Below are 57,671 nucleotides of genomic sequence, written 5' to 3' on the forward strand. Positions count from 1 at the left end.
ATTGTGCGTTTAACGCTTTTATCGTTGCTTTACCTACTGCTTCATTATTACCTCCAAGAGATTTTGCAGTAAGTGGATTATAAGGAACTGTTGTAAAATATGGCAAAGCTGTAATATAAGGAAGATTTGCTACTACTCCTTTTGCTCCATTTGCTGTTAGAGTTGTTGCCAATGTAGAATATACATTTGCAAAAACAGTTGGATCTGTGATATCATTTCCTCCATAAGTAGCCGGGTTTAGGTTTCCTTTTTGATCTTTTCCAATTCCACCAGAAGTTGCATAACTCAAAACATCATTTCCTCCAATGAATAAAGAGAAAAATGTTGGTGCCTGTGCTGCAGCATCTGCCAAAACTGTTGTTGAAGGTGTACTTGCAAATCTTGCAAAATACGGATTTGCTGCTCCTGTAGCCACACCGGCTACATTCCCATATCCAGCAGCAACTAAGTGAAAACTTTTTGCTCCCGGAACTCCTAAATTATTAAACGGACCTGTAAGATGAGCTGTTATTTCGGTTGTTGGTTTTCCTGCTACATTTACCGGACCCTGGCCGTTAAAATACAATCGGGTTGCGGCAACCACATTTCCTCCTAACAATAAACCTCCAAGATTATCATTCATTAATGGAGTTGTAAAAGTTCCGCCGCCAGCCGCCACAAACTGCTGTGCTAAAATATTAGTATAAGCCCCTTCCTGTCCTTTTTTGAAAAGAGCATTGTCGCTGTAACCAGCAGCAAAAGAATCTCCAAGAGCAACATATTTTGTAAAAACTGCCGAGCCGGGAATTACCGGAACTTCTTCCGGAGTATTATTGTCATCATCGCTATTACAAGCTGCCATAAAGGTTAAAGAAACCATTAATAGCCATTTTATATTTTTTTTCATGTTAGTACTTTTTAAATTATTACCTCTTCATTTTCATTGAACCGCTTCAAAGAAGCCGAATCAATTTCACACAAATAATTATATCATTTAAGGATTAATTGTCCACGAAGCAAACCATTGCTGACCTATCATTCCCGCTCCAATTACCTGAAGATAATCTGATCCGAAAAGATTTGTTGCACCAACTTTTATAACCGATTTTAGTTTTGGCAGCGCATAGTTTATCTGAGCATCAAGAACAGTATTTTCCGGAATCATTCCATCTCCAAAAGAAGACTCCCATAAATATTCTGTATTCCATCTTACATTAACATTGAATCCTAAATTTTTAGCTACTTTAGAATTTCCTAAAGAAGCTTTAATTCTATGTTTTGGAGTATTAAATCCTGCTACGAAATCAGGGTCATCTTGCTGCTTAAAATTAAACTGAGCATAATTGTAATTAACTCCTAATTCAAAATCTTTATATACTTTTTTAGACAAACCAACTCCAAATCCTAAAGAAGAAATCTCTGCTGTTGTATTTGTATAAACCTGATAAACTCTTCTGTCTCCAAAAGCTAACGCTTGGTAAGTCTGCTGTACTGCCGGATCTGCCGAATTAGTTCCTACTGTTCCATAATAAGGAGAAATAACTCTCGCAGTGTTCATGAAATCATTATAAATATTGTAATATCCGTTAATATCAATTGATAAATCATTTTGAACTACTGTACGGTAACCCGCTTCAAAAGCCTGTACTTGTTCTGGTTTTACCAATCCGATATTAGCCACCTGAAGGTCATTTGGATTTGAGGAAGCTGCAAATGCCTGAACTGATGCTACAGTATACGCATTATGATATGCATTTTGACCAGACATATTAATAGTTGCTGGCTGTCCTCCGATTGTTTGTCCTGCCGCACTTACATTTACAGTCTCCTGAAAACGATCTAAATTTTCTGCAGCCGAACCAATTAATGCAAATGGTCCCAGATCTAGACCAATATATTGATCTTGTGTTGTAGGGTTACGGAAACCTGTTTGATAAGACAATCTGAAGTTATGTCTTTTTGATGCCCCTGCAGAATATACAAATGAAACTCTAGGCGAAACATTTCCGTCAAAGTTTTGACTTTTATCATAACGCAATGATCCTGTAAATTTCAATCTGTCGTCAAGGAATTTTTTCTGTAATTGTGCATATGCACCATATTCTCTGTACTCAATTGGCCCGTCATAATCTGTAAAGATTGTTCCTTCAGAGTCCATTATGTATTGTCTCCAAGAACCACCAACCTGAACTTCAGCCCATTTGATTACATCTCTAAAATTATAATTCACATCTGAGTGATATAATTTTGAATGATCGATAAATTTAGCTCCTTGTGTTAAATCAGGATTTGAAACTACTGTAGCTAAAGCGCTATTGAATTTTGCAGAACCCGGCTCAAATCTAGGCGAACCTGTTGGGGCCGGAATAAATGATATAGCAGCTGGAAGTACATTGTAATCGGCAAAATTTCTTGCTATTGCAGCAGATTGATTTGCATCTGTTCCCATAACTGCACCTGCATATTGGTAAGCTGTTGCGTAATTTGTAAACCATTCTGTATCTGATTTCGCCGCTCTGTTAACATTCCATGCCGCAAATCTCATATCGTAAGAGTCTCCAGCATCTTCACTTGTAAAATATATTCTGCCAAAAAAGTTTTTCCCTTTTACTTCAAATTTACCTTGCTGCATTAAGAAATCTTTTAAAGCATATCTGTTTGCTCCTTGATAAATCGTACTTCCTGTACCAATTTTATATTGTAATATAAATTCTGTATCGTCTGCCCAAGGTTTAATATGAGCACTAAAATCAGCTTTCATACTTTTAACTTTATTATCAGTCAAATCTTGTTCACGATAACCCGTTCTGCTTACCTGACCAACATTCGAAATAAAAGTAGTTACCTCGTCACCATATATATTCAGTCCATCATAATTTTGATTCACTGCATGGCTGTCACCTCCCGTTGTCATACTTCTTTTATCTCCTGCAATCCATTCGGTTGCTTCCATATAAGTAAAATTAGCTTTCATAGCAAAATGCTTTGTAAATGCTTTTGCTGCTCTAATTCCGAAATCATTATAATCATTTGTTCCGGCAATATCCTGGCTGGTTTGTCCATATTTATAGTAAACACTGATTCCTTCATTTGTAAAAGGGCTTTTACTATTCATAAACATAATCCCGTTGAATGCGTTTGCACCATAAAGAGCAGAAGATGCTCCAGGCAAAAGCTCAACACTTGCCACATCAATATCAGATACACCAATTAAGTTTCCTAACACAAAATTTAATGCTGGCGAAGAGTTATCCATTCCGTCTACCAATTGCATAAATCTCGTATTGGCAACCGTAGCAAAACCACGGGTATTGATTGATTTAAAAGAAATACTGCTCGTGTTGAAATGTACTTCTTTTAAATTTTCTAATCCGTCATAAAAACTAGGGGCCGTTGTATTCTTAATTTCCTGAATACCCATTCTTTCGATAGTAACTGGCGACTCAATAACTCTTTCAGGAGTTCTTGAAGCAGAAACCACTATCTCGTCTAGTTTAGTTTCTTCATCTTTTAAAGCCACATTCACTTTTTGGTTTGCAGATGTAATGCTGATTGTTTGGGCTTCAAATCCTACTGCCGACACTTTTATCGAAAAAGGCAATTTAGCGCTTGTGGTTAATTTAAATGTTCCATCAAAATCAGTTGATACACCGTCGCTGCCTCCAAGTACAACAACATTGGCACCGGGAATAGATTGTTTGTTACTATCAGTAACAGAACCTGTAATTGTATTCTGCGCGAAGGATATTCCGCTGAAAAACAACATAATTAGCAAGTAGACTCTCATTAGGGTTAGTTTTTGGTTAGTTCTTATTAGTTTTAATAGCCAAAATACAAATATTTTTAATATTAATAAAAAAACGTTAAAAAAAATTCATATTCAACACAAAATTTTAAACTATTTTAACTATTTCACAATTGATTTTATTAGATAAAAATCAATTATAAAACAAAGAAAAACCTCAATACTATGCATACATATAAAATTTGAAAGAAAAATTGCGGATTTACTAAAAATACAAGGTCCAGAAAAAAAATTTGACAAATAAAAAAAGCGAGGCCTAAATCTCGCTTTTTTTAACATTACTTACATTTCCTTAACCTATTTAGAATTTGATTCTACTTTATCTAATCGGTTTTGTAAATTGGTAATTTGTTTGTTCTGTTCAATAACATACAACGTTAATTCTTCGATTTTTTGAAGTAATTTAGCGTTCATTTCTGCCAGCATAAAACCGTTCTTTTCTATTTCTTGGGCTGAGGGAATTTCTGGCAAATGATTATTTTGCTCAATATACTCTTTAACTTCCTTCAAGGATTTTAATTTGTAATCTTTTGCGAAGACATAATCTGGCCAATTCCAGCTATTCCCTGATTTCACTACAACTTCTTCACAACCAACAATACCTTTTACAGCGAGCTTATTTCCATTTGAATTGCTTGTACCAATAGAAACATCACCAGTATTTCTGTCAAAACTCATAAATTGCAACCCTTGAACGGTTCCATTTCTTCTAAAAATATCTAAATTCCCATTTATCGGATTGTCATAAAATGCCCAGCCATATTTGGCATCCGTTGGAATTACTGAATTCAAAACGGCCAAAAAAGGCGTAGAACTACTAGCTCCATGATTCAAAAACAGAGGAGTACTTTCTCCAATAGCAACGTCTCCAGTATTTCTATTAAAACTCATAAATTGTATTCCTTGTGAAGTTCCGTTTCTTCTAAAAATATCCAAATTACCATTTGTAGAATTATCATAAAATGCCCAGCCATATTTGGCATCCGTTGGAATTACTGAATTCAAAACAGCTAAAAAGGGTGTAGAACTACTGGCTCCGCGATTGAGAAACAAAGGACTAGGTCCTCCTAATGTTAACATAGAGTTTGGATTTGAAGTTCCAATTCCTATATTATTATTTCCCGATGATCCTTGAACTATACCACTTGGTGTGTAAATTTGTGCCTTTACAAACGATATAGAAACTAATAACACTACAATCGTTAACTTACTTTTCATATATTTTATTTACAATTATCTTTCTTTATTATTTCTAAAGAATTCTGCAGGTTTTTAATTTGTTTATTTTGTTCAATAACATACAACGTTAATTCCTCAATTTTTTGAAGCAGTTTAGCATTCATTTCGCCCAGATTAATTCCGTCTTTCAAAACTTCTTCTTCATTTGGAATATTTTCTAAATGACCTTTTTCTTTAATATGCGTTTCAATTTCTTCAAGTGTTGGCAGGTCATATTCTTTTTTAAAGACGAAATCAGACCAGCCTGCTGCCTGTACTTTTACTTCTCTTGCTCCAATTGAACCTTCTACCGCCAGTTTATGAGTTCCTGTTGTAGTTGTTCCTATTCCTAAACTTCCATTTGAAGTTAAAATCATTTTTCTAGCCCCAAACGAATCCCAGGAAAATAATGGTCTATTAACAACAGCAGAACTACTTATCCTAGAGTCAAATACCATAATAGGATTTGCACCATTATCACTAAGGCCGTCAATACTTCCTGTTAAATAAAGGGCTGCCCTATTATCCGTAATATGATATCCTTCTATGCACGGCATAAATTGTCCGTCTGTATTTGTAGAATTGGCTATTTTTAAATAATCTTTAGAAGCATCGGTGACATTTAATTTTAGCAGAGTTTCAGCACCAACAACAGCAGTGCTTGTGATTTCTAAATTTGCAGATGGAGCTGTTGAACCAATACCAACTTTTCCATTTGTAATTTGCATAACGCTTCTGCTAGTCCAGTCACCAAACCGAATTCCTCCATACCAATGTATATCCAATCCCGAGGAGCTGGGAACGCTATAATGTCCAATTGTATAATTATTTGCATCATTAAATCCTACAATTGGCAAGGTAGTTTGACTATTGATAATAGATGTAAATGATGCGAAGATCATTATAAGCCATTGGTTTAAATTTATTTTTTTCATTTTATAATTAATCGATGATCATTTTATGTACGTTTTTAAAGTTTAGATATATCTCTTTCAATCTTAGTCAGCCTTTCAGAAAACTTTTTAAGCATTTCATTCTGAATTTTTAAATCTTTGATTTCTTTATTTTGCTCAATAACATAAAGTGTTAATTCTTCCATTTTTTGCAGAAGTTTAATATTCATTTCAGACAAATTGATTCCGTCTTTTTGCATTTCCTGAGCCGAAGCAATTTCTGGTAAATGTTTATTCTCTTTAATAAATTTATCTAAAAAGTCTAACGAATTGAGGTTGTAATCGTTTTCAAAAACAAAGTCGGCGCCGGCATTTACTGTTACTTTTACTTCTCGTGCATGAATATTTCCTGCAACAGTAAGTTTTTCTGTTGGATTTGATGTCCCTATCCCAACATTACCATTTTGAATTGCTTTAATTGCAAGAGAAGCTCCATTTGCGGTATAATTGTTTCCAACATACAAATCCCAATCAGTAGTCATTGGTAAAAATTTTGAAACGGCCAGATCATTTCCAATCACATTCAAAGCGGTAAAAGCACCATTTGAATTTAACGAAACAACTTTTATATAAACTGTAATGGGTACTGTAGTCGTTCCATATGTATTAATTGCTCGTATTCTAAATCGTGGGTTTAAATATTCTGTATTACAATCAATTGTAAAATTTGTATTAGTGCCTACATGAGGATTGTTGTTTGTTCTCCCAACTTCTCTCCATAATGCAGGATTTGCATGCGATAAGGATGCCAAGTGTGTTGCTGCCGCAGCTATGCCGCCACGCGTATAATTTATAGAAACCTGATAGTTACCGCTTGCCCCTGCAGACAATGGACTTACTTTTACAAACTCAATATAATCCCCTATAGTATATCCAGCTGGAAATGTTACACTGCTTTCGTATTCATTTATATAAACCGCCTTATAAGCTTTGGCAGAAAGAAGAGGTGAACATAAAATAAGTAATGTTAGAATAAATAAGTTTTTTTTCATTTTTATTTTTTTAATTGACAAATTATTTTTATTTTAAATAATTTCTTACAAAGATATAAAATTAAGTTAAATCCTGTTAATTTGAAAAATTGAAACGGTCTAACTTATCGTTGCCGCACGAATTCTTTCATGTGATACATTTTTATTTAAACATCAAACAGTTTATAACAATTATAACATTAACTAATCCTATACCTTAAATCTTTTCTTTTAAATTCTCAACTGCTTTTGTATCATAGATTAACCGATGAATCTTTAATCATCAGGCTATATAGAAGGATTCGTTTGCTGCAGGGATCCTCTGGATGGTAAAAGGATTTTATCTTTCTTAACTTCTAAAAAATATTTTTAACTACCAATCAGGTTTCCAATTTTCTAAAAATTCTCTAGGTACTCTCTTCTTAATGAAAATTTCTCCATATTTATAATGATCTTTTAATTTAATTCTATCACCAATTATAACACCTTTTTTATTACTAATATATAAAGAGCAATCGCCAATAGTAGATATTTTTGTTTTTATAATACTATCTTCTAGCCAATAATATCCCATCTTAGCTCGTCTTGGATCAAAAAAAGAACGCTCCAAATTTAGAGTATCAGTTTTAAGGATAATAAAAAGTCCTAACTTTCCATTAGGATAAAACTTCATATAACTAGTATAAGGATAGGAATTATCATCATTTTTTTCAAAATAAACATATTCATTTGATATGTTATTCGTACTAAAACTAATTGATAATTTGTACAACGCAAGCGTGTCTATTATATCATAAGCTATAAAAGGTTTTAGTCTATTTATTTTTTTTCTTGGCAAACCAAATTCAGAAACCATCCCATTATAGCAACAACTACTTAATAAAATTATTATACTAAAATTTATAATTATCTTTTTTACCATGATGTAAATGTGTTAGAGGATTTATATTGAAAGTAACCTTTCCAGTTCCATGATTGATTTTCGAATCCCATTTGTCTCTTGTCAAAAAGTGATTTACCATTAAACCAAGGTATTCGTAAATTGTGAATTGCTTGATCTTGTATAGCATGTCAAATATGCTCGTTATTCATACCTAATACTATATCTCCTCCGTAACCCCCCTGCTGGCGCGAGCATCTTGCTCGTGAACACCTGCTGCCGCACGAATCCTTTCGTGTGGCACGTTCTACTTAAACACTAAACATCCTGAACCCTTTTTATCTACAGTAATCAATTGCACCGCTATATAGAAAAATCTAACTTTGATCACTATACCACACGAAAGGATTCGTGCGGCAGCGGGGGGTGGCAAGTTCTATAATCGTTTAAAATTTCAATTTAACATTTTTATACTTTTTCAAGAAAACATTAAAATCTTCTTCGGTCTTAATCGGGTAATCTCCTAACAAAATACTTTTCTGTGGATCATTTTTATTATAAACTACAACAAACTTGTCATTAACATTTGGCGAATATGGCAGTTTATAAAACATCGCATCATAATTATTTACATACTTAACATTGTTTACAATATAAGAATATGTGATAGAACTAAAAGTAGCATTATATGCTACTGGAACTCTATAAAAATATACTTCAATAGTACCAACTATGTAATCGTAGTTCCCCAAATCTCTTTTAATTTTATCTTTAACACCATGCTTTCCCACCAAAAACATTATTAAACCCATAACTATAATTAAAACTAGAACATTAGCATCATACTTTTTAAACATAACATTTATATTTATTGTTCGTAATATTGTAATTGTACTTTTGAGGAATTACTGTTCGTTGCGGAATAAAAACTGGCGTAGGTGGAATAACCACATTTTGTGGCAAACTTCTAACGGGAATTGATTTTAATTGTAATGATTCCTCCGCTGCCGCACGAATCCTTTCGTGTGGCACGTTCTACTTCAACACTAAACATCCTGAACCCTTTTTGTCTACAGTAATCAATTGCACCGCTATATAGAAAAATCTAACTTTGATCACTATACCACACGAAAGGATTCGTGCGGCAGCGGGGTGATTCGTGCGGCAGCCCGGGGGTCTAACTACAATAAGTTTTCAAAAGAAATTTTGTTATAATGGATCCCCAAATTATTGATGTAGAAAAAAAAATAAAAAATAAAAAAGTTAGCAATATTGAAATTTTGTTGCTTGAAAAAAACTTAGGTTTTTCCTTGACTATTTTTATGGCTCTTTTAGATTTATAAAAATAAAAATAATTAAATAAGTTAGCTAGACAGATAATACTCATCCATATAACACCATTTGTTTGCATACACTTATAAAAAATTAATATTATTTCTAAGATTATATTTAAAAAAAATCCCTCTGTAGCACTTAAAGCAATTATTGTTAATAAATGAGGTTCATTATCTTTAATTATCTTTTTATAAAATAAATAATAATAATAATAATATATAACATCCATAAGATTCTTTTCATTTAAATTAATAACCGAAATGTTCTTCCCTAAAATTATACCAATAATCATTTTTCCATTGTTGATACCAAGTAGTCTTTGTTATTGCTCTTCCGCCTTCCCAACCAATACCCCAAGCGACTCCATAAGTTCCTCCAAAGGTTGCATATAAATTAGAAGATTGTTCCATTATCATACCTGACATATTTAACTCTCCATTATTATATTGATTATTTATTGACCAAGCGTTATAAGTTCCAAGCCCATATCCGCCTATCTTAAAACCAGTTGAAACTCTTGATGCCAAAGCTACTTTTCCTCCTGTAGCTCCATTACCGTTAAAATGCTGACCATATGTCTTCCATTTTTTTATACTATACCATGTTTCTTTATTAAACATTTTATATTCTCCCCTGCTGGCGCGAGCATCTTGCTCGTGAACACAATCTAAATCAATTTATATTTTACTATAAGATAAATTCCTGTTTTGTTAGCAAACTTGCTTTTTTCTACTCATCTTTTTTTTTATTTATCATGAGCTAACTCTCTTTGCGTTCACGAGCAAGATGCTCGCGCCAGCAGGGTGATTCTTTTTCTTAGAATAATTTGCAAATTCAGCATTATATTGTTTCCATCTACCTTTATAATGTATTGTTATATAATTAAAGGTAAACACTATTACAGCTGGTATATAAACAATAGGCATTGAAATATTTAGTTCAGTAGATATCTTTTTGTAAATTGTATAATAATTAGCTAACGAAAAAAGTCCCCAGATTTCTAAAGCGAGCATAACAAGACTTGCTTTATTTACTGTAAGAAATTCACCTCCTCCCAATTTTGAAGTATATTCTATAGAACGATAAATTTTATAGAAAAAATAGTAATAACCTTTTTTGATAAATTTCATAATATTAAAATTTCATTGCCCTAGGAAAAGCCTGATAATTTGGATTTATAGCTCTGTTATCACTATATAAGCTTTCCTGATCTATTGCTAATTCTACCAACCCCTCCTCATCTCGGATAAAAAGCATTTATTCTATTATACAATTAAAAAATTAATCAATGACTTTAACTGGTATTAGATTTTTAGACTCAATTATTCCATGATAAACTTTTACGTTATTCCGTTTTATAGTTTGTAAAATATCTCGTGGCAAAACATATTTATAGTTTAACGAATCACTTGCAATTGATAATTTAGAAAAATAATCTTTATCTCGATTTAAGCTTACAAATCCTTCTCTTACAGCATCAAAACTCGTGGGTCTATTTAAATTGATACTATATTGAAAATAAATTATTTCATTAGGATGAATAAAAAACATATTGTTTCTCTCATAGAGTCCAAAATACTTTAAATCAATATTATTACCTAACAGATGTTCATTCCTCTTAAAATCCTCCATCATAAAATTAATACAGGTCTCCGCTTCTAAACCGCCATTTAGGTATCTCATAATCTCATATTTTATTTCGATATTCTTGTTATCGTAAATAAGCAGATTAACACCATTTTTATAGATAGCTCTTTTTGATAGTTCTCTCTGGTCAGTCAAATTGTTAATGAAATAAATTTTATCAGAATTATTCTTTAAACTATACTTAATAATATTTATGGAATCTTTCTTGCTATTTTTAGAATAACAAATAAGATCATTATTTAATAATAGCAATTCTAAATCATCTTTTTTATCAATTTTATTACATGTTGTAACAAGAAACAATACTGCTACTACAAATGTTTTTATAGTTACTTTTCTCATTTTATCCATTTCGTTAACATATATTTGTAATATTTATTCCCCTGCTGGCGCGAACATCTTACTCCTGAACACAATTGGCATTTTACCACTTCTTTTTTAAGAAAATCGAATAGAAATCCTTTCCTGCTTTCTCTTGGATTTCATATCTATTCCAAAACCTTTATTGGAACCTTATTTTTAGATTCAATAATACCATGATAAACTTTTACATTATTTACTTTAATCGTTTTAAGAACATCTTCTGGTAATTCCCCCCTGCTGGCGCGAGCATCTTGCTCGTGAACACAATCTAAATCAATTCATATTTTACTATAAGATAAATTCCTGTTTTGTTAGCAAACTTGCTTTTTTCTACTCATCTTTTTTTTATTTATCATGAGCTAACTCTCTTTGCGTTCACGAGCAAGATGCTCGCGCCAGCAGGGGATAATATAAAACATTCATCATACGGGTCTATTCTAACGATATTGACTCCAATCTACCTCACCCATTAAATAAAATGAGTATATCAAATTAATGATTATTAAGAATATTATTCCAAACACGATCCAACCTCCAATTCGACTCTTTTTCTTAGAATAACTAGCAAATTTAGTATTGTATTGTTTCCACCTTTCTTTATAATGTATTGTTATATAATTAATGGCAAATACTATTACAGCTGGTAGGTAAATAATAGGCATTGAAATATTTAATTCAATATATATCTTTTTGTAAATTGTATAATAATTAGCCAACGAAAAAAGCCCCTATGTTTCTAAAGCGAGCATAACAAGACTTGCTTTATTTACTGTAAGAAATTCACCTCCTCCCAATTTTGAAGTATATTCTATAGAACGATAAATCTTATAGAAAAAATAGTAATAGCCTTTTTTGATAAATTTCATAATACAGTCGCGTCCTATCGATACAAACTCCAATCCACCTCACCCATTAAATAGAAAGCATAAATCAAATTACTAATTATTAGCAGAATTATTCCAAACACAATCCAACCTCCAATACGATTCTTTTTCTTAGAATAATTTGCAAATTCAGTATTATATTTTTTCCATTTACCTTTATAATCTAATGTAAAATAATTAAATGCAAAAAGTAGTATTACTGGTATATAAGTAATAGGCATTGTTATTGTAAGCTCTGTAAATGTTTTCGTATAAACTGCATAATATGCCCCCAATGATATCAATATCCATACCTCCAAAGCAAGCATAACAAGACCTGCTTTAGAAGATATAAGAGTTTCTCCTCCAAACGACTTGGAAGTATATTCTATAGAACGATAAATTTTATAGAAAAAATAATAGTAACCTTTTTTTATAAATTTCATAATATTTAAAATTTCATTGCCCCTGGAAAAGCCTGATAATTTGGATTTATAGCTCTGTTATCTCTATATAAGCTTTCCTGATCTATTGCTAATCCTCCCCAGCCTTTAGGATAAAAAGCATCTATGCCAAAGTAAAGCGTTGAAGGAATAGCCATCAAAGGAGTTCCCCAAGTCCCCATTGCTCCCATAACAGTATTCAATCCTGCTTTAGCTGGATGAACGGCATTGGGAGAGTTTGGATCGAGTTTGTAATTCCATACACCAAAAGCATCCATAGCAAGCCCTAAATAAAAAGATCCTTTACCTAATCTACCTGCCCATTCTCCGACATTAGATCTAGGAATTGTCGCTTTTGTCATTGGAGCATCTCTAAACATACTAAGGTTTCTGCCCGATAACTCATAATTTGCTGAAATTCCTCTTCTGATACCTTCTGCATACATTCGCTCTGAGTTTAGACCTCCTTTAATAACTCCTATGGTGCTAGCAACACCAAAAGCCCAATTCACTTGACCACCTGGTCCATACCAATTTCCTGAATCTAAATTACCGGGGTTTACTGGTGCCCCTATGAGGCTGGTAGTATTCAAATTCAAATAACTGCTTCTATTAGGCGGCGGTCCAGAACTCTTATTTCCACCTCCAAAAAGAGAGCCAATATTCCTGCCAATAAAATTGATCCCATCACGCACTGCCTTTCCTAACGCTGTACCCGCTTCGTCAATATTTCTGGCACTTGCCCATCCACCTACCCAATGATTGATCCCATCGGCAAGAGGTTTATGGTCTTGTATCTTATCTGGGTTATAGACAGGATAATTATTGTTCGGGCAATTTCTGCAGTCTTTACCATCCCCAAAAGCATTTCCACTAGGGTCGGTATACTTCAATGGATTATTTACCACATAACCATATTGGTTATAATTTTGTGTATTCGTTGGATCTTGTATATAGTTATCTACCTGTAAGAACCTATGTAACATAGGGTCATATAACCTTGCATTCATGTTTATTAATCCTACACTTTGCAAATGCTCATGACCTGTATAGCCTCGATCTAGAATGGTTAATCCTGAAAGGGTTTTGCCACTGCCATCTTGTACTTTTATAATACTTCCCCAGGCATCAAACAAACGTTTTTCCGCCACAGTAGCATTAGCATCTGTTATGGCAAGTATAGTGCCCTGATAATCACGATGTAAATATAAATAATTTGCAGAACCGCCTCCATCACTTTTTAGTGCTATTGGTGCAGAATAACCGTCTCCTCCAATATAGGTAATAAACTCCGCGGTTCCTGTTTCTGTATTTTCTTTAATTTCGATCGTTCCATCTGCAGAATAATGTTTGCGAAGTTTTAAGCCTTCATCATACATAGTACTGCGTTGGTTATTGTCATTATAAGTAAAATTTATTTTGTCTACCCCAGTTTCTATAATTTGAAGCGGACTTTTGAAAGCGTTATATGTAATGTCTAATTTTCTTTCTGTTGTTGCAGGATTACTTGTTTTGCGTATTTGTACATCATCAAACCATACATTACCAGAACCCACAACATCTAATCGCAATCGCAAACTGGTAATATTTGATGGAACTTTGAAGGTTTCTGTAATGTAAATCCAGCTGTTTTTTGTATTGGTACTAACCGATTTTACATTTGTATAATAACCTGTTTCCCCCGTTTTATACATAAAAAGTGTTAATTGAGCTGTTGGATTGTCTGTATAAACCCATCCCGAAAAAGTATAATCTGTATCTGTTACGTTAACAATAGAAATTGCTGCATCTGCCTGAACATAACTTGTTGTAACTCCGCCAACAGTTGTATTTATTTTAAGGGAATTTTTTCCGGTATGTGCTTTTGTATCGTCAAACGAAATACATTGCGGATTATTGGCTCCCAATGACCAGCCTGTTCTGTTCTCCATACTGTCATTAAAAATTCCTTCGCGGCTTGCATAATACCCATATGCCTCTGGTGCAAGTGTGATAGATGTATTTTGATATGGTTTCTCTGCACTATAATTATACGTTCCTAATGAATTATTTTTTATTTTCCCAGACACTTCATAATTTTGAGTTTCCTCAATTCCAAGTTTATTTGTAAATTTTGTAAGCCTGTCTATTTCATCGTATTTAAAACTTTCTTTATAATTATTAAAAGCGCTATTCGTGCGGTTTTCTAAGTTATCAGTCTTAAAATCAAATTGAGTGTCTAATGTCAATATATTCCCTTGATTATTTGCTTTATCATATTTTATTTTTGATAAATAACCATTCGTATCATATTCACTTGTAGTTTTTATTCCATTACCTAAAACACTTTCTGTTATTTGGCCTTTAGCGTTTAGCTCGTTAGTCTGCCATAATATCTTTTTTGTTGTATCATCTGCAATAATTTTATATAAACCGCCATTTTTGTATTCTCTTTTTGTCGTTACAGTACTTATTTTGGTTCCTAATTGTGCCTGTTTGGTTTCGGTATCTACTCTTCCTAAGTCGTCATACGTAAATGAAGTCGTAAATTTTGAGATACTGGTTTTATCCTCAACAATTTTTATAACTCGTTTAAAAATATCATCGTAAGTATATGTTGTTATAATTTCATTTTTTCCAGCAGGTTCTTTTTTATCTTTAAAAGTTACTTCAGTAATAAGCTGTGTTATTAAATCATATTTATAAGTAGTTTCTGTATCAGTTCCTGAACCTATAACTGTTTTTTTAGTTGGCTTTCCATTGCTGTCTCGGGTTATTGTGGTAACTACTTCTCCATTTTTGCTGGTTTCTGTTTCAAGCTCACCTAAATCATTGTTTTTATAGGTAAACTCCCCTGCCGATGGGTCCTTCATCTTACTTTTTCGTCCCCAGCCATCTTGTTCAATTATTATTTTTACGCCGTTATAATCTGTTTGTTTTAGATTTCCATTAGCATAATAATCGTATTTAATAGTTCCTCCTGTCGTTTCTGTTGAAGAAACAACATTTCCAATAGCATTTTTTATAACACTTTTTGTTTTTTGACCATCAATAACACTTGACTTCAAACCATCATATTTAGCCGTTACTGTCCTTGTGGTAAATAATTTACTTTCTTCTGGTCTGCTGTAAATATCAAATTTTGTCTCATTCCATTGTACTGGATTTACTCCAAAATAAGGCTCACTCGTTTTATAATTTCGATCAAAAATATCATACATAAATGATATTGACGAAAAATTGCCATTTAAGTCTTTTTGAGATGTTTTTATTTTTCGCCCAAGATCATCAAATGTTTCTTCGCTGGCGCTTCCATCCAAAGCATCCGTTGTAGTTGAGACAACCGTTTTTTCTACATTCCTTGAATACGCATAACTTATTGTTTTGTTTAATTTCTCATCTTTCGTCGTTAACTTTTTAAACCAAGGATCATAAGTATAGGATGTCGTTAAATTATGCGGATTAATTTCGGATTTTAATGTTCCATTTGGATTATATTCGAATGTTGTAGAACGCTTTTCTACATCTGTTATTTTAGTTAAAAATCTGCCTGACGTATCATAGCCATAACTAGTTTCTCTTGGTGATAAACCAACAGCTGTCACTTTATTTTTAAGAAGATTTCCAAAACCATCATAATCGTAATCTTCTGTAATATAATTGGTATTAGTGCCTTTTGTATTCTTTTGTTTAAGAAGTCCGTTAGCGTAGTAATCATATTTTTCTTCAGAAGTCATTGTGCTGCCTGTTATAGCAACACTTTGTGATTTCTTTAATGGCCTTCCAACTATGTTAGATGTTGGAGTAACATTATTATAATAATCCGTGTCATCAACAGTTGTTTGAATGGTTGAAGTGCCTTCTTTTACAAGAGTTGTTGTTTTTAGAGGATTATCATACGTATCATACCTTATAGATTCTTCAACATTTGTATTATATATTGTGTTTGTTACCTTGTTTACTGTGTTTTTTAATCTGAAAACTTTGTTTGCCAAAAGATCATTTTCATAATTTGAAATCGATTTTGTGATAAAGTCAGTAGGCGTATTCGGTGAGTTATTTGCTCCCTCTACTATTTTTGCAGAAAACGTACTTCCTGCTTTTATTGTCGTATTTGGTTTTAATGTGATACTTTCTGTAGCAATTAAATTATCAGACGTGATTACTGTATAATCTTCATTTTGACCTTTTACAATTACATTAGGTGTTTTAGCTCCAACTTTCGCTATCAATGGTTCTCTAAATCCCTGCACATAATAATTCTCAATATTAGCACCTCTTAAATCAAGATCATTTTTTGTAATAGTAGAGAACATTGCTGTAGTATCATCATACCAATCTGTTCGACTTACTGATCGAAATCCCATAAAACCTAATCCTTCGACATTTGTTACCGCTCCGTAATAGGCAAATAATTTTTTCTTATAAACATCCTTGCTTTGTCTTTCCAATTTAGAAACCACATATAAATTAGGATCAATAATAATATCTAAATTAGGATAATTTGCAATTCCTTTACTGGATTTATAAATATTGGTATATTGATAGGTATTGACAAACCGCGTATCTAACGGAATGTAGGTTATGGCCTCTTGTACCCCATTACCTGTTGTAATATTTGTTAATAAATTGCTCTTTTTATAATCATAGCCAGAATTGAAAAAATGAATCTTATTATTATTAAAGAAAGCTATTTCAAGTGTAGAATTTACTTTGTTTAAAGTACTATTACTGCCCAAAGACTGAGGTAAAAATACAGGAAGTGCATAGATATTAATATCTGGCTGTAGTTGTGTTGAACTAACTTTCGGATTAAGGACAAAATCACCATTAGTATTTGCATGACAAAAAACACTAATAAATCCTTTTCCATTTTCAACAGCATTCTTAACACGTATTAAATCGGCCCTTCCATCATTATTAAAATCTGTTGCAAAATAATTATACGTTGTATACGAATCATTTTTATCAAAAACAGGTAAATACGTTTTTTCTTCTTTTATCATTGTAGTTCCTGTAGAGGTATATTTATACCATTGTGAAGAACCAAATCCTTTTGGAATCATGATATCCGATTTTCCATCTCCGTTGTAATCCCCGATTAAAATAGGAAAGGTAATTGTTGAGTAAGGAAACCCCGTTGAAATAGCACTATCAAAAGAAGGACTTTTATATAAAACGACCAGCTTATTTTCTACGTTAAACGAATAAATAGTCAAAATACCTGTATCGAAGATAAATAAATCAGATTTCCCATCTCCGTTAAAATCTGCAACCTCAACTCTAGCTGTTCCTGATAATTTAGTTAGTAGTTCTCCTGGCAATGTTAAATAATTTGTATTATCTCTTTTTAAATCGATAAAATATACCTGCCTTCCGGAAACAATATCTCCATTAGGAGACTGGCTGTCAATAATCAAAATATCCGTTAAACCATCTCCATTAAAATCTCCTGATACAATTTTTTTTGGAAAAATAGTTTTTGGGATACTAACCATTCGGTCGTATTGTTTTATTATATTAACATTCCCAATTATACGTTCCATACCATAAACTGAAAAAGTATAATCAGTATTTGATTTCCTTACAACGACCCAGCCTTGTGGTAACACCTTATTGTCTGAACTTAAAAATGTAGCCGGAAAAATATCTTCAAATGCACCTACAGGATGTTCTAACCCCATATTAGTAATATCCCCTGATTCAATCCCTGCATATAGCCAATACTTTGTTTTAGCATCAGAACCAAGTGTTGGATAAACTAAACAATCCATTTTGCCATCTCCATCAAAATCGCCAGAAACCGCCCCAACATTTAATGATTTTATATTTCCAATATTTAGCGATGTAGTTATATCTATATACTTTAATTCTTCTGAAGTCATTTCATAGTCGAAAAGTGTTGGGTTATAACTTTTTGTGCCATCGCCGCTTGTTTCAGTAACTTTATTGATACGATCAACTACCAGATAAGAGAAACCATAGTTTCTAAATCCTATTCCGTTAGTAATAACTTTTATTTCTTTTAATCTTTTACTACGTATAACATTTAATCCTCCAACATAATAATTTTCAGGAACACCTCTGTCTTCGTATGTAAATTTTACTTCATTAGGATGAGTACCACTGACTAAAGCTCCATATTTAATCGAATCTATATATAAAGTATTATTTAACAGAATGTAATTATAATTAATTCGAACTCCTTGTGGGTTTTCAAAATATAAAATTGACCATTCCATGATTGACCTAGAATCTGTGGAATTACCATAATAGGCTTTTGACCCGTCTGGATATTCGACTAAAAAATAAGCTGGGCCATAATTTGCACCAAAAGGAGAAACTCCATAAGAAGTAATTCTAATATTTGAAAAATATTCCGTTTCATAAACTGTTTTATCTGCTCCATAAGCTCCAGTTGTACCATTTTTTACAATCAATCTTTGTCCGTCTAACGCAAACCTATCTAAACTATTAAAATCAACTGGATCTATTATTCCATCATGAAATTTAGTAGATGGAATTCTGGTAATGGAAGAAACTCCAGAAATATCCCATCCTCTTGCAGCATTTCCGCTAAGTCCATTTTGACTATTATAAATTAAACTTATTTGAGGTTCTGCATTATTAAGGCCTTTAGGAATCGAAATAGGAATTGTATAACTGGCATTTCCACTTAAAGAAATATTTAATTCTCCCGTTGTAATACCAACTTCATCAGAAGAACCTGTTGGAGTATTTGTTGCCGAAACAGCAGCACTAAGCAATGTTTTATTGTTAGTTGCTGTACTTATTTCAGTACTCCCAATTCTTTTTATTATTGTTGTTTCATTAACAATACTGTCTTTACTACTTTGTCCAGAAACAAATAGATTAACTAATAATGATATAGTAATATAAAACTTCCTCATAGCAAATTATTGTTTAATGATTTTAATAGATTTTTCTCCTCCATCTTTATAAGAAAGCAGCACCAGATAAATACCTGTAGGATATTGCTGAAAAGGGATATTTAAATTGTTTAAACTGCTATTTGTCTGGTATGTTTGTAAAACCTGTCCAGTTATAGAATAAACATGAACAGAAATCACATAATTATCCTGAGCCAGCTGCCATTGCAGGTACAATTGTTCTTTTACAGGATTTGGATAGTAGGAGATAACATCTTCCGGAAAGAATTTCTCTAAATCATTTTCGACAACTGCCTCTATTTCTTTAACCTGCTGTACAGATTTTGACAAACAATTGATGCATAGTGCTCTGTTTGTTTGATTTCCGGCACCATCATAACTAAAAGTTAGTTTTGTTTGGGCGTTTGCAGAAAAACAAAAATGCAGTAGAATAAAAAGAAGACATGTTCTCATAAATAATAAAAATTTAAAATATTTTCCTACAAACGTATAATTATATTTTAAATCCTACAAATTTAATGTTAACGAAAAATTTTGGGCAAAAAAAAGCGAGACCTAAATCTCGCTTTTTTAATATTATTTGTATTTTAAAAAATAGCTATTCTACCGTAACAGATTTTGCTAAGTTACGCGGCTGATCAACATTACATCCTCTCATAACTGCAATATAGTATGAAAGCAATTGCAAAGGAATTGTCGTGATAAGCGGTGACAATGCATCAGAAGTTTCAGGAATTTCGATTACATAATCAGCTAATTCGCGAACCTGTGTATCACCTTTAGTAACAACGGCAATGATTTTACCACTTCTGGATTTAATTTCCTGGATGTTACTTACAATTTTATCGTAGTGACCTTGTTTAGGTGCAATTACAATAACCGGCATCTGCTCATCAATTAAAGCAATTGGTCCGTGTTTCATTTCGGCAGCAGGATAACCTTCTGCGTGAATATAAGAGATCTCTTTTAGTTTTAAAGCTCCTTCTAGTGCTACCGGAAAATTATATCCCCTGCCTAAATAAAGGCAGTTAGGAGCATCTTTAAATTTAGCAGCAATTTCTTTTGCTCTGTCATTTGTTTCTAATGCTTCTGCTACTTTTTCAGGAATTAATTCTAATTCTTGTAAGTAAGCATGGAAATCAGAATTTGATAAGGTTCCTTTAGCTTTCCCTAATCTTAAAGCAATCATGGTAAGAACCGTGATTTGAGTTGTAAAAGCTTTTGTAGAAGCTACTCCAATTTCTGGTCCTGCGTGCGTGTAAGCACCTGCATGACTTTCTCTTGAAATAGATGAACCTACAACGTTACAAACTCCAAATACAAAAGCTCCGTTTTCTTTAGCCAGCTTAATAGCAGCCATAGTATCTGCCGTTTCCCCAGATTGAGAAATAGCGATTACAACGTCATCTTTATTGATAATTGGGTTTCTGTATCTAAACTCAGAAGCATATTCTACTTCAACCGGAATACGTGTAAATTCTTCAAAGATATACTCAGCTACTAAACCAGCATGCCATGAAGTTCCACAAGCAACAATTAAAATTCGCTTAGCGTTTAAAAATTTCTCAAGATTATCTTCAACACCAGCCATTTGAACAATTCCTTCATTGGCATGAAGTCTTCCTCTGTATGTATCTTTAATTACACTTGGCTGTTCGTAGATTTCTTTTAGCATGAAATGATCATAACCTCCTTTTTCAATCTGCTCCAAATTCAATTGAAGTTCCTGAATATAAGGATCTACTAAAGAGTCATCTTTAATTTTTCTTACTTTTAGAGGTTTATGCAGTCTGATATTAGCCATTTCGCCATCTTCTAAATATACCGCATTCGAAGTATATTCAATAAACGGAGAAGCATCAGAAGCAATAAAGAATTCTCCTTCACCTACTCCAATTGCTAACGGACTGCCTAATCTTGCTGCAACAATTTCGTTTGGATTTTTTCTGTCAAAAACAGCAATTGCATACGCTCCAACAACTTGATTTAACGCAATCTGAACTGCTTTACCAAGCTTAATTTTTTCGTTTTTCTGAACTTCTTCAATTAAGTTTACTAAAACTTCTGTATCAGTATCAGATTTAAAAGTGTATCCACGCTTAATCAACTCTTCTTTAAGCGGCGCATAATTCTCAATAATTCCATTGTGGATAATTACTAAATCTCCAGAATTAGAAACATGAGGATGCGAGTTCACGTCATTTGGTACACCGTGGGTTGCCCAGCGGGTATGCCCAATTCCAATATTTCCATTTATTGTAAAACCTATCTTCGATTTAGCTTCAAGATCAGAAACTTTGCCTTTTGTTTTACAAACTTTTATACCTGATTCGTCATCATACAACATAACGCCGGCACTATCGTATCCTCTGTACTCAAGCCGCTTTAAGCCCTTGATAACAATAGGATAGGCCTCTCTATGGCCGATATATCCAACAATTCCACACATATATTACTTATTTATTTGGTTTCGTGTAGTAAACCTCAAGCCTCAATCTTTTATCATAATTTGAATCACCTGCAGGAATATTATTTCCAAATAATATAGTTCCTAACGGATTCATAACTGATGCTCTCGGTGCTTCTGAAAAATATTCATTTGGATCCACTTGTGGATTAAGCTGAATTCTATTTTTCAATTTATTTGATGTTATAATACTTATATCATCGGTAACAACCAGTCCTAACTTTACATTAACTGCGGTTGTTGTTTTTATTAAATTACGTATGTGATTTGTAATTCTAATTTTATAAGTACTTCCTCTTCCTGTTGTTGCATCAACATTTATTATACCTCCAAAAATAACTTTTGACATCCTTGCATCAGATGTTATACTGGAACTTCCGTCTGCTGAATAATCTAAAAGCGGTGTGCTGTTCTTAAAATCATACAAGTAAACTCTTTTTGGTTCCTGTGCCTGTAAATTGTCAGTCTTTTTAACTGCCATTTTTTCTGCATCAACATGAAAGACCAAATTAGCTTCATTTACCAGCCATCCGTTTTTTCTAATTTCTTCTAATTTAGAACCAAAGTCTTTAAGTTCTATAATTACAAGAGATCCCTGACCGCCTTTTAAATAAAGATTTTTATCTCCGGTAGTCGTATTACGTGCAGCTACGGCATTTTGGTAATCAGTATCTTTAACATCCTGAAGAAGATTAACATTACTTCCGGTTAAATTTATTACTATTGATCTATCTTCTGTTACCTCAGGACCATCTGTTGTAATATCCGTTTTGGCTTTATATTTTATAGTAATTTTCCCTTTAGTAAAATCCATTAAAGCCATATTACTTAAACTTCCTCCAGATTTTTCAACCTTAAAATACAAGCCTTTAAAATATTCCTGAAATACATCTGCAGCAGAAAGTTTTTCTTTCGCAGCATTTAAAATTTTCTCCTGAAAAAATTGCTTATTTAAATTTAAACGCATCTCTGGCGCTACTAAAGTTGTAACATCTTTATTATCTTTATCTTTAGTTACATCTTTAATTTCTTTTGAATCAAAAAAGAATTCGCTGTTCTCAAGTACTCCTCCATCATTTAAAGGTTTACCCGTTACTATATAAGGTTTTTTAGCCGTTTCAAATTCAGTTTGATCATTATAATATAATTGTGGAAATTGATTACCACTATCATAATAACTACTTCTCATTTGATAACCAGACTCGTAAACACTTAATTTAAGCTTACCCGTAGGGGCACCATAAATAGAGTCGAGCTGATATACATGAGTTCCATCCGTATTGGTACTTGTTATATGACTAAAATAAGGTATACTTAAAACTGCACTTTCTATCACTGGTGTTTCTCCAATTGACGGAGCATACGCAGCAAGCGCTACTTGTGTATTATAATTTGCAGTGGTTGTACCAAAAACCGGATTATCATAAATCCCTAAAGCATTTGTAACTAAAGCATTTGATTGTATTGGAGTTACTTCTTGATTATAAGCTATAACATCATATTTTTCAGATTCCAATCCAAAATGATCATCACCAATTAAATCATCACCAATCGCATTAAAATCTTTGTCGCAGGAATATAAAAAAACAACTGTTGCGGCTAATAGAATTTTCTTAATAAAAGAAGTATTGTACATATTCGTATTATAGTTAAAATTTAAAGACCCATAGTTTTATAGAAATTTGTATACGCCTCGGCGAATGCATCTTTCGCGGCGAAAGGTAAAAAAGGTTTTCCTGAAGATTCTATAAATTTTGTTAAACTTGGAGAAACATTTTCTGACGCTATAATGACAGCATCAGAATGCAATATACTGGCCTTTAAGACATTTTCGTAATTTGGGGTTTCAAGATCAGAAACTGATTCGTGCGGAACACCATCAAATTTAACCTTGTTTATCATTTCTAAATCTAAGTTTTCATCAAAAGACTGACCATAAACTGAGGTAACGATTTTTGTATCATTAAACAATGCCTCATTTTTATAATAGTGTTTCATATAAATTGGAAGCATCGCCGCTAACCATCCATGAACATGGATAATATCCGGAACCCAATTTAATTTTTTTACAGTTTCAACAACTCCCTTTGCAAAAAATATAGCCCGCTCGTCGTTGTCTGGATATAAAACCCCTTCTTCGTCTGCAAAAGTTGCTTTACGTTTAAAATATTCATCGTTATCAATAAAGTAAACCTGAATTCTTTCTTTTGGAATTGAAGCTACTTTGATAATCAATGGCATATCTAAATCATTCACTACCAAATTCATCCCTGAAAGCCTGATTACTTCGTGTAATTGATGTCTTCTTTCGTTGATATTTCCATATCTTGGCATGAAAATTCTTATCTGACCTCCCTGATCGTTAATCATTTTAGGAACGTCATAAGACATTAAAGAAACCTCATTTTCAGCCAAATAAGGCACGACTTCAGATGATACGTATAATATCCTCTTATCTTTCATAATAATATTTTACTTAATTTTTGGTAATAAAAACGTCGCAAAATTACAAAATTTTATGCAGTTTATAACTAATATATTATGTTTGCACTAAATTTTAATAATACTGCCATGCATATTTTCTACGGTAAAGTAGCTCTGATAGCTTATTTAAAAACTATCAAAACCGCAAATTCGACTATAGGATTTGTCCCAACCATGGGAGCTTTACACCAAGGGCATCTGGCTTTAATGCAGCGTTCACTTAAAGAAAATGACGACACAGTTGTAAGTATTTTTGTAAATCCAACGCAATTTAACAATCCCGAAGATCTTGAAAAATACCCTCGAACTCTTGAAGAAGACGTTAAGAAAATGAGAGGTTTAAGTGACAAAATAATTTTATATGCTCCTTCTGTAGATGATATTTATGAAGGACAGACTATTTCGCAGTCTTTTGACTTTGACGGATTAGAAAATCAAATGGAAGGAAAATTCCGTCCCGGACATTTTAACGGTGTTGGAACAATTGTAAAACGTTTGTTCGAAATCGTGACGCCAACCAATGCTTATTTTGGCGAAAAAGATTTCCAACAGCTTCAAATTGTTAAAAAACTGGTCGAAAAAAACAACCTTCCGGTAAATATTGTAGGCTGCCCTATTTTTAGAGAAGATAATCTTTTGGCAATGAGTTCCAGAAATGAAAGGCTGACTGCTGAAGAAAGAAAAGAAGCTTCTATAATCTATAAAGTTTTAACAGAAGCTAAAGAAATCTTCCCAAACAGTACTCCCGAGGAAACCATTAAATTTGTCGAGGATTCCTTTAAAGACAACGAAAGATTTGACCTCGAATATTTTGTCATTGCTGATGAATCGACATTATTACCTATCGATCATAAAACAAACGACAAAAAATACCGCGCGTTTATAGCGGTATTTGTTAATTCTATAAGGCTGATAGACACCATTTCATTAAATTAAATTATCTTTGCTCCATGCAAATTCAAGTTATAAAATCAAAAATTCATCGAGTAAAAGTTACTGGAGCTGATTTAAATTATATTGGCAGTATTACTATTGATGAAACTCTACTAGAGGCTTCTAATATTATTGAAGGCGAAAAAGTAGCTATTGTTAACATTAATAACGGAGAACGTTTTGAAACTTACGCCATTAAGGGAGAAAAAAATTCAGGCGAAATCACACTGAATGGTCCTGCTGCCCGAAAAGTTCAAAAAGACGACATTATTATTATCATTTCGTATGCAACCCTGGATTTTGAAGAAGCTAAAACCTTCAAACCGTGGATCATTTTCCCAAATGAAAACGATAATTCGTTAACATAAATCACATTCCTTTCTTATTTACGTGTGTAATTTGTCAAAAAATATTTTTGTACAAATAGATTTTCTTTTGCCTAAATTGAAAATTTATTACCCGTAAGAAATCATTGCTTTTTTTATTCCCCAAAATCACAAAAAGCAAATAAAGTATTATATTGCTACACTATTTAAATACTTTTTAATTCACTGAAATGCCACAAATCATGAAAAAAGTTTACCTGCTAATTACATTAATTTCCATTTCTGTATTCTCCCAGAAAAAATTTGACAACATTCAATCCGAAAAACTAGGAGAAGAAAGAAGAATAACAATTGGACTTCCTGCTTCTTACGATGCAAAATCAGATAAAAAATATCCCGTTTTATATTTATTAGATGGCGATTATTTGTTTGACCCGTTTTATGGAGCCGTAAGTTATGGCAATTATTGGGACGATATTCCAGAAATGATTATCATTGGTATTCATCAAAATAAAGATGAAGAACGTTACGACGATACCACAATTGATCAAAACGAAGGACTGCCTTTTGAAAAAGGAGCAAAATTTTTTGAATTTATTGGTTCTGAACTAATTCCCTATGTAGAGAAAAAATACCGTACATCGCCTTTTAGAATTATCGCAGGTCATGATGTAACAGCAAGTTTTGCTAACTTTTATTTGTATAAAGAAGAACCTCTTTTTAATGCCTACATTTGTTTGAGTCCGGAACTTGCACCAAAAATGGAAGTTAGAATTGCCGAAAAATTTGCCAAAATACAAAAACCAATATTCTATTATCTTTCTGCCGGAGAAGGCGACAATAAGAAAATAAAAGAACCAATTGAAAAATTGGCCGGAAATATTAAAATCGCAAATAATCCGTTAGTGAATTATAAATACGAAGTATTTAAAGGCGCAACACATTATACTGAGGTTTTACATTCGATTCCGAGTGCATTATATCAGATTTTTGAAATATACAGACCTATAAATTCTGCCGAATACAACGACAAAATTGCAGTTCTTCAAACAGGTTATGCTGATTATTTGCAAAAAAAATACAATGATATGTCTGAAGTTCTAGGCGTTCAGATTCCGGTTAGAATGAGTGACTTTAAAGTAATTGAAAATATTATTTTAAAAAGAAATGCCTACGACGAATTAGGAAGAATGGCTGAAATTGGAAACGTAAATTATCCAAAAGCCATGTTAGGAGAATATGAATTAGGCTTGATGTACGAAAAAATGGGCGATCCTAAACATGCTTCAAAAAAATACCAAAATGCTTCGCAAATGGAGCCAATTGGCGACTTGAATAAAGATTTGATGTATGAGAAAATTGACGAAATGAATACGCTTGCCAAAAAAACCAAATAATGTCAAAAGTTAAAACTTCCTTTTTTTGCCAAAACTGCGGTACCCAATATTCTAAATGGCAGGGACAATGCAATGCCTGCAAAGAATGGAATACTATTGCCGAAGAAATAATTCAGAAGCAGGAAAAAACAGCGTGGAAAAGCGAACCAAGCTCAACAAGTAAAGCTCCGAAACCTTTAAAAATAAATGAAATCGATTCGGCTCAGGAAATCCGTATGGATACTACTGACGGCGAATTGAATCGTGTTTTGGGCGGCGGAATTGTTCCGGGATCTTTAACCCTTTTGGGCGGAGAACCGGGAATTGGAAAAAGTACACTTTTACTTCAAATCTCATTAAAATTACCTTATAAAACGTTATATGTTTCTGGAGAAGAAAGCCAGAAACAGATAAAAATGCGCGCCGAAAGAATTACACCAAGCAGTGAAAATTGCTATATTCTTACGGAAACGAAAACACAGAATATCTTCAAACAAATTGAAGCGATTCAGCCTGAAATTGTAATTATCGATTCGATTCAGACTTTACACACAGATTATATCGAATCTACAGCCGGAAGTATTTCTCAAATTAGAGAAACTACTGCCGAATTGATCAAATTTGCCAAAGAAACCAATATTCCGGTTATTTTAATTGGCCATATTACGAAAGACGGAAATATTGCCGGACCAAAAATTCTGGAACACATGGTTGATACTGTTTTGCAGTTTGAAGGCGATAGAAATCATATTTACCGAATTTTACGTTCCCTAAAAAATCGTTTCGGTTCAACTTCTGAACTTGGAATTTACGAAATGCTTGGAAGCGGTTTGCGCGAAGTAAGCAATCCGTCAGAAATATTGATTTCACACAAAGACGAAGAATTATCAGGAACCGCAATTGCCACAACACTTGAAGGAATGCGTCCGTTAATGATCGAAATTCAATCTTTGGTAAGTACAGCAGTTTACGGAACACCGCAACGAAGCACTACAGGTTACAACGCTAAAAGACTAAACATGATTTTAGCGGTTCTTGAAAAAAGAGCCGGATTCCGTTTAGGCGCAAAAGACGTTTTCTTAAACGTAACCGGAGGAATTTCTGTTGATGACCCCGCAATTGACCTTGCCGTTGTTGCTGCCATTTTATCATCAAACGAGGATATTCCTGTTGGAAAAGGTTTTTGTTTTGCCGGAGAAGTGGGACTTTCTGGAGAAATTCGTCCTGTAAACCGTGTAGATCAACGTATTCAGGAAGCCGAAAAACTAGGTTTTGATACCATATTTGTTTCTAAATACAATAAAATTGCTTTAAAAAATACCGGAATCAAAATTGAACTTGTGGCAAAAATTGAAGATGTTGCGAGTATTCTTTTTGGTTAAGTTTTTTTGCTGCAAATTAAACACGAATTTTTTATTTAAATTGCACCTATTTCAAAGTAAATATCACATCAAATTAATTCGAGAAATTAGTGAAATTGCTTCGTCTGTTCGCTATCGCTCGAGTCGTGGCAAAAACCATCCTACTAACGAACAATCCTAAAATCTTTTACGAAATAGACTTTATGAATTTTCCAAAACAAAAAATTTTCAAAGCTTTAAAAATACTTGCCCTGGTATTGATTTTGCTTTGCATTGGATTATACTTTTTCCGCAACTCGCTTTTAAAACAGGCCGTTGCAAAAGTAACCCACAAAATGGCTGTTGACTATAACAGTGATTTTTCTATTAAAGAAGCTTCTTTTGACGGCTTATCCAGCATCAAACTCACCGATGTTGTTTTAGTTCCTAAAAATGCCGATACACTTTTAAAAATTAAAAATATTGAAACCAGCGTCAGTTTAAGCAATTTACTAATTGGCGATGTTCAGGTTGGAACTTTAAAAGTCGACAACGGTTATATACAATTAGTTAAAAAAGGAAAAATCCGCAACTTTGATGCTTTCTTAAAAAGAAACCGTGACGATTCTGAAAAAAGCGAAAAGCGAAAATACGGTGCTTTTGCCTATCGTATTATTTCAAAACTGCTCAATTTAGTTCCGACTGATATGAATTTGGAAAACTTCCAATTCAAAATCGACGACAATGGCAAAAAAACGGCTATTGCAATAAATAAACTCATTTTAAACAACAAACAGCTCGAAACCAACATTCATGTCGTTAGCAAGGATTTTGATCAAAAATGGAACTTAAAAGGTTTTGCAGACCCAAGAAATCAAAAAGCAGATATTCGGTTTTTTAATTTAGATACCGGAGCCATTCGTGTTCCATATCTTGATGAAAGATATAGTTTAAAAGCAAGTTTTGATTCTATCCGTTTAAACGTTGAAAATATTGATAAAAGCGGAAGCGAATTACATCTTGATGGTTTTACTTCTATTGTAAACCTAAAAATCAATCATCCAAAAATTGCCAGTAAAGATGTTGTTATAAAAAATGCACGTTTTGATTACCGCTTTTTATTGGGGGATGATTTTATTTCAATTGACAGCACCTCAACAATGACGCTGAATAAAATAAAACTGCGTCCATACGCTTCTTACGATACCGAAAAAGATACAGTTTATACTTTAAAAGTTGATATTCCGAAAATGAAAGCGCAGGATTTTATTGTTTCGCTTCCCGATGGTTTATTTACACATTTTCAAGGAATGCAGGCAACCGGGAATTTCGATTATAAACTCGATTTCAAATTCAACAAAAATAAACCAAACACACTTGTTTTTGACAGTAAACTCAAAAAAGAAGATTTACGAATTACAAAATATGGCGAAGCCGATTTAAATAAACTAAACGGCGAATTTGTCTATCGTGCCATAATTCAAAATGTATTGCAAAGACCGGTTTTGGTTGGAAATGCCAATCCAAATTATACACCTTTAGACCAGATTTCTCCTTATTTGAGAAAATGTGTTTTAACAACCGAAGATCCGTCGTTCTTTTCACATCGTGGTTTTATAAACGAAGCTTTCAAACAATCGATTCTAAAAAACATCAGAACTAAAAAATTCTCACGCGGCGCGAGCACGATCAGCATGCAGTTGATTAAAAATGTTTTCCTAACCAGAGAAAAAACGCTTTCGCGAAAGCTTGAAGAAATCTTATTAGTTTACATTTTAGAAAATAACCGAATTGTAAGTAAGGAAAGAATGCTCGAAGTGTATTTCAACATTATCGAATGGGGACCAAATGTATACGGAATTGGTGAAGCAAGTCATTTCTATTTCCAAAAAAGTCCGTCGGCTTTAAATGTTGATGAATGCTTGTATTTGGCTACTATTATTCCGAAACCAAGAAAATTCATGTATCAGTTTAATGACGAAGGAAATCTGAAAGATTATGCATTAAAGAATCAGAAGTTTCTAAAGAACTTAATGTTTCGCCGTGGTCTTTTAATTCCTGAAGATACAATTGGTCAATTACCAGTTTATATTTCAGGAAATGCTCGTTCTTTAATAAAAATCAAGGCTCCGGATTCTACTGCAGTTCCGGTGGATTCTTTGTCTGGAGGAGATGAGTTTGATTTGTAGGTATTTGCAATGAAGGCGCTAAGGCACAAAGTTTTTTTACACTAAATGTTATAATCTCGCAAAGTTTTGTCATTTCGACCGAAGGGAGAAATCGCACTAGTAACTCTACAAAGATTGTCGATTCTCTTTGCGGAAATACTAGTGCGATTTCTCCCTTCGGTCGAAATGACAATATTGCGTCTCTCCTGCAAGGTTTTCAAAACCTTGTAGGTGTTTGTTACTATTTACTCTCTAATACCTACAAGGTTTTGGAAACCTTGCAGGAAACGATTATCTAAAGTTCCTTAAAAATTCTTCCTTATAAGTCGATGAAACCTCAATTTCAGTTTCGTCATTGAGTGTAACAATACCGCCTTTATTATAAGATTTTACACAATTCATATTGATAATATGCGATTTATGAACCCGAATAAAAGGCAATGGCAAAATCTCTGAAAAGTGTTTCAAAAATCGGCAGACCATTTTTTTACTTCCGTTATTGAGGTATAAATCGGTGAAGTTACCATTGCCGCGAAGACGTACTATTTCTTCCATTTTTACCACTTCAAAACCTTCAAGTGTTGGCAGAATAACTTGCTGCTTTTCCGGTTTTTGTTCGTGAAAATTTTCTACGATGATTTTATTTCTGTTGAAGATTTCATTGTTCATAATTTGATGCTGCACTTTATTTACTGCAACAATCAATTCTTCAATACTTATGGGTTTTAGCAGATAATATGCCGCGCTCTGATTCAAAGCTTTTAGTGAATATTCAGAAAAAGCGGTGACAAATATGGTTTCAAAATGTAAATCTTTACAAGCTTCCAGAACATCAAAAGCATTTCCAAAAGGCATTTCGACATCCAGAAAAACCAATTGTGGTTTCACTTCGTGAAGCAGCGGAACGGCTTCTTTTATATTTTGGGCTTCACCCACAACCTCAACCTGCGGACAGTATTTGCTTAAATAGTTTTTAAGTACTTCGCGCGCGGCAAGTTCGTCTTCGACAATTACACTTTTTATCTTTTGCAGTGTCATCATATTTTGTCAATTAATGGAAAAACAATTTCAACAATAGTTCCCTTCTCTGCTCCTTCTTTTTCCAAAATCTTAAATGAAATATCTTTTTTATACAATTCATTCAAAAGATCAATTCGCTCTTTTGTATTGTTCAAACCACGGGATTCGTATATTTTCTGATTCGTTGTTTTAAGCTCGCGGCTTTTGGTTAAACCAATTCCGTTATCATCGATTTTAACGATTATTTTTCCGTTTTTAAAATCAAACCGAAGCGATAAAAATCCTTTTTGGTCTAAATAGCGCAATCCGTGCCAGATTGAATTTTCTAAATGTGGCTGGATAATCATATTCGGAACAAAAACCCTTTCAGCATCCAGCGAATCATCTACCATAATTTCAAAATTGAATTTATCCTCAAAACGTAAATGCTCTAAATCCAGATATTTTTTAAGCTGTTCGACTTCTTTATCTAAAGAAATAAAATCCTTATTGGAGTTTTCCATCATATTCCGCATCAAGTTCGAATATGAAGTCAGATATTTATTGGCTTCCAGTTCTTTATTTTCTGATATAAACTGATTCACACTATTCAAACTATTGAAAATAAAATGCGGGTTCATTTCACGACGCAGTGACTGCAAAGCGATTTCTTTATTTTTTATTCTGATAGAATACAATGCTTTCGAAATAAACGTAAACAAAAGCAGCAGTAAAATTACCGAACCAATCAAAAAATAATTGAATGTATTTTTCTTTGAAATTAGTTCATCTTTTAGTGTTTTTTCTTTTTCTAACTGACGAATTTTATTTTCGGTAATCTGAAATGTTTTGGCATCGATTAAAGTCGTATCAGAATGAATCAGCTTTTCGAAGTTTTGAAAAAACTGTTCATACAACGCCATACTTTCTTTGTCTTCGCCTTTTGTTTTGTAATATTTAATTAAGGATGACAGGCTTTTTTTGGCTTCCGTCGAATTTCCTTTTTGAAACGATAAATCATACGCTTCTTTCAAAGACGAAATTGCTTTTTCCGGTTCTGCTTTTTCAAAATAAAGAGATGCCAGCGATTGCAGTTGTTTTATTTCGGTATTATAATCTTTATTGTTTTTGGCTTCGGCAAGCAGTTTTTCATTTATACTGACAGCTTTATCAAACTGATTGTCTTCGGCATAAACTTTTGCAATTTCATTCTTGATTTTAATTACAGCTTCGGGTTTGTCTTTTGCATAAACTAATGCCTTTTTATAGCTTTCTATCGCAACCTTTTTATCTTTTAAGTCTAATGAATTTTGCGCTTTTTGCACATACGCTTCTGTTACTTCCTCACTCTTCTTTTCCTTTTTCAGCAATTCAATATTAGAATCTACATAATTCTTTTGACTTGCCGGATTTGCCTTATTTTTAAGTCGGTTGGCATCATTTAAATTTATCTTTTCTTCAGAAACGTCTTTTGCCAAAGAACCCGCAGCTTCATAATTTTTAATTGCCGAATCAAAGTTCTTTTGGTTTTCCTGTGTTTTAGCTAAACTTCGGGTTACACGCGTTTTATCTTCCGTTAGTTTTAGTTTGGTATAACTGTTTAATGCTCTTTTAAAATATTCCTCGGCTTTGGCATTATCTCCGTTATTTAAAAATTCATTCGCCAGCCTTTCGTAATTCTGGGCAATTTTTGCTTCATCATTTTCATCTAATGATTTAGATAAATCATCGGCTGCTTTACTGATTTTGACTTGTTTGCTTTTTTCACTTTTCTGCACAGGAGCTTCCTGCGCTATTATTTGCTGTGGAAACAATAGCACTAAAAAAAGCAGACTAAAACTAATTACCAAATGATGTTTCACAAATAAGTTATTTAGAAAGTGTAAAGTAACCTAATTTCAAATTCCTATCCTATATTTTTCACCAAGTCAAACAACCTGTTGACCCATTCTGTCAAAAATACGTTTTTTCGATCAATACATTTGATTGCTAATTCTTAAAAAACGTAATTATGAAAAAACTATTCTTTACAATTTTAACAGTACTATCTTCTTCATTTATAATTGCTCAGGCTTCGGGAAATGTCAATTATCAAAACCAAGGGTATTATAACAACAACACCATCAACATTAATTTTCCTGCAAATGATGATATTGTTGTAAGCGTAAAAGGGCTTGCCAATATTAAAGCAGATGCTTACACCGCAATTTTCAGCGTAACTCAAACGGGTAAAACCACTAAGGAAGTAAATGATTTAATTGACCAAAGAATCACCCAGTCACTCAATGAAATTAAACTTAAAAAAGGTGTTGAGACTTTTGTCGACATGATTTCATTTGTTCCTGTTTATGAATATGAAACAGAAAAAAAACTTTTTAATCGTAAAACCTATAATGAAATGCCCGCAGGATTTGAATTAAAGAAAAACATTCATATAAAATATTCAAATCCCAATCAGCTCAATGAATTTATTTCCATTTTATCCAATAATGAAATATACGATCTGGTAAAAGTGGATTATTTCTCCAATACATTAGAAACCATTAAGAAAGAAATGATGTTAAAAGCAAAACTCTTGATTCAGGAAAAAATAAAAAATTATCAGGAACTGCTTGGAGAAACATTTACAAATGCCGAAAAAAGAATCGCCGATGATTATATCGTAAATATTCCTGTAGAAATGTATCGATCTTATGAAGCTTACAATGGTTCTTCTTTAAACTTAAAAAAAGCAGCAAACATTAATCCGCTTAACAAATCTGTTACACTTTATTACCAGCCTGTATTTAATAAAGAGTTTGATTTTGTAATTAATCCTGTTGTTTTAGAACCTGTTATTCAAATACAATACGAAGTTAAAATAGCGATTAGCAGAGAAAAGAAACAAGTTCTAAAAGCAGACAAAACGGAGAAAGAATTTATTCTGGTGACTGCAAATGGTGATTTAAAAATATTGAATACAAACACAGCCAGACCAATTCATTAATCTGGCAGAAACATTTCACCAAGTCAAAATGCCGTTTCACCATTTGTGCAAAAAACGCGCGTTTTTAGTTTTTAAGTTTGGTCTGTAATCATCCAATTAAAACTAAAATTATGAAATCAAATCTTTTTATTTCCGCGTTTTTTGCTACTGTATTTTCTATCGCTGGCTATAATTCAGCTAATGCAAAACCAAAAAATAAAACTGAAATTGAAAAACCGGCTTCTGCCGCAGCGACTAAAATACAAGTGGCGCTTTTACTGGATACTTCGAGCAGTATGGACGGTTTAATTGATCAGGCAAAATCGAGATTATGGAACATCGTGAATACTTTGACAACTTTAAAATATGAAGGAAAAACTCCGGATATCGAAATTGCTTTGTATGAATATGGGAATGATGGTTTGAGTGAAAAATCAAATTATATCAGACAAATTACACCACTTTCGACAGATTTGGATTTAATTTCTGAAAAACTATTTGCCCTTAGAACCAATGGCGGCAATGAATATTGCGGCGCTGTAATTCAGGATGCAACAAAACAATTAAAATGGGCATCTGAAAACAACAGCATGAAACTGATTTATATTGCCGGAAACGAAGAATTTAATCAGGGAAAAATCAGCTATAAAGAAGCAATCAGCAATGCTTTAAAAAATGACATTTATGTAAACACGATTTTCTGCGGTAATAAAACGGAAGGAATAAGTACGTTTTGGAAAGATGGCGCTGATCATGGAAAAGGAAAATATTTTAATATCGACGCCGACCAATCTGTAGAATATATTGCAACGCCTTATGACGATGAAATCACTAAATGTGATGAAAAAATAAACAAAACCTACATTAATTATGGTGCTAAAGGAGCTGCCAAAAAAATGAATCAGGCTATGCAGGATCAAAATGCAAAAATGGTTTCGAAGGCTAATTATACAGATCGCGCCGTGAGTAAATCAAAAGCGGCTTACAAAAATGAAAGCTGGGATTTGGTCGATAAAACAAAAGATGATGCCACAGCACTTTCTAAAATTAAAAAAGAAGAACTACCTGTTGAACTCCAGGATAAATCGACTGAAGAATTGAAAAAAATTGTAGCCGAGAAAACGAAGGAAAGAGAAACGATTCAAAAAGAGATTAGCGTATTGGCAAAAAAACGTCAGGCTTATATTGATACTGAAGCCAAGAAAACCAAAAAGCAAGATGATCTTGGCAACACAATAAACACGTCGATAATCGCTTTTGCAAAAGTGAAGGGTTATACAGTTGAGAAATAAATCATGCTGCAAATCCTGAAACATGAAAAAGAAAATATTCTTTTTGCTTTGGCTGAGCATTTTGGGTCTAAGTTTTGCCTGCAGGAATAAAGAAGAAAAACCAGAAATCATTAAGAGTTCAAAACCGGTTTACTCCTACGAAGAGAAACTAAAAAGTAAGATAACTGAGATTAGGATTTTTTTGGGGAAAACTCCTAAATACAATTCAAATGTTGTCTTCTTATTAGATATGAAGATTGAATCTGGAAAAAACCGGTTTTTTGTTTACGATTTAAAACATAACAAAATACTTAACAAAGGATTGGTTGGCCATGGTTCCGGATCAGAAACCGGAATTGCCGGAAAACTGCAATTTAGCAATACAAAAGATTCTAATTGCAGTTCGCTTGGCAAGTATGAAATTGGCAGTTCATATTTTGGAAGATTTGGAAAAGCATATAAATTATACGGTTTAGACAAAACGAATAGTAATGCTTTTGATCGAAATATTGTACTTCACAAATATGCAGACGTTCCTTATGAAGAACAAATAAATCCTATTTGTAATAGTTTGGGATGCCCAATGGTTAACGAAAAGTTTTTTGGCGTAATCGAAAAATTGATTGATAGTTCTAAAAAGAAAATCATTTTGGTAATTTATTATTAAGTTAAACCAACCTTTCAGCCGTTTTTGTTATCTATACTTATATAAAACACTTTAAATTATACTCCGATGATAAAAAAACAAGCAACAGCGCTCTTATTATTGTTAGGCATTTTTGCCTTTGCGCAAAAACCAATTTTCACCACTGCAAAAGTAAAAGCGGCAACGGTTTATTTTAATGCTGCCGAAATTTCTCAAACTGCAAGTACAACTTTACCGTTAGGAACAAGCGAAATTGTGATTAAAAACGTGGCAGTAAATTTAAATGAAAGTTCCATTCAAATTGGTACGCCGGCAAGTGTAACGGTTCTATCGGTTCAGTTTACTAATAATTATATTTCAGAATATGAAACCGATCCTAAATCGCCTTTATTGAAAAGAGTTCGTGACAGTATTATTTTGGTTCAAAAGGAAATTTTGAAAGTAAATAATACTATTAATTCTGAATCAAAAACCATTCAGTTATTAGATAAAAACCAACAGATTTCCGGCGTAAATTCTGGATTAAATGTTGCCGAATTAATGAAAATGGTGGAGTATTATAAAAGCAAACAAATAGAAATTGCAAACAATATTAATACGCTAACGGAGAAAAAGCAAAAACTAGATGAAGCGCTTCAAAAGCTAAACAACAAACTCGAAGTTGACACAAGTAAAGAAGAAAAAACCTCATCTGGAAAACTGATTGTTCAGGTAATGAATAGCGTAGCCGGACCGGTTCCTTTAGAAATATCGTATTTAACCAATAATGCATCCTGGTCTCCTTTTTATGATTTACGTACCGAAAGTGTTGCGGCTCCAATTAACATGATGTACAAAGCACAAGTTATTCAAAATACAGGAATTGACTGGAAAAAAGTAAAACTGACTCTTTCCAGCGGTTATCCAAATCAAAATAATCAAGCACCAATATTGAGTTCTTGGTTTCTGGCGAATCAGCTAAATGATCAAGTTATTACTACTTCGGCTTATGGAATCAGCAAAAGGAATCAGATACAGAGAAGTATTTATAAAGATAAAAAAGTAAGTAACGAAATGGAAATGGCGGCACCGGTAATGGCAGAATCTTCTGTTTCGAATTACACAACAGTTGCAGAAAACCAGCTTAATATTTCTTTTGATATTGATATTCCGTATGACATTTTATCGAATGGAAAAATTCACAGCGTATCTTTAAAAGAAATAAAACTTCCGGCAACGTATAAATATTATGCTGTTCCAAAAGTGGAAAATGACGCTTTTTTACTTGCTGAAATTGCAGATTACAGCAAATACAATTTATTGCGAGGCGAAGCGAATATTATTTTTGAAGGAATGTATGTTGGTAAAACGTTTATTGAACCGAATCAAACCAGCGATACTTTGAATTTGAGTATGGGACGTGATAAAAAAGTATCTATCAAAAGAGAAAAAGTTGCTGATAAATCGGGAACTAAGTTTTTATCTGCCAAAAAAGAACAGACTTTTACTTTTGATATTACGGTAAGAAATAATAAAAAAGAAGCGGTTGAATTGCTTTTGAAAGATCAATATCCGTTAACTACAAATAAAGATATTGAGGTAGAATTACTGCAAAGTGATTCGGCAAAAGTAAATGTCGAAACCGGAATATTGACATGGCAATTGCAGTTGAAACCAAATGAAACTAAGAAATTCAGAATTAGTTACAGAGTGAAATATCCAAAAGATCAGACTTTGAACTTATAAACAGATAACATTTTAAACACGAATTCCACAAATTAACACAGATCAATCCGTGAAAATTTGTGGAATTCGTGTTTTAAAAAGCCTTCGACTTCGCTCAGGCTGAGCGAAGTCGAAGCCCTATGCAGCAAATAATTACGGTGCCGGATCTGGAATAATTGCCTGAACGTGGTTGATTTCAGCTATAATTTCTTTTGATAAAACTACATCAATTGTAGCAATGTTTTCTTTTAACTGTTCCATTGTTGTTGCACCAATAATTGCGCTTGTCAAAAATGGCTGCTGTAAAACAAATCCCATTGCTAATTCAGTTAACGTTAATCCATGTTTTTTAGCAATTTCCTGATACAATTTTGTTGCTTGTGTACATTGTTCGCTTTTGTAACGTGTATATTGCGGAAAAAGGTTAACTCTCGCATTTGGATGTGCTTCGCCCGTTAAAAATTTACCCGTTAAAACTCCAAATGCTAAAGGAGAATATGCCAATAAACCAACATTTTCATATTTTGAAACTTCGGCAGAGCCCACTTCAAAAAGACGGTTCAATAAATTATAAGGATTTTGAACGGTTTTAATTCTTGGCAGGTTTTGATATTTACTTTCTTCTAAAAGACGCATCATTCCCCATGCGTTTTCATTTGAAACACCAATATGTTTAATTTTTCCTTCTTTAATTAATCCGTCAAACGTTTCCAGGATTTCTCTGAAATGATCTTCCCATGCATCATCATAACCATTAAAACCACGCTGTCCGAAATAATTTGTTTTTCGTTCCGGCCAGTGCATTTGGTACAAATCAATATAATCAGTCTGAAGACGTTTTAAGCTGTTTTCTAAAGCATATTTTATACTTGCCGGAGAGAAATCTCCTTTTTCTCGCATATAAGTAAAATTCGGGTTTGGTCCTGCAATTTTAGAGGCTAAAACGACTTTATCACGATTTCCTGATTTTTTAAACCATGTTCCAATAATTTTTTCTGTGCTCCCGTAAGTTTCTTCACGTGCAGGAACTGAATACATTTCGGCAGTGTCAAAAAAGTTTACGCCTTTTTCTAGTGCGTAATCCATTTGAGCGTGGCCTTCAGCTTCTGTATTCTGCTGACCAAAAGTCATCGTTCCAAGATTTATTTTACTAACTTTTATATCTGTATTTGGGATTGTAGTGTATTTCATTTTTTTTTAAGGTTCTAAGGTGCTGAGTTGCTAAGATTCTAAGGTTTTTATTTTGATACTTTTTATGTAGGTGCAAAGTTTTAGAGGCGCAAAGGTACAAAGGGATTTTGCAAATCTAAATTTGACAAAGGTTAAAAAAAGTACAAGATTTTTTTTAAAGGTGCTAAGGTTCTGAGTTGCTATCCCGATAGCTGTCGGGACTAAGTTAAAATTCATCGTAATAAAAAAGGCTCAAAGATTTACTTTGAGCCTATATCTATTTTAAACTTTTTAAAGGATTTTGAAATGTGCTAAAAATTCTAACAATCAAAATAGAACTTTCTCCAATTTGATATAAAACCTTATAATTTCCAACAACAATTCTTCGACAATCGAGTCTATATTCATCCAATTGAAATTGCTCAGGAAAAACAATTGCATCTGTACAATCGTATAGTTCTTTTCTAATATTTAAGGCGGTTTCTTTAGAATATCGCTCTTTTAAATACAAATAAATATCTTTTAAATCCAGTTTAGCACTCTCACTCCAAAAAACTTCTAATTTACTCATTATCCCAATCTTCCATTTCTTTACGTAAATCTTCTTTTGAAGTTATTCGGTTGTATTTTATATCATCTAATCCTTCTTCTACTTTATTGTGATATTCTATTAACGTCAATGGATTTCCTTTCGCATCATACGAAACTACTTCATTCAAATAATTATCAAAAACCGACGACACAATTCGTAACACTCTCTCATCTGCCAAATCAAGCTGATTCCTTATTTTATCTTTTAATTCCGGAAGTCCCATAATTCTAATTTTAGATATTCAAAGTTACAAAAATAATAAGATAGAAGTTTCAAATTAAAAATCCCAATTTAGAAATTCCAAATTCCAAAAACTACAGCTTCAACGTTCCTGCAAGGTTTTGAAGACCTTGTAGGAACAAAAAAAGGGTTCAAAGTAAAACTTTGAACCCTTTTAAAAATCTTAGCATCTTAGTCCCTCAGAACCTTAGCAAGTTAATTAATACTATTAAGCATTTCAGCGATTTCATCTAATCTTGGTGTTAAGATGATTTCTATTCTACGGTTTTTAGCTTTTCCTTCTGGAGTGGCGTTGCTTGCCAAAGGAGAAAATTCGCTTCTTCCTGCTGCCGTAAGTTTTTGTTTGTTGATTTTAGTGTTTTCGCTCAAAATAGCTACAATTGCAGTTGCTCTTTTAGTCGATAAATCCCAGTTGTTTGCAATTGGTCCAGAACCAGCGTATGGATCATCATCTGTATGTCCTTCAATAAGAACAGAAAGATCTGGATTATCACCCAAAACTTTTCCAAGTTCTACAACCGCTCTTCTACCTTCTGTTCCAACAGCCCAGCTTCCTGAATTAAAAAGTAATTTGTTTTCCATAGAAACATATACTTTTCCGTTTTTCTGTTCTACTGTTAAACCTTTACCTTCAAAACCGGTTAGCGCTTTTGATAAAGTTTCTTTCAGCTTGCGCATTGCTTCTTCTTTTGCAGCGATCATAGCTTCAAGCTCTTTTAAACGATTTGCTGTTTTATCCAAACTTGCTTGTTCATCAGCCAGTTTTTTGGACTTTGCCTCTAATTGTGCAAGCAAATCACGGTTTTTAGCCATATTACTTTCTAATGCATCGTTGCTGTTTTTCTCTAACGCATTATAAGAATCCTGCAATACTTTGTATTTCTTTTGCTCTGCAGCTAAATCAGCTTTTTGTTTTGCAAGTTCATCTTTTGTTGCCGATAAATCTTTTGTTAGTTTATCGCGGTCTAATTCTAACTCATTTTTTGATTTTTTCAAATCAGCATTTTCGTCAGCAATAGAACGGTTTTCTTTTTTCAGATCTGAATATTTTGTTTCAAGATCATTGTAAATCTTTTTGGATACACAAGAAGTTGCAGACAATGCTAAAACTACTAATCCGATGGAAGCTTTTTTAATCATTTTACTTTTGGTTTTTATTTGGGGCTATTAATAATTTTGAATCAGAATTTACTAAGCAAATTTTATTCCATTTAACATCCAAAAGCCAAATATCTTAAATTGTTATTAGAGTTTCGAAAACAAAACCTTATTTTTTCTTTTTGCTGTCAAAAATTGTATATCCTAGAACGAAAGAAGTCATTTTATAACTAGAGTCCCAATAGACATAATTATCAAAAATATTTGCGCTGCTGTACTTTAATTCAACATTGAATTTATTTTTATAGCTATAACCAATTCCACCTCCTAATCTGTTACGAATTTTAGCTTCAACTTGATAAGTTCCTTGATCTTGATGAATATCAGAACTTAGCATACTAGAAATAATATAGGACCCAGCAATAAAAATTCTCGAATTGTCACTGATGAATATATAATACCTAACTCCAACTGGTATATCTATATAACTTAGTGAAGCATCCCAGTTTTCAATCACTGTATCTGAACTAAATGGTCCTCGATTATATGATACACCCATTCCCGGACTTTTGTATGAATTGTAATTAGGTGCTAAGTATAATGCCCATTTACTTCTGTTAACTGGCAAAACCCATTCCATTTCTGCACCTGCTGTAAAGTTTGTTTTTTTATCAAAATCAGATGAAACATCTGTTACATGATTAGAAATAGACAAAGATGATGATGAAATTCCTAAATTTGCTTTAAAATTAATACTTCCTGATTCTGATTTCTTTTCAAAAGAAACAATTGTATTGTTTTTACAATTGTTATATTCTATAAAGTATTTTGTTAAATCTTTTTGTCCGTATTTTAGTTTTAAAAGATCATCTATACTTTTATTTCCACAATTTACATTTTGCCATAATTGCTTCTGAAAATCATTATTGGAAACTAATTTTGTTGCACCTGTATCCTCATTAACTGTATACTTTTTATGAACAAGCTGTTCGACATTCCCGCTTTCTGTTTTGTAAAAAAAACGTTTTATATTTCCGCTTTTATATTCATACAAACTAACTTTACTATCAACTAAAACTTCGAGGAAAACTGTAACCTCTTTCCATTGCGGCTCTCTATTTTCATTATACGAATTCAAATTAGCAGTAGAAGAAGTATCAAGCTTAACTCTTTCTCTTTCGTATTTTAATACATTTCCGATTTTAAATTCTTTTACGTTTTTAATATCCGCTTTCATCAATTGAGATTCATCAGTACTTAACTTATATTCAAAAGTCGTTGGATTATCCTTTTTATCACGGTCTTTAATAAAACATTCTATTTTATTTCCGTTATTATCTATAAAATAAGACTTATCATAATTAATTTGAGCATAGAAACTAGAACTAAAGAGAATAAATAAAAGGACTGGTAATTTTTTTTTCATTTGGTTTATTTAAGTTATATTCTAAATGCAAAGACAACAAAAAATAACTTAAAATAAAAACTTAAGAAATTTTTTGTTGTCTTAAAAAAATCAGACCTTGAACCCCGAATTTTACTCAATCTCTACTAAAACCGGGCAGTGATCTGAATGAACAGCATCTGAAAGAATCACAGCACGTTTTAAACGATGTCCAATCACTTCGCTCACTAAATTATAATCGATACGCCAGCCTTTGTTATTTCCTCTGGCTCCCGCACGGTAACTCCACCACGAATAATGATGCGGATCTTTATTAAAATGACGGAAACTATCTATAAAACCAGACTTCATGAAACTATCCAGCCACGCGCGCTCTGCTGGTAAAAATCCCGAAACTGTTTTGTTACGAACCGGATCATGGATATCAATTGCTTCGTGGCAAATATTGTAATCGCCGCAAATAATAAGGTTTGGAAGGGTTAATTTCAATTCGTTAATATAGGTTTGAAAATCATCCATAAACATAAATTTATGATCTAATCTTTCGATGTTGGTTCCAGATGGAAGATATAGACTCATTACCGAAACATCGTCAAAATCAGCACGTAAGTTTCTACCTTCAAAATCCATATGATGAATTCCGGTTCCGTAAACTACTTTTTTAGGTTCTATTTTAGATAATATTGCAACACCGCTATATCCTTTTTTTGTTGCCGGATAGTAATATTGATACGGATAGCCGGCAGCCGTTATTGCCTCAACAGGAATCTGATCCTGAGTAGCTTTTATCTCCTGAAGGCAGATAACATCTGGGCTTGCTGCTTGAAGCCATTCAATAAAACCTTTAGTAATTGCAGCACGGATTCCGTTTACATTATAAGAAATAATTTTCATCTGGATATTTTTTTAAGGATTCCAAATGTAATAAAAAAGCGTAAAGTTTGTAATTGAATAAAGGAAAAGTAGAGTTTTTTGTTATCTTTGTTCGCTGCTCTAATAAATTAAAAATAGTACATGGGTTTAGTTACCGCGAAAGAAGTTGCAAAGGCAATAAATGTTGAGAAGTACGGAGTTCTTGGTACTTTTTCAGGCTGGATTCTTATGAAGGTTCTTAAGATCTCTACCCTTAATAAAATTTACGACCATAATAAGCATTTAGAGGATGTTGCTTTTTTAAACGGAATTTTGGACGAGATGGAAATCAAATTTGAAATCCCTGAAGAAGATTTAAAACGTTTACCTAAAGATGGTGCTTATATAACCATTTCAAATCATCCGCTTGGAGGAATTGATGGCATTTTGCTTTTGAAATTAATGCTTGAAAGAGAACCAAATTTCAAGATTATCGCTAATTTCTTGTTACATCGAATTGTTCCGTTAAAGAAATACATCATGCCGGTTAATCCTTTTGAGAATCATAAGGATGCCAAATCAAGCGTTGTTGGAATTAAAGAAACTTTACGTCATTTAAGCGACGGAAAACCTTTAGGAATTTTCCCTGCCGGGGAAGTTTCGACTTATAAAGACGGAAAATTAGTTGTAGATAAACCTTGGGAAGAAGGCGCTCTAAAATTAATTAGAAAAGCCAAAGTTCCGGTTGTACCGATATACTTTCATGCTAAAAACAGTAAATTATTCTATTGGCTTTCTAAAATAGATGATACGCTGCGTACAGCAAAACTTCCGTCAGAACTGCTTACACAAAAAGATCGTGTTATTAAAGTTCGTATTGGAAAACCAATTTCTGTAAGCGAACAAAACGAAATAGAGTCTTTTGAAGAATATTCAGAGTTTTTAAGAAAGAAAACCTATATGCTTGCCAATCCTTTTGAAAAAGACACCAAACTGATTGATACTGCAAGTTTAAAAATTTCGAAAGCTCCTAAAAAAATTGTTACGCCAGCGAATGAATCAAAAATGATTGATGAAGTTCAGGCGTTAAGAAACAGTGACTGCAGGTTATTACAGAGTAAAAATTACGAAGTGTTTTTTGCACGTGCAAAATCAATTCCGAATATTTTACATGAAATTGGACGTCTTCGTGAAATTACTTTTAGAGAAGTTGGTGAAGGGACAAACGAATCTATTGACATTGACGAATACGATCAATATTATCACCATATGTTTTTATGGGATGATGAAACTAAAAAAATCGCAGGGGCTTATCGAATGGGATTAGGAGCTGAGATTTATCCAAAATACGGCATTGAAGGTTTCTATCTAACTGACTTATTTAGATTTGAGCCAGAATTGCACGATATGATGCATAAATCGATCGAAATGGGACGTGCTTTTATTATTCGTGAATATCAGCAAAAACCAATGCCTTTATTCTTGTTATGGAAAGGAATTATCCACACCACATTGCGTTATCCTGAACATAAATATTTATTAGGCGGGGTGAGTATTAGTAATCAATTTTCAGATTTCTCTAAATCATTAATGATTGAGTTTATGAAGTCGAATTATTATGATCCGTATATAGCACAATACATTCACCCGAAAAAAGCATACAAAGTAAAACTGAAAGATGCTGATAAAGACTTTATTTTTGACGAAGCTGAATCTGACTTAAATAAATTCGACAAAATTATAGACGAATTAGAACCAGGGAATTTACGTTTGCCAGTTTTAATTAAAAAGTACATCAAGCAAAATGCACGTGTAGTTGCTTTTAACGTCGATCCTTTGTTTAATAATGCTGTCGATGGTTTAATGTACATTAGAATCGCAGATATTCCAGAAAGCACCATGAAACCCGTTATTGAAGAGTTTCAAATAGAATTAGAACGTAAACTATCTGAAAAAGAAGATTAATCAGATTTACTCCAAATAGAAAAATCCCATTTGTATAAACAGATGGGATTTTTTATTTACAATTTTTATTTAAAAACTAGTTCATTTTACTTTCCAGGATTAGAACCAGCCTTTTCTGCCCACCTGATAGGTTTGATAAAAATCTTCGTCTGATTTTGTAAGGTAAATAATCCCTTCAATTAAGCCAATTAAACCTCCTATTCCGCATAAAAGACCTAAAATAAGCTGAATAATTCCTTCTTTACTGTATCCTAAATAGAATTTATGAATTCCTAGTGTCCCTAATAAAATGGCTAGAATTCCGGCAGCAATTTTTTTATTTTCTGATTGTGTATTTTCCATAGTTTTATTCTTAAAATTAGTATTTAAATTAAAAACATATAAAGGTAATCGGGCAAAAAAAATCCCATTCGTTAACACAAATGGGATTAAATATTTTTTTAGAACCAGCCTTTCTTACCTACCTGGTAAGTTTGGTAAAATTCTTCATCTGATTTTGTCAGGTAAATAATTCCTTCAACGAAACCAATTATGCTTCCAATTCCGCAAGTAACAAGAGTAATTACTAACTGAATGATGCCTTCTTGTGTATATCCTAAGATGAATTTGTGAATTCCAAATCCTCCTAGTAAAATACCAAGAATTCCGGCAACAACTTTTTTATTTTCCGGTTTTGGTTCTGATGGTGTATTCCAAGATTCTGGTTTTGTAGTCTCCATTTTTATATATTTAGTTAATTAATTATTGCAATTCAACTTTACCAATTTCATTGATTTCTTCGATCTCATTTTTAGGATCTGATCCGTATTGATTTGGTCCGTAGTCTCCATCTGTACATAATAAGATCAATAACCAAATACCTCCAGCGAACGGAATAAGAGCAACAAAATAAAACCAGCCGCTTTTTCCTATATCATGCAGCCTTCTAACTATTACTCCTAATCCTGGAAGAAGTGTTGCAAATGAATAAAGTATAAAAAGAACATATCCAATAATTCCCCCTGTAACAGCGTCACCAAATATTGCCCCAGCTATTACTCCAATAATTATTAATGAAAACGAAATTATAGCATTTGCAAGTGCAAAATACCAATACTCACTTCTTCTGGCGCGTCCTTTAAAGTTTGCATAGTTTTCAAAAACTACTTTTTTGTACCATTCAATCATAATTAATTAGTTAGTTTATCCCTACTCTTTTTAGGATTTTCAGTTTCTCCTTTTTTTAAAATTTTGTTAAAAACAGAAAACAATATTAATTAAAAATAAATAAAAAAACTAATTCTGTGTATTACTTTTACAGAAATAACTTGTTATTAAAACCTCAAAGAGATTTATTAAATTTTAAAGCTTATAAATTTTGATTTTTAAATAATTATTTTGAATAAACCGCTTTAATTTTATCAACTATTACCTGTGCTAATCGCTCATGGCTTTCAAAAGTCCAGCCGGCAATGTGAGGCGTTAAGATTACCTTTCGTCCATCTAATAGATACTGAAAAGCTTCCGGAGTATTTTTATCCTGAAAAAGTGTTTCAAAAGACAGTTTTTCATATTCTAAAACATCCAAACCAGCACCAAGCACTTTCCCTAATTTCATTGTCTTGACCAAATCTGCCGTAACAATGTTTTTCCCTCTGGAAGTATTAATTATCCATATTGGTTTTTTGAATTCGTTAATAAATGCCGCATCAACCATTTTATCGGTTTCAGGAGTCCACGGGATATGCAGACTCAGCACATCTGTCTTTTCATGAAGTTCTTTTAATGAAACTTGTCTGGCATTTTCATCTCCCACATTATCCTGAATATCATAACATAAAACTTCAACATCAAAACCTCTAAGTTTTTTTGCAAATGCTTTACCCATATTTCCGTAACCAATAATTCCTACCGTTTTTCCATCAAGTTCATGACCGCGGTTACTCTCTCTGTTCCATTGTCCGGAACGAATCTCATAATCGGCAATATTCAATTTATTAAAAAGAGAAAGGATCATTCCTAAAGTGTGTTCTGCAACTGCGTTACAATTTCCTTCGGGAGCAGCAATTAATTCAATATCCTTAGATAAAGCGTAGTCACAATCAATACTTTCTAAACCTGCTCCAACTCGTGCAATAAACTGCAGATTGGTCGCTTTGTCTAAAAATGTTTTGTCGATTTTAAATCGGCTTCGAATTACGATTCCGTTATAATCCTGAATTTTAGCTTCAATTTCTTCTTTAGAAGATGTAAAATCGGCGTGATTTTCAAAACCAGCTTCTTCCAGTTGTTTCCAAAGAATAGGGTGATTGCTGTCGATATGAAGAATTTTTATGCTCATTATTTATTATGTTTTATTAAAACAAAAATACGGTTAATTCTCAATTCTTCCATTTTTAAAATCCCAAGTGGAAAATTTTAAACGAAAAATTGAAAACACATTTTCTTTGACTTAATCAACATCCAGATAAGGATCAAGAACTTCGGCCAATTTATTCAGCCAATAAAAATTATCATCGATATTGGGTAATTCAGATTCAAGTGTTTCGCATCCGCGCATCGAACATAACGAAAGAGCATGATTTACTTGCCGAATACTTTTTGCTAAATCTTTTGGATCAATAGTATTAATCAAAAAATCTTTTAATCTGGTTTCAATTTCTTTTGAAAGGTTTTCTGTAATCATTATCTTATTTTTCTGAATCATCAAATATAATACTTTTGGTCTCATATATGAGACCAAGTAAAAAATAAATCTTATGAATTTTGAAATATGGATATTTCAGAAGAAATTTTTATTGCAAATCTTGGCATTCACATTAGACAACTTCGTGAAAAGAAAAATATGTCTCAACGAGATTTAGCTAATGATTCAAATATTACCAAATCTCTAATTGGTAGAATAGAAAGAGCTGAAGTAAATACTACAGTTAAAAGTCTTATAAAAATCGCAAATGCTTTAAATATTGAATTTAAAGAATTGATAGATTTTCCTTTGAAAGAGAAATAATCCGTCTAGTTTTGTCATTTCGAGGAACGAGAAATCGCACTCGTAAATCTACAAAGAGCATCACTAATCTATGTCGAGTTTCTAGTGCGATTTCTCGTTCCTCGAAATGACATAAAAATAAGGATAAGTTTTTTTTTCTCACATTGGGTTAGACGCACTACTGTGCGTCTCTACGATTAAACTAAATGAAACCTTTGTCACTCTGCACCTCTGCTCCTTTGTCCCTTTGCTCCTAAACTTTTTTATTGGTCATATTTTTTTTAACTTTGAAAACAAGCCTCAAAAAAAATCTCTTTTTTCTAAATCACACAATCTTTCTAAAATGAAATTGACCAAGACTTTTAAAGCCTTTTTTGAAAACGAAAAATCAGGAGGATTGCTTCTATTGTTTGTTACGATTATTTCCTTGTATGCTGCAAATTCGTCTCACGCTGCAGAATATATTGCTTTTTGGGAAAAAGATCTGGGCGGACATTCGATCACACATTGGATCAACGACGGATTGATGACGATTTTCTTTTTATTAATTGGTTTAGAATTAGAACGCGAAATTTATCATGGCGAATTATCCAACATAAAAAATGCTTCGCTGCCTATTATGGCTGCTTTTGGCGGAATGCTGGTTCCTGCTGCCATATTTCTTGCTTTAAATTTTAAAACGGCAACACAAAACGGAGCCGGAATTCCGATGGCGACAGATATTGCTTTTGCAATTGGTATTTTATCTCTTTTAGGCAACAAAGTTCCTGCATCTTTAAAAGTCTTTTTAACTGCACTTGCTGTTATAGACGATTTGGGCGCCATAATTGTCATCGCTGTTTTTTATACAAAATCAATTGCATTTTTAAATTTAGGCATTGCTTTAGGAATCTGGGTTTTATTATTCGCTTTAAACCGAATGAAAGTTTACAACCTGATTCCGTATTTAATTGGAGGCGTCATAATGTGGTATTTTATGCTTAATTCTGGTGTTCATGCCACAATTACTGGTGTTATTTTAGCTTTTGTGATTCCGTTTGGTGATGGCAGCGAAAAATCGTCTTCTCATAAACTACAGCATTTTTTACATAAACCTGCAGCATTTATTATTCTGCCTTTGTTTGCAATTGCAAACACGTGCATTGCAATAGAATCTGGCTGGTACGAAGGACTAAATCATCCAAACTCATTCGGGATCATTTTAGGATTGGTAATAGGAAAGCCTCTGGGAATTTTACTTTTTTCTTCTATTGGAGTAAGTGCCGGTTTATGTGCTTTGCCAAAAAACTTAAAATGGGCGCATATTTTAGGTGCCGGAATGCTGGGCGGAATTGGCTTTACAATGTCTATTTTTATTACACTTCTGGCTTTTAAAGATCCCGAAACAATTCTTTATTCTAAAATATCAATTATTATAGCTTCTGTACTTTCTGGTGTTCTGGGATTTACTTATTTAAAGTTTGTTCTCTCAAAAGATAGAAACGGTTAATTTTTTAGCACACAGATTTAGCAGATATAAACAGATTTAATTTTTAAAAATAATCTCAATTCGAAAAATGGAAAAGCCTTTTTATTTGTTTTTAACTCTTATTTTATTATCGTCATGCAGCGATAAAAAGCCTGCTGCTGCACCCGAAGCAAACACTTCTAAAGACACAATTGTGCTTCAAGTGAGCAATAATAAAGACCAAATCGAAGGAACTTATGAAACTCAGCGCGAAGGAAATGAACCTGATGATTGTAAAATTTCATTAGAAATAAACAAAACAAAAGAGGGCTATTCTTATTTCTTAAAAACAAAAACACGACAACTAAAGGGTATTGCAAATTTCACCACAGAAGAATCTGGTGAAAAATATTTGGTTTTGGAAAGCATAAAGTGGGATGAATATAACGGTGATATAAGTCATGAAGATGAAGAAAATGATTCTATCGCAAATGCCGAAAAACCTGAACTCGAAATCCCTGTTGGAATTAGTGCGAGCTATGTTAAAGACACGCTGACTATTCAAAATTATGGCAACTCCATGAATTCCTATACAAAGCTTTCAGAATGTGGGAGGAAATATATTCAATTGATTAAAAAGTAATATTTCAGACAACGTTTGTCATTCCGAGGAACGAGGAATCACACTAGAAAATCCGCAATACTATTCTATACAGATTAGAAAATCTTTATTGAGCTTCTAGTGTGATTCCTCGTTCCTCGGAATGATAAAAAAACGAACAATAACTTTAAAACTCAACATTATGATAGCAAGAATATGGCACGGAAAAACAAAAGTTGAAGATTATGAAGCTTATACCGAATTCATTAATAAAACGGCAATTCCTGATTACTCAAAAACAGCTGGTTTTGTAAAATTGTCTTTTTTAAGAAATATTAAAAACAACGAAGCTCATTTTACGTTAATTACGTATTGGGAAAACCTCGAAGTAATTAAAAATTTTGCGGGAGACGATTTCGAAAAAGCAAAATATTATCCTAAAGATGATGATTTTTTATTAGAGTTTGAAGAAAAAGTCGAGCATTTTGAGGTTTTTGCGTGATTCACTATTATCACAGCTGTCATCCTGAGCGAAGTAGAAGGACTTTCATCGTACATAAGGTCTTCGACTTCGTTCAGACTGACAATTCGGTAAACCTTGAAATCTCAAAAACAAAAAAATCCCAAACCCCAACAAAATTGGAATTTGGAATTTTAAAATATTGGAATATATTATTTATCCCTTAATCTGTTTCAAAGAAGTCTTAATTCCTTTTATTAAAGACGAACTGAAACCATTGTGTTCCATTTCATTTAAACCAACAATTGTACAGCCTTGTGGCGTTGTTACACGGTCAATTAACTGTTCTGGGTGTACTTTCTCTTCTAAAAGCATTTTTGCTGCTCCTTTTACAGTTTGTGCGGCAATTGCCAGAGCAGTGTTTGAATCGAATCCAATTTCGATTCCTGCCTGCATAGAAGCACGAATATATCTTAAAGCATATGCCGTTCCGCATGCGCCTAAAACTGTCGCTGCATCCATTAATTTTTCGTCGATTACAGGAGCTGTTCCTAAATCCTGAAATAAGTCAACAATTGGCAATGCTTTTTCTCTGTCTTTTTCAGGAAAAGAAATACAAGTTGCCGATTCTCCAAACTGCGCTGCAATATTTGGCATAATGCGCACAACCGGATATTCGTTTTTTGTTTTTGTTTGAAGAGTGTCCAGAGACAATCCGCTTACGGCAGAAGCGATTGTTTTATTTTGAATTACCGGCAGAATTTCGGCCAAAACAATATCTACCTGATATGGTTTTATGGTTAAAATTATAACATCGGCTTCCTGAATATTATGTTTATTATCGTTAGAAACCGTAATTCCGTATTCGGCTAAATATTGAATACTGGCAGTGTTTCTTCTTGTTACGGTAACTTGATTGTTTTTAGAAAATTTTGCAATTCCCAAGGCAATAGAAACTCCAAGGTTTCCTCCTCCTATAATGTGTACTTTCATCCTGCTTGGTTTTAATTTATTTTGGACTGGTTAACAGCATATTTTTCGGCTGTAAATTACGCAGATTTTAAGGATTTTAAATCACTGCAATCTATTAATTTGTGGCAAAAATTTAAAACCCCAGAATCAATTTGGCTACTCCAAAATAGAGCATAATTCCAAAAACATCATTTGTTGTAGTAATAAATGGACCGGTTGCAATTGCGGGGTCAATTTTATTTTTATGAAGGAAAAGCGGCACCAAAGTTCCTAAAATTGCAGCAAACATAATAACCACTATCATAGAAATCGAGATAGCTATTCCCACTAAATATTGTCCGTACATAAGAGAATGATATCCAAGCAGAAGCAGGGAAATTATACTTCCGGAAATCATCGAAACGGTAACCTCTTTGCTAAAATAACTTTTGCTGAATTCTTTCAAGGTTCCGTTTGCTAAACCCTGCACAACGATTGCCGATGCCTGAACTCCAATATTTCCGGCTGTAGCCGAAAGCAGAGGCACAAAAATAATTAAGGTTGAATATTTTTGAAAAGCGGTTTCATTATCTTTCAAAACAAAAGAGGCCACAATCTCAATTACCATCCCAATTAAAAGCCAAGGTAAACGTGCTTTTGTTAACTCAAGAACACTGTCGTTTGTTTCAATATCCTGCGTAATACCCGCAGCTAACTGGTAATCTTTATCGGCTTCTTCTTTGATTACGTCTACGATATCATCAATTGTAATTCTTCCAACCAAACGTCCCAATTCGTCAACTACCGGAATTGCCTCTAAATCGTACTTTTGCATGATACGTGCTACCTCAACATCTTCGGTATCAACATTTACAAAATTCAATTTTCGAATATAAACCTCTCCAATCTGAGTTTTAGTAGAAGAAGTCAATAAATCTTTAAGAGACAGTCTTCCTTTTAAGCGGTTTTCATCGTCAACAACGTAAATAGAATGTACTCTCGAAACATTTTCTGCCTGAATTCGCATTTCTTTTACACAAGTCAAAACGTTCCAGTTTTCATTAACTTTTACAAGCTCTTTACCCATCAAACCACCCGCCGTGTTTTCGTCATAGCGTAATAATTCGACAATATCTTTTGCGTGTTCTACGTCAAGTAACTCTGAGATAACTTCTGCTTTAATTTCCTGTGAAAGTTCTGCAATAATATCAGCAGCATCGTTTGTTTCAAGCTCATCAAGCTCTTCGGCAATCTCTTTCGGTGAAAGTCGGCTTAAGATATTCTCACGCAGGTCTTCTTCTAGTTCAAGAAGAATCTCTGCAGTTTTATCACTATCTAAAACCTTGAAAATGTAAGTTGCTTCGTCAAAATCTAATTCCTCAAGGATTTCGGCGATATCAGCATGGTGAAGGTCGTTAAGTAAAATTTCAAGTTCATTGTCATTTTTCTTAACGATTAAATCTTCTAATTGATGAATAAATTCTTTGCTAACTTTGAACTCCATCGGCTTCTATTTTTTGAGTCAAAACAATAAATTCGTCAACGCTTAGCTGTTCGGGACGTTTATCAAAGATAGTGTCTTCTCGCAGTTTATCTGATAAATTTAATGTTTTCAAACTGTTACGTAATGTTTTTCGTCTTTGTTGAAAAGCCGTTTTTACAACCGTAAAAAATAACTTTTCACCACACGGAAGGCTATAATCTTCCTTTCGGGTCATTTTCATCACACCCGACTTGACCTTGGGCGGAGGAATAAAAACATTTTCGCTTACAGTAAACAAATACTCAGTATCATAGAAAGCCTGTGCCAGTACAGACAGGATTCCGTAGGTTTTTGATCCTTTTTTCTCGCAGATGCGCTCTGCAACTTCCTTTTGAAACATTCCGGAAAACTCCGGAATCTGATCTCTAAACTCTAATGTTCTAAAAACAATTTGAGAAGAAATATTATAAGGGAAGTTACCAATTATAGCAAACTGCTTATTTTCGTAAACTTGGTTTATATTGTATTTCAGGAAGTCTTCTGAAATAATTTTATCTTTTAATTGTGGATAGTTTGCACCCAAATACACTACAGATTCTGTGTCAATCTCTATTACTCGTGTATTCACTGGCTTGTCAAGCAAATATTTAGTCAGCACACCCATCCCTGGTCCTATTTCTAAAACCTCCTCGTATCCTTTTAAACTCAAAGTATCGGCAATAGCTTTTGCAATACTTTCGTCTTTAAGGAAATGTTGTCCTAAATGTTTTTTGGCTTTTACTTTTTCCATTTTCTTTCTTGTTTTGCCACAAGGGCGCAAAAGTATTCTTTTTGCAGCGAAGGGTCAAAGCTTATTTCACTTTTTTTGCCACAAAGGCACAAAGACTCAAAGCTTTATTTTTATTCTGCCACGAAGACTTGAAGCACAAAGTTTATTCTTTGTTTTTTTGCCACAAAGGCTCAAAGGCACAATGTATATTTTTTTGTTTTGCCACGAATTCCACAAATTATCACAAATTTTAAATCTAATAATCTGTGTAAATCTGTTTAATCAGCCAAATCTGCTGGCTATTTCTTTTTACAGAAAACTAAAATTAATGTTCTGAAATAACTTCCAGTTCTGTTCTGAAAGAAAGCATTTTATCTGCAAATAATTCTAACGCTTCTTTGTCAAATCTTGGCTGATCTTCTAAATAATACTTCTCTAAAGTATCTTTGCTGTCTGTCGTGTATTGAACCGAATACGTGATTCCGCCCATTTCTTCTTCCACCAAAACTTTTACAATTCGTGCCGAAGAGAATTTCTCTGTCGCCAAAATCTCCGGTATGTGTTTTTCCTGCATCCATTTTAACCATTGATCGTGTGCGCTTTCGTGTATATTGGTGGTAACGTTGAAAATAATCATTTTTTTTATGGTTCTGAGATTCTGAGGCTCTAAGATTCTAAGGTTTTTAGACTCTTGAACACAAATCATCATATTACTAATTCTATTGTTTAATCGTTAATTCAGTTAAACGGTTAAACAAATAACCGATTAAACCAAACTATAAATTCTTATCCCCTCTTAACTCGCGGTATTTTTTTCTGGCATCAACAAAGTAAATACTATCCTGATGGTTAAAAATTACCTTTTCATATAAAGGTTTGGCCTTTTCTACATCTTTTAATTCGTCGTTGTAAATTTCTGCTGAGAAAAACAATGCTTCATCTACATAAATTCCGTCGCTATGATTGTCGATGATTTGCTGGTATTGGCTTAAAGCCAAAGTATAATCCTTCTGGCTTTCATATATTTGACCTAAACGCAACAATGTTACAGCTTCGATTTCCTGCCCTTTAAAGGTTTTTAGAATGTTTTGAAAATGTGTAATTGCTTCTTGTTTTTTATTCTGATAAAGTAAAAAATCCCCTTTTGCAAATTGCTTTAAAGCTGTTTGAGTCGAATCAGCAGCTGTATTGTCATTTATCAGTAAGAAATATTCAAGAGCGTCATTGGCAATCAATTGTGTATTTGCCGATTTCAATTCTTTAAATTGTTTTAAAGCCCATTCAAAATCGGTTTTAAAATAACTTGTTTTTGCCGCTTTTAAACTTGCTTCGTGTGACATTACATCATTCTTTAAATCCATTTGAATCTGCGAATAATAAATCAACGCCTGATTGAACTTTTCTTCTAAAAGCAAAATATCTGCCAGCTCCATCTTTGCATCAGCCTGCTGATAAGCATTTAAATTTAATTCTAAAGCTCTTTTTACAACGGCCTTTCCTTCTTCTGTCTTTTTCAAATTAAAAGCCAGGAAATGTGCCTGAATTAATTGCAAAGATAAGGTAAAAGGATTTATTTCATAAGTAACCAGTAATTGCTGCAGTTCAGCTGTAATGGCCGGATAATCTTTTTCCTGTGCTTTGTCAATTTTAATCTGCATTAAATTAGCATTGGTCTGAATCAGCAGATCTATATCTTTTGTATTTTGAAGAATGAAATTCAAAATCTCAGAAGCAGTTTCGGTATCGTCTTCATTCAATGCAAACTGGCTTAGATTTACAATACTGATTAATGATTCCGGCTCACGTTTGTAAATGGCTTTTTCCTGAATAAAAGCTTTTCCGAATTCTTTTTGCTGCACATAAAACCAGCTTAAATAATGATTCCAAAAAACATCCTGATCTTTCTGCGTTCTTAAAATCAGCGCTTTTCGCATTGCATCTTTAAAAGCCGTATTATCAGTTTCTCCGTTCATAAAACGGGATAACTGTGTTTGAATTAAATTAGCGTTTTGCTGGTTATTATAAGATTCTGTCAGCAAAAGATCGATCATTAAATCTGTTTTCCCTAACTGGCCGTACAACATTCCAATCTGAAAATTGAAATTATAATTCGGCTGAACCTGCATTGCGGTTTGATATGCTTTTAAAGCATATTCTAATAAAACCTTTTTTTCAAAAGCATTTCCAACTCCGTAAACATCATTCGGATTGGTTTTGATTTTATCAATAGCCTGTTCGTAGTAACTTTTGGCTTTAGATTCGTTTTTTTGTAATTGATAATTGTATCCTAATTCAACTAAAAAAACACCTTGTTTATAGGCATTGTAACGACTTAAAATTGTTTTTTCGGCAAGGTCAAACTGCTGCAATTGCTGATAACAATCAATTGTTCGTAAAAAGTACTGTGTATTGGATGGTGAACTTCTTAAAAGATCTTCGTAGATAATCTTTGCTTTTTCAAAATCACCTTTGTCGTAGTAATTATTCGCTAACTGTTCGTTTTGCGAGAATGCAAAACCAGACCACAACAAAACGATATAGATAAAGATGTTTTTCATATTTCAGTTTTTTAATGTGGCATTTTTAGTCTCAGTATTCAGTCACGGTTTACAGTCACAGTATTCAGTTTTTAAACTGCAACTGAATACTGTGACTGCAAACCGTGACTGTAAACTATATACTAAAGTTAGTCAATTATATCAAATCCGCAGTAAGGACGTAAAACTTCTGGAATTACGATTCCTTCCGGCGTTTGGTAATTTTCTAAAATTCCGGCTAAAACTCTAGGCAATGCTAATGAACTTCCGTTTAAAGTATGAGCCAATTGGTTTTTTCCGTCTTTGTCTTTGAAACGTAATTTCAAGCGGTTTGCCTGAAAAGTTTCGAAATTAGAAACAGAACTAATTTCTAACCAGCGATCCTGCGCTGTAGAAAATACTTCAAAATCATAAGTCAAAGCCGATGTGAAACCCATATCGCCTCCGCAAAGACGTAAAATTCTGTACGGTAACTTCAATTCTTGCAGAATGTTTTTTACGTGTTCCACCATTCCGTCAAGTGCTGCGTATGAATTATCCGGGTGTTCGATACGAACAATTTCTACTTTGTCAAATTGATGTAAACGGTTTAATCCGCGAACGTGTGCTCCGTAAGAACCTGCTTCACGACGGAAACATGGTGTATAAGCGGTATGTAAAACCGGTAATTCACTTTCGTTTAAAATAACATCGCGAAATAAATTCGTAACCGGAACCTCAGCCGTTGGAATCAAATATAAATCGTCAATTGTTGAATGGTACATCTGCCCTTCTTTATCTGGCAATTGCCCTGTTCCGTATCCTGAAGCTTCGTTTACCAAATGCGGAACCTGAACTTCATTATATCCTGCTGCTGTGTTTTTATCTAAAAAATAGTTGATTAACGCACGCTGCAAACGAGCTCCTTTTCCTTTGTAAACAGGAAAACCAGCTCCGGTAATTTTTACACCTAATTCAAAATCGATGATATCGTATTTTTTTACCAATTCCCAGTGTGGCTGTGCACCTTGATGCAAAACCGGAATATTGCCTTCCTGAAAAACATTCAGGTTATCATCTGGGGTTTTTCCTTCAGGAACAATATCTGCCGGAAGATTTGGCAATGTG

At 33.2% G+C, this 57,671-nt stretch carries 50 protein-coding genes (2 of these 50 only partly in view); 15 read left to right on the forward strand and 35 right to left on the reverse strand.

What is annotated here, in order from left to right; all coding sequences use genetic code 11:
- The 7 genes from AABD74_RS03885 to AABD74_RS03915 all read right to left on the reverse strand — a co-directional run.
- Positions 1 to 886: the 5' portion of a G-D-S-L family lipolytic protein gene (locus AABD74_RS03885; protein WP_232683020.1), read on the reverse strand. 680 nt of this gene lie to the left of the window's left edge; only the first 886 of its 1,566 coding nucleotides appear in the window; the start codon lies at positions 884 to 886; its stop codon lies off the left edge, out of view.
- A gap of 87 nt (positions 887 to 973) precedes the next feature.
- Complete coding sequence (locus AABD74_RS03890) at positions 974 to 3,766, reverse strand: carboxypeptidase-like regulatory domain-containing protein (RefSeq protein WP_232683019.1); 2,793 nt, start codon at positions 3,764 to 3,766, stop codon at positions 974 to 976.
- Between the two features lie 315 nt (positions 3,767 to 4,081).
- On the reverse strand, positions 4,082 to 5,002 hold the full coding sequence (locus AABD74_RS03895; RefSeq protein WP_406844738.1) for a hypothetical protein: 921 nt from the start codon (positions 5,000 to 5,002) through the stop codon (positions 4,082 to 4,084).
- Positions 5,003 to 5,007: 5 nt separating this feature from the next.
- Positions 5,008 to 5,937, reverse strand: coding sequence for a hypothetical protein (locus tag AABD74_RS03900; RefSeq protein ID WP_406844739.1), 930 nt, complete (start codon positions 5,935 to 5,937; stop codon positions 5,008 to 5,010).
- A 35-nt stretch (positions 5,938 to 5,972) separates the two neighbouring features.
- Positions 5,973 to 6,947 carry a hypothetical protein gene (locus AABD74_RS03905; RefSeq protein ID WP_406844740.1) on the reverse strand — a complete coding sequence of 325 codons (975 nt, stop codon included), beginning with the start codon at positions 6,945 to 6,947 and terminating at the stop codon, positions 5,973 to 5,975.
- Between the two features lie 352 nt (positions 6,948 to 7,299).
- Positions 7,300 to 7,848, reverse strand: a complete 549-nt coding sequence (locus AABD74_RS03910) for a hypothetical protein (protein WP_232683014.1) — start codon at positions 7,846 to 7,848, stop codon at positions 7,300 to 7,302.
- A gap of 404 nt (positions 7,849 to 8,252) precedes the next feature.
- Entirely contained in the window at positions 8,253 to 8,618 is a 366-nt protein-coding gene (locus AABD74_RS03915) for a hypothetical protein (RefSeq protein WP_406844741.1), read from the reverse strand.
- Between the two features lie 402 nt (positions 8,619 to 9,020).
- On the opposite strand from AABD74_RS03915, the gene AABD74_RS03920 reads away from it, so the two are divergent.
- Positions 9,021 to 9,149 (forward strand): hypothetical protein, encoded by a 129-nt coding sequence (locus tag AABD74_RS03920; RefSeq protein ID WP_406844742.1) that lies wholly within the window; start codon positions 9,021 to 9,023, stop codon positions 9,147 to 9,149.
- A gap of 240 nt (positions 9,150 to 9,389) precedes the next feature.
- On the opposite strand, the gene AABD74_RS03925 is transcribed toward AABD74_RS03920, so the two are convergent.
- The 9 genes from AABD74_RS03925 to AABD74_RS03965 form a co-directional block, all read right to left on the reverse strand.
- Positions 9,390 to 9,761: a hypothetical protein gene (locus AABD74_RS03925; RefSeq protein ID WP_406844743.1), complete on the reverse strand. Its 372-nt coding sequence runs from the start codon at positions 9,759 to 9,761 to the stop codon at positions 9,390 to 9,392.
- A 132-nt stretch (positions 9,762 to 9,893) separates the two neighbouring features.
- Entirely contained in the window at positions 9,894 to 10,271 is a 378-nt protein-coding gene (locus AABD74_RS03930; RefSeq protein WP_406844744.1) for a hypothetical protein, read from the reverse strand.
- Positions 10,272 to 10,422: 151 nt separating this feature from the next.
- Entirely contained in the window at positions 10,423 to 11,130 is a 708-nt protein-coding gene (locus tag AABD74_RS03935; RefSeq protein WP_406844745.1) for a hypothetical protein, read from the reverse strand.
- A 901-nt stretch (positions 11,131 to 12,031) separates the two neighbouring features.
- Positions 12,032 to 12,460, reverse strand: a complete 429-nt coding sequence (locus tag AABD74_RS03940; RefSeq protein ID WP_406844746.1) for a hypothetical protein — start codon at positions 12,458 to 12,460, stop codon at positions 12,032 to 12,034.
- 5 nt (positions 12,461 to 12,465) lie between these two features.
- Positions 12,466 to 19,347, reverse strand: coding sequence for an FG-GAP-like repeat-containing protein (locus AABD74_RS03945; RefSeq protein ID WP_406844747.1), 6,882 nt, complete (start codon positions 19,345 to 19,347; stop codon positions 12,466 to 12,468).
- A 6-nt stretch (positions 19,348 to 19,353) separates the two neighbouring features.
- A complete protein-coding gene (locus AABD74_RS03950; protein ID WP_406844748.1) occupies positions 19,354 to 19,800 on the reverse strand; it encodes a T9SS type A sorting domain-containing protein in 447 nt (148 codons plus the stop codon).
- A gap of 145 nt (positions 19,801 to 19,945) precedes the next feature.
- Entirely contained in the window at positions 19,946 to 21,796 is a 1,851-nt protein-coding gene (gene glmS, locus AABD74_RS03955; RefSeq protein ID WP_232683003.1) for a glutamine--fructose-6-phosphate transaminase (isomerizing), read from the reverse strand.
- Between the two features lie 7 nt (positions 21,797 to 21,803).
- Positions 21,804 to 23,450 carry a DUF4270 domain-containing protein gene (locus AABD74_RS03960; RefSeq protein ID WP_406844749.1) on the reverse strand — a complete coding sequence of 549 codons (1,647 nt, stop codon included), beginning with the start codon at positions 23,448 to 23,450 and terminating at the stop codon, positions 21,804 to 21,806.
- Positions 23,451 to 23,470: 20 nt separating this feature from the next.
- Positions 23,471 to 24,277: a glycogen/starch synthase gene (locus AABD74_RS03965; RefSeq protein ID WP_232683000.1), complete on the reverse strand. Its 807-nt coding sequence runs from the start codon at positions 24,275 to 24,277 to the stop codon at positions 23,471 to 23,473.
- 78 nt (positions 24,278 to 24,355) lie between these two features.
- Here AABD74_RS03965 and panC point away from each other — a divergent pair, with 78 nt between their 5' ends.
- From panC to AABD74_RS03990, 5 genes are all read left to right on the forward strand, one after another.
- Complete coding sequence (gene panC, locus AABD74_RS03970) at positions 24,356 to 25,234, forward strand: pantoate--beta-alanine ligase (RefSeq protein WP_406844750.1); 879 nt, start codon at positions 24,356 to 24,358, stop codon at positions 25,232 to 25,234.
- Between the two features lie 14 nt (positions 25,235 to 25,248).
- On the forward strand, positions 25,249 to 25,599 hold the full coding sequence (panD, locus tag AABD74_RS03975) for an aspartate 1-decarboxylase (protein WP_053473997.1): 351 nt from the start codon (positions 25,249 to 25,251) through the stop codon (positions 25,597 to 25,599).
- A 200-nt stretch (positions 25,600 to 25,799) separates the two neighbouring features.
- Positions 25,800 to 26,954, forward strand: coding sequence for an alpha/beta hydrolase (locus AABD74_RS03980; protein ID WP_232682998.1), 1,155 nt, complete (start codon positions 25,800 to 25,802; stop codon positions 26,952 to 26,954).
- On the forward strand, positions 26,954 to 28,315 hold the full coding sequence (gene radA / locus AABD74_RS03985) for a DNA repair protein RadA (RefSeq protein ID WP_232682996.1): 1,362 nt from the start codon (positions 26,954 to 26,956) through the stop codon (positions 28,313 to 28,315). The genes AABD74_RS03980 and radA overlap by 1 nt, the downstream gene beginning before the upstream one ends.
- 182 nt (positions 28,316 to 28,497) lie before the next feature.
- Positions 28,498 to 30,462 (forward strand): transglycosylase domain-containing protein, encoded by a 1,965-nt coding sequence (locus AABD74_RS03990; protein ID WP_406844751.1) that lies wholly within the window; start codon positions 28,498 to 28,500, stop codon positions 30,460 to 30,462.
- Positions 30,463 to 30,732: 270 nt separating this feature from the next.
- Here AABD74_RS03990 and AABD74_RS03995 read toward each other — a convergent pair whose 3' ends face one another.
- Positions 30,733 to 31,482: a LytTR family DNA-binding domain-containing protein gene (locus tag AABD74_RS03995; RefSeq protein ID WP_180856070.1), complete on the reverse strand. Its 750-nt coding sequence runs from the start codon at positions 31,480 to 31,482 to the stop codon at positions 30,733 to 30,735.
- Positions 31,479 to 33,302, reverse strand: coding sequence for a histidine kinase (locus tag AABD74_RS04000; RefSeq protein ID WP_406844752.1), 1,824 nt, complete (start codon positions 33,300 to 33,302; stop codon positions 31,479 to 31,481). The genes AABD74_RS03995 and AABD74_RS04000 overlap by 4 nt, the downstream gene beginning before the upstream one ends.
- 149 nt (positions 33,303 to 33,451) lie before the next feature.
- Between AABD74_RS04000 and AABD74_RS04005 the strand changes: the two genes are divergently transcribed.
- The 4 genes from AABD74_RS04005 (at position 33,452) to AABD74_RS04020 (ending at position 38,047) form a co-directional block, all read left to right on the forward strand.
- The gene (locus AABD74_RS04005) at positions 33,452 to 34,426 is read left to right on the forward strand and encodes an SIMPL domain-containing protein (RefSeq protein ID WP_406844753.1); all 975 of its coding nucleotides are present in this window, start codon (positions 33,452 to 33,454) and stop codon (positions 34,424 to 34,426) included.
- A 110-nt stretch (positions 34,427 to 34,536) separates the two neighbouring features.
- Positions 34,537 to 35,697, forward strand: coding sequence for a vWA domain-containing protein (locus AABD74_RS04010; protein ID WP_406844754.1), 1,161 nt, complete (start codon positions 34,537 to 34,539; stop codon positions 35,695 to 35,697).
- Between the two features lie 22 nt (positions 35,698 to 35,719).
- Positions 35,720 to 36,343 (forward strand): murein L,D-transpeptidase catalytic domain-containing protein, encoded by a 624-nt coding sequence (locus AABD74_RS04015; RefSeq protein WP_232682990.1) that lies wholly within the window; start codon positions 35,720 to 35,722, stop codon positions 36,341 to 36,343.
- A gap of 66 nt (positions 36,344 to 36,409) precedes the next feature.
- Positions 36,410 to 38,047, forward strand: coding sequence for a DUF4139 domain-containing protein (locus AABD74_RS04020; RefSeq protein WP_406844755.1), 1,638 nt, complete (start codon positions 36,410 to 36,412; stop codon positions 38,045 to 38,047).
- A 132-nt stretch (positions 38,048 to 38,179) separates the two neighbouring features.
- Here AABD74_RS04020 and AABD74_RS04025 read toward each other — a convergent pair whose 3' ends face one another.
- The 6 genes from AABD74_RS04025 to AABD74_RS04050 all read right to left on the reverse strand — a co-directional run bounded on the left by AABD74_RS04025 (position 38,180) and on the right by AABD74_RS04050 (position 43,425).
- Entirely contained in the window at positions 38,180 to 39,217 is a 1,038-nt protein-coding gene (locus AABD74_RS04025) for an aldo/keto reductase (RefSeq protein WP_232682987.1), read from the reverse strand.
- Between the two features lie 256 nt (positions 39,218 to 39,473).
- Positions 39,474 to 39,767 (reverse strand): type II toxin-antitoxin system RelE/ParE family toxin, encoded by a 294-nt coding sequence (locus tag AABD74_RS04030; protein WP_406844756.1) that lies wholly within the window; start codon positions 39,765 to 39,767, stop codon positions 39,474 to 39,476.
- Positions 39,760 to 40,011, reverse strand: coding sequence for a hypothetical protein (locus tag AABD74_RS04035; RefSeq protein ID WP_232680072.1), 252 nt, complete (start codon positions 40,009 to 40,011; stop codon positions 39,760 to 39,762). Before AABD74_RS04035 ends, AABD74_RS04030 begins: the two co-directional genes overlap by 8 nt.
- A 212-nt stretch (positions 40,012 to 40,223) precedes the next feature.
- A complete protein-coding gene (locus AABD74_RS04040) occupies positions 40,224 to 41,168 on the reverse strand; it encodes an OmpA family protein (protein ID WP_406844757.1) in 945 nt (314 codons plus the stop codon).
- Between the two features lie 127 nt (positions 41,169 to 41,295).
- A complete protein-coding gene (locus AABD74_RS04045) occupies positions 41,296 to 42,552 on the reverse strand; it encodes an outer membrane beta-barrel protein (RefSeq protein ID WP_406844758.1) in 1,257 nt (418 codons plus the stop codon).
- A gap of 111 nt (positions 42,553 to 42,663) precedes the next feature.
- A complete protein-coding gene (locus AABD74_RS04050; RefSeq protein ID WP_406844759.1) occupies positions 42,664 to 43,425 on the reverse strand; it encodes an exodeoxyribonuclease III in 762 nt (253 codons plus the stop codon).
- A 120-nt stretch (positions 43,426 to 43,545) separates the two neighbouring features.
- Here AABD74_RS04050 and AABD74_RS04055 point away from each other — a divergent pair, with 120 nt between their 5' ends.
- Complete coding sequence (locus AABD74_RS04055; protein ID WP_232680066.1) at positions 43,546 to 45,348, forward strand: lysophospholipid acyltransferase family protein; 1,803 nt, start codon at positions 43,546 to 43,548, stop codon at positions 45,346 to 45,348.
- Positions 45,349 to 45,447: 99 nt separating this feature from the next.
- Here the strand turns inward: AABD74_RS04055 and AABD74_RS04060 are convergent, their stop codons facing one another.
- The 5 genes from AABD74_RS04060 to AABD74_RS04080 all read right to left on the reverse strand — a co-directional run bounded on the left by AABD74_RS04060 (position 45,448) and on the right by AABD74_RS04080 (position 48,013).
- The gene (locus AABD74_RS04060; RefSeq protein ID WP_232680064.1) at positions 45,448 to 45,690 is read right to left on the reverse strand and encodes a TM2 domain-containing protein; all 243 of its coding nucleotides are present in this window, start codon (positions 45,688 to 45,690) and stop codon (positions 45,448 to 45,450) included.
- A gap of 98 nt (positions 45,691 to 45,788) precedes the next feature.
- Positions 45,789 to 46,067 carry a TM2 domain-containing protein gene (locus AABD74_RS04065; RefSeq protein ID WP_232680062.1) on the reverse strand — a complete coding sequence of 93 codons (279 nt, stop codon included), beginning with the start codon at positions 46,065 to 46,067 and terminating at the stop codon, positions 45,789 to 45,791.
- 22 nt (positions 46,068 to 46,089) lie between these two features.
- The gene (locus tag AABD74_RS04070) at positions 46,090 to 46,515 is read right to left on the reverse strand and encodes a DUF805 domain-containing protein (RefSeq protein WP_232680060.1); all 426 of its coding nucleotides are present in this window, start codon (positions 46,513 to 46,515) and stop codon (positions 46,090 to 46,092) included.
- Positions 46,516 to 46,720: 205 nt separating this feature from the next.
- Positions 46,721 to 47,668 (reverse strand): 2-hydroxyacid dehydrogenase, encoded by a 948-nt coding sequence (locus AABD74_RS04075; protein ID WP_232680057.1) that lies wholly within the window; start codon positions 47,666 to 47,668, stop codon positions 46,721 to 46,723.
- Between the two features lie 111 nt (positions 47,669 to 47,779).
- Entirely contained in the window at positions 47,780 to 48,013 is a 234-nt protein-coding gene (locus AABD74_RS04080; protein WP_406845624.1) for a hypothetical protein, read from the reverse strand.
- Between the two features lie 87 nt (positions 48,014 to 48,100).
- On the opposite strand from AABD74_RS04080, the gene AABD74_RS04085 reads away from it, so the two are divergent.
- From AABD74_RS04085 to AABD74_RS04100, 4 genes are all read left to right on the forward strand, one after another.
- Positions 48,101 to 48,337 (forward strand): helix-turn-helix domain-containing protein, encoded by a 237-nt coding sequence (locus AABD74_RS04085; protein ID WP_406844760.1) that lies wholly within the window; start codon positions 48,101 to 48,103, stop codon positions 48,335 to 48,337.
- A 322-nt stretch (positions 48,338 to 48,659) separates the two neighbouring features.
- Positions 48,660 to 49,805, forward strand: a complete 1,146-nt coding sequence (gene nhaA / locus AABD74_RS04090) for a Na+/H+ antiporter NhaA (protein ID WP_232680053.1) — start codon at positions 48,660 to 48,662, stop codon at positions 49,803 to 49,805.
- 67 nt (positions 49,806 to 49,872) lie between these two features.
- Complete coding sequence (locus tag AABD74_RS04095; RefSeq protein ID WP_406844761.1) at positions 49,873 to 50,406, forward strand: hypothetical protein; 534 nt, start codon at positions 49,873 to 49,875, stop codon at positions 50,404 to 50,406.
- 160 nt (positions 50,407 to 50,566) lie between these two features.
- Positions 50,567 to 50,866, forward strand: a complete 300-nt coding sequence (locus AABD74_RS04100; RefSeq protein WP_232680048.1) for an antibiotic biosynthesis monooxygenase — start codon at positions 50,567 to 50,569, stop codon at positions 50,864 to 50,866.
- 174 nt (positions 50,867 to 51,040) lie between these two features.
- Here AABD74_RS04100 and proC read toward each other — a convergent pair whose 3' ends face one another.
- The 6 genes from proC to serS form a co-directional block, all read right to left on the reverse strand.
- Complete coding sequence (gene proC, locus AABD74_RS04105) at positions 51,041 to 51,817, reverse strand: pyrroline-5-carboxylate reductase (RefSeq protein ID WP_232680046.1); 777 nt, start codon at positions 51,815 to 51,817, stop codon at positions 51,041 to 51,043.
- 112 nt (positions 51,818 to 51,929) lie between these two features.
- Positions 51,930 to 53,279, reverse strand: a complete 1,350-nt coding sequence (gene mgtE / locus AABD74_RS04110; protein WP_232680044.1) for a magnesium transporter — start codon at positions 53,277 to 53,279, stop codon at positions 51,930 to 51,932.
- Complete coding sequence (gene rsmA / locus AABD74_RS04115; protein WP_232680042.1) at positions 53,263 to 54,048, reverse strand: 16S rRNA (adenine(1518)-N(6)/adenine(1519)-N(6))-dimethyltransferase RsmA; 786 nt, start codon at positions 54,046 to 54,048, stop codon at positions 53,263 to 53,265. Before rsmA ends, mgtE begins: the two co-directional genes overlap by 17 nt.
- Before the next feature lie 304 nt (positions 54,049 to 54,352).
- Complete coding sequence (locus AABD74_RS04120) at positions 54,353 to 54,664, reverse strand: DUF4286 family protein (protein WP_406844762.1); 312 nt, start codon at positions 54,662 to 54,664, stop codon at positions 54,353 to 54,355.
- A gap of 139 nt (positions 54,665 to 54,803) precedes the next feature.
- The gene (locus tag AABD74_RS04125; protein WP_406844763.1) at positions 54,804 to 56,585 is read right to left on the reverse strand and encodes a tetratricopeptide repeat protein; all 1,782 of its coding nucleotides are present in this window, start codon (positions 56,583 to 56,585) and stop codon (positions 54,804 to 54,806) included.
- A 128-nt stretch (positions 56,586 to 56,713) separates the two neighbouring features.
- On the reverse strand, positions 56,714 to 57,671 hold the 3' portion of the coding sequence (serS, locus tag AABD74_RS04130) for a serine--tRNA ligase (RefSeq protein ID WP_406844764.1). The gene runs 314 nt beyond the window's last position; the window shows 958 of its 1,272 coding nt (coding positions 315-1,272); its start codon lies beyond the right edge, outside the window; the stop codon is at positions 56,714 to 56,716.

The sequence above is a fragment of the Flavobacterium soyae genome, from assembly GCF_045348165.1.
GTDB lineage: Bacteria > Bacteroidota > Bacteroidia > Flavobacteriales > Flavobacteriaceae > Flavobacterium > Flavobacterium soyae.

Bases quoted from the DNA above. Each gene is read 5' to 3' on its own strand.
- AABD74_RS03890 (WP_232683019.1), bottom strand. From the start codon at position 3,766: ATGAGAGTCTACTTGCTAATTATGTTGTTTTTCAGCGGAATATCCTTC.
- AABD74_RS03895 (WP_406844738.1), bottom strand. From the start codon at position 5,002: ATGAAAAGTAAGTTAACGATTGTAGTGTTATTAGTTTCTATATCGTTT.
- AABD74_RS03900 (WP_406844739.1), bottom strand. From the start codon at position 5,937: ATGAAAAAAATAAATTTAAACCAATGGCTTATAATGATCTTCGCATCA.
- AABD74_RS03905 (WP_406844740.1), bottom strand. From the start codon at position 6,947: ATGAAAAAAAACTTATTTATTCTAACATTACTTATTTTATGTTCACCT.
- AABD74_RS03910 (WP_232683014.1), bottom strand. From the start codon at position 7,848: ATGGTAAAAAAGATAATTATAAATTTTAGTATAATAATTTTATTAAGT.
- AABD74_RS03915 (WP_406844741.1), bottom strand. From the start codon at position 8,618: ATGGGTTTAATAATGTTTTTGGTGGGAAAGCATGGTGTTAAAGATAAA.
- AABD74_RS03920 (WP_406844742.1), top strand. From the start codon at position 9,021: ATGGATCCCCAAATTATTGATGTAGAAAAAAAAATAAAAAATAAAAAA.
- AABD74_RS03925 (WP_406844743.1), bottom strand. From the start codon at position 9,761: ATGTTTAATAAAGAAACATGGTATAGTATAAAAAAATGGAAGACATAT.
- AABD74_RS03930 (WP_406844744.1), bottom strand. From the start codon at position 10,271: ATGAAATTTATCAAAAAAGGTTATTACTATTTTTTCTATAAAATTTAT.
- AABD74_RS03935 (WP_406844745.1), bottom strand. From the start codon at position 11,130: ATGAGAAAAGTAACTATAAAAACATTTGTAGTAGCAGTATTGTTTCTT.
- AABD74_RS03940 (WP_406844746.1), bottom strand. From the start codon at position 12,460: ATGAAATTTATAAAAAAAGGTTACTATTATTTTTTCTATAAAATTTAT.
- AABD74_RS03945 (WP_406844747.1), bottom strand. From the start codon at position 19,347: ATGAGGAAGTTTTATATTACTATATCATTATTAGTTAATCTATTTGTT.
- AABD74_RS03950 (WP_406844748.1), bottom strand. From the start codon at position 19,800: ATGAGAACATGTCTTCTTTTTATTCTACTGCATTTTTGTTTTTCTGCA.
- glmS (WP_232683003.1), bottom strand. From the start codon at position 21,796: ATGTGTGGAATTGTTGGATATATCGGCCATAGAGAGGCCTATCCTATT.
- AABD74_RS03960 (WP_406844749.1), bottom strand. From the start codon at position 23,450: ATGTACAATACTTCTTTTATTAAGAAAATTCTATTAGCCGCAACAGTT.
- AABD74_RS03965 (WP_232683000.1), bottom strand. From the start codon at position 24,277: ATGAAAGATAAGAGGATATTATACGTATCATCTGAAGTCGTGCCTTAT.
- panC (WP_406844750.1), top strand. From the start codon at position 24,356: ATGTTTGCACTAAATTTTAATAATACTGCCATGCATATTTTCTACGGT.
- panD (WP_053473997.1), top strand. From the start codon at position 25,249: ATGCAAATTCAAGTTATAAAATCAAAAATTCATCGAGTAAAAGTTACT.
- AABD74_RS03980 (WP_232682998.1), top strand. From the start codon at position 25,800: ATGAAAAAAGTTTACCTGCTAATTACATTAATTTCCATTTCTGTATTC.
- radA (WP_232682996.1), top strand. From the start codon at position 26,954: ATGTCAAAAGTTAAAACTTCCTTTTTTTGCCAAAACTGCGGTACCCAA.
- AABD74_RS03990 (WP_406844751.1), top strand. From the start codon at position 28,498: ATGAATTTTCCAAAACAAAAAATTTTCAAAGCTTTAAAAATACTTGCC.
- AABD74_RS03995 (WP_180856070.1), bottom strand. From the start codon at position 31,482: ATGATGACACTGCAAAAGATAAAAAGTGTAATTGTCGAAGACGAACTT.
- AABD74_RS04005 (WP_406844753.1), top strand. From the start codon at position 33,452: ATGAAAAAACTATTCTTTACAATTTTAACAGTACTATCTTCTTCATTT.
- AABD74_RS04010 (WP_406844754.1), top strand. From the start codon at position 34,537: ATGAAATCAAATCTTTTTATTTCCGCGTTTTTTGCTACTGTATTTTCT.
- AABD74_RS04015 (WP_232682990.1), top strand. From the start codon at position 35,720: ATGAAAAAGAAAATATTCTTTTTGCTTTGGCTGAGCATTTTGGGTCTA.
- AABD74_RS04020 (WP_406844755.1), top strand. From the start codon at position 36,410: ATGATAAAAAAACAAGCAACAGCGCTCTTATTATTGTTAGGCATTTTT.
- AABD74_RS04025 (WP_232682987.1), bottom strand. From the start codon at position 39,217: ATGAAATACACTACAATCCCAAATACAGATATAAAAGTTAGTAAAATA.
- AABD74_RS04030 (WP_406844756.1), bottom strand. From the start codon at position 39,767: ATGAGTAAATTAGAAGTTTTTTGGAGTGAGAGTGCTAAACTGGATTTA.
- AABD74_RS04035 (WP_232680072.1), bottom strand. From the start codon at position 40,011: ATGGGACTTCCGGAATTAAAAGATAAAATAAGGAATCAGCTTGATTTG.
- AABD74_RS04040 (WP_406844757.1), bottom strand. From the start codon at position 41,168: ATGATTAAAAAAGCTTCCATCGGATTAGTAGTTTTAGCATTGTCTGCA.
- AABD74_RS04045 (WP_406844758.1), bottom strand. From the start codon at position 42,552: ATGAAAAAAAAATTACCAGTCCTTTTATTTATTCTCTTTAGTTCTAGT.
- AABD74_RS04050 (WP_406844759.1), bottom strand. From the start codon at position 43,425: ATGAAAATTATTTCTTATAATGTAAACGGAATCCGTGCTGCAATTACT.
- AABD74_RS04055 (WP_232680066.1), top strand. From the start codon at position 43,546: ATGGGTTTAGTTACCGCGAAAGAAGTTGCAAAGGCAATAAATGTTGAG.
- AABD74_RS04060 (WP_232680064.1), bottom strand. From the start codon at position 45,690: ATGGAAAATACACAATCAGAAAATAAAAAAATTGCTGCCGGAATTCTA.
- AABD74_RS04065 (WP_232680062.1), bottom strand. From the start codon at position 46,067: ATGGAGACTACAAAACCAGAATCTTGGAATACACCATCAGAACCAAAA.
- AABD74_RS04070 (WP_232680060.1), bottom strand. From the start codon at position 46,515: ATGATTGAATGGTACAAAAAAGTAGTTTTTGAAAACTATGCAAACTTT.
- AABD74_RS04075 (WP_232680057.1), bottom strand. From the start codon at position 47,668: ATGAGCATAAAAATTCTTCATATCGACAGCAATCACCCTATTCTTTGG.
- AABD74_RS04080 (WP_406845624.1), bottom strand. From the start codon at position 48,013: ATGATTACAGAAAACCTTTCAAAAGAAATTGAAACCAGATTAAAAGAT.
- AABD74_RS04085 (WP_406844760.1), top strand. From the start codon at position 48,101: ATGGATATTTCAGAAGAAATTTTTATTGCAAATCTTGGCATTCACATT.
- nhaA (WP_232680053.1), top strand. From the start codon at position 48,660: ATGAAATTGACCAAGACTTTTAAAGCCTTTTTTGAAAACGAAAAATCA.
- AABD74_RS04095 (WP_406844761.1), top strand. From the start codon at position 49,873: ATGGAAAAGCCTTTTTATTTGTTTTTAACTCTTATTTTATTATCGTCA.
- AABD74_RS04100 (WP_232680048.1), top strand. From the start codon at position 50,567: ATGATAGCAAGAATATGGCACGGAAAAACAAAAGTTGAAGATTATGAA.
- proC (WP_232680046.1), bottom strand. From the start codon at position 51,817: ATGAAAGTACACATTATAGGAGGAGGAAACCTTGGAGTTTCTATTGCC.
- mgtE (WP_232680044.1), bottom strand. From the start codon at position 53,279: ATGGAGTTCAAAGTTAGCAAAGAATTTATTCATCAATTAGAAGATTTA.
- rsmA (WP_232680042.1), bottom strand. From the start codon at position 54,048: ATGGAAAAAGTAAAAGCCAAAAAACATTTAGGACAACATTTCCTTAAA.
- AABD74_RS04120 (WP_406844762.1), bottom strand. From the start codon at position 54,664: ATGATTATTTTCAACGTTACCACCAATATACACGAAAGCGCACACGAT.
- AABD74_RS04125 (WP_406844763.1), bottom strand. From the start codon at position 56,585: ATGAAAAACATCTTTATCTATATCGTTTTGTTGTGGTCTGGTTTTGCA.